Genomic DNA, 54812 nt, shown 5'->3' on the forward strand with positions numbered 1-54812 from the left:
ACCGGGAAGGAGGCCGGGTTGCGGACTCCGTCCATCACCACGTCGCCGATGGGCAGGCCGATCTCCTCCAGCAGCCCGCGGGCGGCCGCCTCGCTCGCCTCGGGACCGTCGGGGCCGTCCCCGAGGATGTAGGCGAGGAGATAGGGAATGTCGTGGGCCTCGTCGGGGTCGCCGATCCACGCGAGCACCGAAAGGGTGCCGAGCTTGGAGCGGTCGAGTTCGGCCTGGGTAGAAGTCATGCGCCGCACCTTAGTGGTCGCCGACCCGGCCCTTTGACGCCATTTCACCCGGGCGGGCTAGACCGCCCAGAATCCACCTCCGGAATTCGCCTGCGTGTTCGCGTCCTGGTACTGGAGCCGCACGATGCGCGCGTTTTCCGGAATTTCGAACACCACCCAGCCTTCGGCCCGCTCACCCACCGCGAGCGAATCGAAGACGAGCGGTTTGCCGGTCGTGAGCTCCCCGGTGGGCACCACCGGGTGGCGCTGCCCCGCGCCGTCGAGCGCCCACATGCGCCCGAGGGCCCCGTACGAGGCCCCGCCGACGTTGACGAAAGACATCGAGGCTGCCACCCAGCGCTTGCCCGCCGCCGGGGCGAAGTTCTTCTCGACGCTGACCGCCGGATCGACGTAGGCGCCCAGCACCACCTGGAGGTGACGGCCCACCTCCCGGCCCCTGACCCGTACGGAGTCACCCACATGGGCGTCCTTGGAGGCGGCCCGGGCCGCCCCGTCCCGCTCCACCGCGGGATCGTCCCCGACGCCCGGCGCCCCGTCGTCCACGGGCACGGCGGGCACCGCGGCCGGGGCGAGCGCGGCCCCTTCGGGGGCGTCGGAGCAGGCCGTGGCGCCGAGCAGCAGGAGCGGGAGGAGGACGGCCGTGGCAAGAGCGGGCTGACGCATGCGGGATCCCTTCGGGGATCTTCGGGGAGATATTCCGGTCAGTCTCACGCGCCCGAGCGGGCAATTGCACACACCGACACGATCCCGCGGAACGCATTGACCTCCATATGCCAGCACAATGCGTTCCGGCGGAATTCCGCAACCCCTTGCACACCTCGTCCAACAGGAGGAACGATGGCCACGACCGGCCCCCGCATGGCCTTGGCCGCACTCGCCGCACTGGGCGCCACGGCGGTATTCACCGCCCCGGCGAATGCCGCGCCCCACGGAAGCGGCCTTTACGTTCGTGACATTTACGTATCTTCGGAAGCCCACATCGCCCCCGACGGCACGATCCACCTTTCCGGTGAGTACCGCTGCACCGCCCCGTCACCCTCGGGAGCGGTTCAGATCAAGGCGACCATCGAGCAGGAGGACGTCCGCCTCAGCATCGGCGGCGGCGACGCCCAGTGCGACGGCGCGGTGCACGACTGGTCGGCGCACGGCACGCTCCGGCTCACCCCGACCGTGCACGCCGGCGAGGCACTGGCCAAGGCCGAGCTGCAGGAGATCCGATTCGGCGGCGGCCTGCTGCCCCGGTCGATCGACACCGTCGCGCAGGACGCCCGCCCGGTCCGGGTGATCGACCACCGCTAGCCGCCGCCCGCGGTGCGCGCCTACGCCCCTCCGGTAGCCGCCGCTACCGGGACCCGGGCGTCGGCGACCCCGGCGGTGACCCCGGCAGCGGCCCCCGCGTCGGTCGAAGCCGGACAGGGCCCGTCACCGGGTCCGGACCGTCACGGGGCCCCGTCACCGGGACCGGACCCGCAACGGGACCGGCCCCTCAACGGCACGCGGGCGCCTCTCCCGTCATCGACATGAAGGCCACCGTCTGACACCCCGGGTCCGTGTCCGGGCGCCCGGTCGACCAGTCCACCGCCGTCGCCGCCCCGGCCGCGCACAGCAGCAGCGCCAGGAGGCTCGTCACCGCGCGCTTGCTCAGCCGGCGCACGGGAGGTTCCACAGAAACCGTTCCATGGCGGCATCATCACCCCGCCCCCACCGCCCCACAACTCGACGTGAGCGACCGGTCACGATCCGCGCCCTCGCGAGGTACCCCGCCCCCTCACGGCGCGCTCCGCGCCGCGCTGCCCGCCGCGGAGAACTCGCACCACACGGCCTTGCCGTCGCCCCGGGACTCCACCCCCCAGTGCGTGGCCAGCGCGTCCACCAGCAGCAGCCCGCGCCCCGTGGTCGCCGACTCCCCCGGGGTCCGCCGCCGCGGCCACACGCTGGAGCGGTCCTTGACCCACAGCCGGATCCGCCGGACCGGCTCCGGTAGCACCTCCATCGTCAGCACCGCTCCGCCGTCGGTGTGCAGCAGGGCGTTGACCAGCAGCTCGCCCGCCGCCAGCTCCACGTCGTCGGCGAGTTCCGGCATGCCCCAGTCGCGCAGCGCCTGCCGCAGGGCGTAGCGGGCCTCGGAGAGGCCCTCCGGGTCCGCCTGGTGGACGTACTGGTGGATGCGCGGCGCCCGGTGGGTGCCCGGGTCCGGGGCCCGGCGCAGCACCAGCAGCGCCACGTCGTCGCCGGAGCCCCAGCGCTCCCACAGCCGGTCCGAGAGGTGGTCGGCGAGCGCCCCGGCCTCCTGCGGGCCGCTGCGGACCGCGTGGGCGAGGGCCTCCATGCCCTGGGTGATGGCGGTGCCGGGCTCCTCCACGAGCCCGTCGGTGCACAGCACGAGGGTCTCGCCGGGGACCAGGTCGAGCCGGGTCTCGGGGAACTCCTCCTGCTCGAAGACCGTGGCCAGCCCGAGCGGCAGGCCGCCGCGCACGTTGGGCCAGCCCGTTCGCCCGTCCGTGTGGCGGATCAGCGGTCCGAGGTGGCCGGCGCGGACCGCCCGTACGCCGCCGGTCTCCAGGTCCACCTGCGCGTACATGCACGTCGCGAACCGTTCGGTGTCCAGCTCGGCCAGGAAGCGGGAGGCGCGCGCCAGCACGGTGGAGGGCGGATGCCCCTCGCCCGCGTAGGCCCGCAGCGCGATGCGGAGCTGGCCCATGATGGCGGCGGCGTGCGTGTCGTGGCCCTGTACGTCGCCCACGACGATGCCGACGCGGTCGCGGGGCAGCGCGATCACGTCGTACCAGTCACCGCCGACCTCGCGTCCGCTCCAGGCCGAGTGGTAGCGCACGGCGATCTCCCCTCCGGTGATCTCGGGGATCCGGCGCGGCAGCATGGCGGCCTGCAGCATGGTGGCGAACTCGCGCTCCTGGTCGAAGAGGAGCGCCCGCTGGAGCGACTGGGCGACGATGCCCGCCAGGCCCAGGCAGAGGTTGCGCTCCTCGGGGCTGAAGCCGGTGCGGCGGCGGTAGAAGAGCACCAGGCCGCCGATGGCCTCGGCCTGCGCGATGAGCGGGAGGTAGGCGGCGGCGTCGTACTGGATGCGGTTCAGGTAGTCGGAGAGCAGCGGGAACTCCTGCGCCAGCTCCGTCAGCGAGGTGACGAACCGCGCCTTCCTGCTGAGCACCGCCTGCGACAGCGGCAGCGAGCCGTCCAGCCGGGTGAACTTGCGCTCGCTGAGGATCTCCAGGGACTCCCCGCTCAGTGCGATGATCTTGATGTGGCCGCCCTCGACCAGCCCCAGCGCCATCCCGTCGACACCGAGCCGTTCCAGGGCCCCCGCGCCCGTCAGCGTGGCCGTCACGTCGTCGACCGTCACCGCCCGCGACAGGGCCTCCGTGGTCCGCTGCACGATGGTCGCCTGCTGGGCGCGGGCCGACTCCAGCTTGCGCAGCACCGTGAGGTGGGCGAGCTCGGCCGTCGCGTCCCGGACGATGCCGACGATCCGCACCGGGCGCCCCTCCGCGTCCCGCAGGACCCGGCCCTGGGTGTGCGTCCACTGGTCGCGGCCGTCGCGCCGCTGCACCGTGAAGTACTGGCCGTACGTCTCCTCCCCGCCGTCCAGGACGCCCTGGACGGTGTCCCGGAGCCGGGCGGAGTCGTCGATCGGGATCCGCAGCCCCAGGCTGTCGGGGGTGCCGTCGAAGTCCTCCGGCCCCAGGTCGAAGACGGCCATCCCGGCCTCGTCCATGGCCAGGGTCCCGGCGCCGAGGTCCCACTCGAAGCTGCCCATGCCGTTGAGCGCGAGCCGCTCACCGGGGCCGATGAGGGGGCTCCGGGGGCTTCCGGCGCCCCCCGCGCTCCCGGGGGCCTCCGGTCTCTTGTCGCGTCGCTCCGCCGCTGCCACGAGACTCACACCACCTAACGGCCGGGCCAGCACGGCTGGGAAATGAGCCGCTCCCACTCCTCGTCAGGATGCCCCGGAAGGGTCCGTCCGGCCTCCTGCCAGCGTTTGACGAGCGCGAGATAGATCATCGAGGGGTCGTACGGGGCCTGCGCGTGCTGGGCCTGCGCGTGCCGGCCGTGCGGGTAGGGGTCCTGCGGGTACGGGTCCTGCGGATACGAGTCCTGCCCGTACGCGGACGGGGACTGCGCGTACGGGGACTGCGCGTACGGCTGCGGGGGCGCCGCCCTCGTCGTGCCGGGCTGTTCCGAGCGGCTGGCCGGGATCCTCACCCAGCCCCGGCCGCCCTGTGCGCGCTCATCGCTCATCGCGGACCCCTCTCACGTCGTGTGACTGGCGCTCACGCTCTGTGCCCGGTCGGAGCCCGGTCGGTCCGGGGCGCACCGGTGGAACCCGTCAGAGGGCTCCGGGCCCCCAGACGCTTGCGGACTCCTGACACCAGTCTCCCCGCCGTGAAGCCGGCGCCGTGCACGAATCGCATGGAAGGGCCGAATGAGGGAGCGGTCAGCAGCCCCGCGAAGAACAGTCCCGGCCACGAGGACTCGAAGCCGGGGCTCAGCTCCGGCGTCCCGCTCTCGCCCACGGTCGCCAGCGCGGCCCGCAGCCCCGCGTCGAGCAGCTCCAGCCGGGCCAGGTCCGGGGAGAAGCCGGTCGCCGCGATCACGTGCGCGGTGTCCAGCACGACGGATTCCCCGGCGGCGGTGGACAGCCCGAGCCGGGTCCGCCCGCCCGCCGGGACCGCACGCTGCAACCGGTGCCCGAGCAGGACCGGGACCCGCCGCTCGAAGCGCTCCCGCAGCCACCACGCCCCGGCCGGGCCCAGTGCGGTCGCCGCGATCCGCTCCCGGGTGGGCGCGGGCAGCCGGCGCACCGCCCAGGGCAGCTCCGACCAGGCCCAGCTCCGCCAGCCGGTGCCGAGGCCGCTGTGCGGATCGCGCAGGGCGCGCAGCGGGGGCCGGTGCAGCGGCTGCGGGACGGTGTTCCAGTTCAGCCGGGAGCGCCGGGCCACGAGGCACGGCCGGGCCCCGTTCTCCGCGAGCAGGGCCGCGGTCTCCAGGGCCGCCTGCCCGGCGCCGAGCACGGCGACCTCGCGGCCGGCGAAGCGGGTCAGGTCGCGGTGGCCGCTGCTGTGCGAGTAGTGCGCCGCGGGCAGCTCCCGCAGCGCCTCGGGGTACCGGACGAACGGCATCACGCCCACGGCCAGCGCGACGGTCCGGGCGAGCAGCGGCGGCCCCTCGGCGGTGCAGATCCGGAAACCCCCGCCCTGCGGGGTGACTTCGGTGACGGTCGCCTCCTCCACCGGGGGTGTGGCGTGCCGGGCGAACCAGAGCCCGTACGCGCTGAACGTCCCGATGGGCAGCGGAGTTCCGTGTTCGGCGGCGATCCCGCGGCTCGCGCAGTACTCGGCCAGCGTGTAACGCCCGTCGGGCGCCGACAGGTTGGAGGACCAGGGCTCCGACTTGAGGTACATGCCCTCGGGCATGTGGTCCCGCCAGGAGGCCATGGGCCGCCCGAGGATCCGCACCCCGAGCCCCGCACCGGCCGCGTGGGCGGCGATCGACAGCCCGTAGGGCCCCGCTCCGACCACCACGAGGTCGTCCATCCGTGTCACCGCAGTCCCTCCAGCCTCATGGATCGTCCACTGCCGCCCGCGTCCCGCGACGCCCGCGCCCTTACGCCGCTACGCCCTTGCTCCCCTACACCCCTACGCCCCGACGCCCCGAGCGCCCCGCTCCCGGCGCCGCCCCGGGCCCGGGCCACCCGACTTCACCGCGTCACCAGCTCGTCCGGCTCCGCCGGTGCCTCCGGCGGGGCGGACCGGGGGCCGGGCCCGCCGGAGCCGCCGGCCGCGGCGGACGGGGGCAGCTCGCGGCCCCGCTGGCGCGGGGCACGGACCACCGCCCGGGCCGTCCAGCGGCCCTGCGCGGGGACCCCGCGCAGCACCCGCATGCCCTTGACCGCACCCCGCCCCAGGAAGGCGGCGAGCATCGCCAGGAACGGCATCGGGTCGTCGGCCGCGAACCACGCCGCCTCCACCTGCCCCCGCTCCCGGCCCCGCTCCCGGCCCCGGCGCGCGGGGGCGCCCGCGACGCCCGCCCCGGCGGGCGGAGCCGGGGGGCGGCGCGGGAGCGAGCGGCCGCGCACCGCCGCGAGCAGGGCGTAGTTCTCCGCCACGAAGACCCGGCCCGGTCCGCCGGACGGCTCCGGGACCCGCTGGCCCGTCAGGTCCAGGTACATCGCCTGGACCACGTCCAGGCCGCCCGCGTCCGTGAAGAGCCGGAACTGCGCCCCGGGACGGGGGTTGAAGTCCACCAGGCGGAAGACGCCCCGCTCGTCCCGGCGGAAGTCCAGGTCCAGGATCCCCTGGTAGCCGAGCCGCTCGGCGAGCCGCAGCCCCGCCTCCTCCACCGCCGGATCCGGCAGCCACCGCCCGAGCGCCGTCAGCCCCGTCCGCACCGGCCAGGACAGCTCCTTGCGCCCCGACCCGGTGATCAGCGGACGCCCGCCCCGGGCGAACGCGCCGTGGAAGAACCAGTCGGTGTCCGGCCCGGCCGGCAGGAACCGCTGGAGCAGCAGCCGGCTCCCCGCCTCCGCCGAGCGCTCGTACAGCCGCCACGCCTCGGCGGCCGCGTGCAGCAGGGTGGTGCTGCGCAGGTCCGTGCCCGGGGGCAGCAGCCACGGCCGGCTCCATTTGGCGATCACCGGGAGCCCCAGCCGCCACGCGGCCTCCGCCGCCTCGGCCCCGCTCGCCGGGATCACGGTCTCCGGGTGCGGTACGTCCCACCGGGCGCAGAGCCGCGACAGCTCGGCCTTGTCCGCCACCCGCGCCGGCAGGTCGTCGGGCTGATGGGGGATCCGGAAACGGTCCGTCAGCATCGGCGCGACCCGGGACACCGCGATCGCGCTGAGGTCGTCCATCGCGATGAGCACCGCCGGGCGGCCGATCAGTTCGGAGACCCCGGTCAGGCACTCCAGCAGCGCCTCGGGCGCCTCGGCGTCCAGTCCGCCGGAGGGGCCGGGATGTACGGCACGCAGGTAGCGCGAACGCCCCATGGGACCTCCCCCGGCCTCGACGACGGCATGGACCTCCACACCCGCGCGCCCAAGGGATCTGACGGCGCCGAGGGTTCCGTGGTGGAACGGATTCCGATCGAGTCTGAGCAGAACTGCGGGCACTTGGCTGGGATGCGCGTGCATGGGAACGGTGTCTTTCACCTAGTCGGACCAAGCGGGGACGGTGCGCACGTGCGAATGGCCTAGGCGAAGGTCACCGGACAGGCCATTCGTCAGATGTGATGTCTAACGTCTTTGGTAAGCACACCGATTCAGGAAAGCTCGGGAGACGCCATGCCCAGACCACGCCGCCGACTGGCGAGCACCTGCATCGGAACGGTGACGGCCGGACTGCTCGCCACCGGGGCCGCCCTCGCGGCCCCCGAGGAGCAGAGCACCGAGTCCGACATCGCCATGGGTGCCTACCTCGACTACGGGCCGCCCGGAGTGGCCCGCATCCCGTTCCTGTCGAACTGGCTGGGCGGCAAGGAGATCCGGGTCGGGCACACCTATCTGCCCGGCGACCAGTGGGCCGGCATCGAGGGCAACGTCAGCTTCCTCGACGACTGGGCGCAGTGGCGGCGCCAGCGGGACGACCGGCTGTTCGTCCTCAACGTGCCCATGCAGGAGCGCAACGAGGCCCGGGTCCCCGACTACCAGGTGGTCCAGCTGATCCGGGCGGGCGCGGACGGCCAGTACGACCGGCACTTCAAGAAGCTCGCCGAACGGCTGGTGGCGCTGGGCGTCCCGGACACGGTGATCGTGCTCGGCTGGGAGATGAACGGCACCACGTACACCCACCGCTGCGGTCCCGACCCGGAGAACTGGAAGGCGTACTGGAAGCGCGTCGTCAACACGATGCGCTCCGTGCCCGGCCAGAAGTTCAAGTTCGATTTCAACCCGAACCGCGGCACGGACGCGATCGGCTGGACCAAGTGCTACCCGGGTGACGACGTGGTCGACATCGTCGGGATGGATTCGTACGACCAGGGTCCCGGCCGGAACTTCGACGAGCAGATCAGCCAGCCGTACGGGCTCCAGCACCAAGTCGACTTCGCGCGGGCACACGGCAAAGAGATCTCGTACCCGGAGTGGGGGCTGTTCCGCAACGGGGACAACCCGGAGTACATGCGGCGCATGCTGCAGTGGATCCAGAAGCAGAAACCGCTCTACCACACCATCACCGACTACTGCCCGCACGGCGTCTGGCAGTGCAAGCAGAACCCGGCCTCGGCGAAGGTCTTCCGCGAGGCGCTGACCCCGCAGCGGACCGGCCCGGTGATCCCGACCCCGGTGATCCCGACCCCGGTGATCCCGACCCCGGTCGTCCCGACCCCGGTCGTCCCGACCCCCGTGGTGCCCACGCCGGTCATCCCGACCCCGCAGGTCCCCACGCCGGAGATCCCGACGCCGATCGTCACCCCGCCGATCGTGCTCCCCAGCCCGGAGGTCCCGAGCCCGAGCCCGGTCGAGCCCAGCCCGGCCGTCCCCAGCCCCGTCGAGCCCAGCCCCGTCGAGCCCAGCCCGCTGGTCCCGAGCCCGGTCGTTCCGACGCCCTCGCCCGTGGTCCCGAGCCCTGAGGTACCGGTCGAGCCCAGCCCGGCCGTCCCCAGCCCGCTGGTCCCGAGCCCGGTCGTCCCGAGCCCCGTCGAGCCCAGTCCGCTGGTCCCGTCCCCCGAGGTCAGCCCGGTCGTCCCGGAGGACCCGAGCCCGAGCGCCAGCCCGAGCCCGGTCGTGCCCAAGCCGAGCCCCGAGGTCCCCTCCCCGTCGCCCTCGCCGCTCGTACCGAAGCCGGAGCCGGAGCCGTCCCAGCCGCCCAAGCCGACGACCCCGCCCGTACCGCCCGTCAACAGCACGGAGTGGTGCGTGCCGATCAACTTCGGCGAATGGCTCTCCAAGCTGGTCGGCAAGCAGTCGGTCTGCGTCAAGGTCGACTGGGGCAAGGAGAGCGGCTTCTGGCCCTTCTAGGCGGGGCGTTCGGGTCATCGGACCCGCAGTTCGTTGAGCCGCGCCCGCCAGTCCCTGGCGGCCGGCAGCGCCTCCCGCAGGACGTCTACCGCCCGCTCGCGCCCCGTCACCTGCGACTCGTGCAGTCGCAGCAGGGGTGCGAGCGCGGCCGTCGCCAGCAGGAAGCGCTGGTTGACCACCGTCTGGGGCCGCCAGTGGTTCTTGTACGGTTCGTTGCCGCGCAGGAAGCTCACCACCGGGCGGCCCTCGGCGAGCGCGCGGGTGGTCTCGTAGCGCAGCAGCAGCGTGGCCACGTCCACCTTCCGGTCGCGCAGATCGGGATCGGCGCCGTAGAGGTAGCCGCCGCTGAGCGCGCCCGAGAGCAGGGTGAGGTTGGCGGCCACCACCTTCCCGTCGAGCCGGAACTCGGCCAGCCGCCCCTCCCCCGCACGCACCATCCGCCGCGTGGCCCGGGTCAGGTGTTCGGCGAAGCGGGGCTTGAGGTGCTCGGGGGTCACCCCGCGGCCGCGCCACTGCTTCTCGTGCAGCCGGAGCAGGGTCCGTACCGCTCGCGGCACTTCCTGCTCGGTGACCTCGTGCTCCTCGATCCCCGCCGCGTCGGTCTTGCGGAGCTTGGCCCGCACCCGCTGGGCGCCGGAGGACGGCATCCGCCTGACCAGCTCGTCGAAGGGCATGGCCGGCAGCTCCATGCAGGTGGAGTCGGCGAGCTTGCTGCCGATCCCGGGCCAGGCCGCGTACACGGCCTCGGCGGCGGCCCCGGGCCGTACCTCGCGCAGGTCGACGACCGCGCCCCGCGCCGCCCGGTGAAGACCGTTGGCCAGGGCCGGGACGACCTGGTCGGCGTACTCCGCGGCCACGAGCACGTCGAAGTAGTCGGTGATGCCCCCGCCGAGCGGGACGAGCAGCGGCAGCGGCCGGTGTACGAGCATCAGCGCGGCCGCGCCGACCAGCTCCTCTCCTCGCCGCACCAGGACGACACGGAGCCGGCCTTCCTTGCCGTAGGACAGCCACCAGGAGTGCAGCCAGGCGTGGCTCTGGAACGGAGTGGCGGTGGGACAGCCGCGGGCGAGCCGGTTCCACGGCTCCTCCAGCGCGGCGAACTGCCGGGGATCGCGGCACAGCGTCACCGACAGGGCCCCGGCCGAGCCCGGGGTCATCGCACCGACTCCTTCTCCTTGGCCGCGGCCGGCTCGCCCTGCGCGGGCAGCGAGGCGTACTCCTCGACGGCCTCCGCGACGGGACCCTCCACCGCCCGCGCGGCGGCGCCCTCGTCCCGCCGCCGGCCGGCCGGCCGGGCCAGCATCCACAGCCCGCCCAGCAGCCCGCCGGCGCACAGGCCGACCGCCCCGCTGAGGGTGGGGGACGCGGAGGCGGGGGCGCTGGGCGCGACGGCCTGGTTGAAGAGGAGCAGCTGCACGCCGGTGTTCTTGGCGGCCTGGTTGCTGCTCAGCGACAGGGCGTCGGCCACGGCGTTGGCGATGTCCGCGGCCTCGCTCGCGCTCTTCGCGGTGCCGGTGATGGCGATCATCGGGGACTCGGGGGAGGTCTCGGCGCGGACCTGGGTGCGCAGCTTCTGCACGCCGACGCCCGCGCGGGGCTGGGCGTACGCGAGGGTCGAACTGCTGGTGGCGATGCGGGCGTAGGCCTGGGCGAAGCCGAGGGCGGTGGCCGGCTCGGTGGTGTCGTCGGGGACCGCGACGACGTAGCTCGTGGCGGCGTACTCCGGCGCCTTGAGCACCCCGTACGCCCCTCCGGCGGCGAGCCCCAGCAGCGCGGCGGCGGGCAGCGGCCACCACGCGGGCGGCGGCAGCAGCCGTACCCGGCGCCGGTGGGTGGACTTCTTCTGGTCGGCGGTGTCCGCCATGTGCGTACCTCTTTCCTGGTGGACGGGTGCTTGCTTCGGGGCCCGGTGCGGACCCCTGCGGGCTCGGATCAGCCGATGTCGCCACCGGCGGCGGGCACATCCCGGCCCGCGACGGGCAAACTCAGCCCCTCCGGCGTTTGAGGAGCGGGGGTCCGAGGGCTGGCCCCCGGCAACGGCGCCGCACGGCCCGAACCAGCCGAGCCCAAATCCAGCCCCTCCGGCGTTTGAGGAGCGGGGGTCCGGGGACCGGTCCCCGGCAACGGCGCCGCACTCGAACCCCGGGGCCCGGCCGCCGGAGCGGCCATCGCGAGGTCGTACACGTTGAGCAGCTGCGCCGCCGAACGGCCGATGTCGTAGCGCCGCACCACCCCGGGCGGCGGCAGCCGCCGGGCACCGGCCTCCATGTGCCCCCGCAGCGCCGCGACGAGCTCCTCCCCGCCGGTGCCGATCCGCCGCGCCCCCGGCGCCTGCGCCGCGGGCAGGTCGTCGATCGCCGGGCAGGTGACGTGCAGCACCGGCAGCCCCGCCGCCAGCGCCTCGATCACCGCGAGCCCGAACGCCTCCTCCCGCGAAGGGGACACGAACACGTCCATCGCGGCGAGCAGCGCCGGGATCCCCGGGGTCCGCCCGTCGGCGGAATCGCCCAGCGGATCCCGCTCCCCCAGGAGGTGGATCCGGCTCTGCGCCCCCAGCTCCGCGGCGAGCCGCCGCAGCGCGGCCCGCTCCGGCCCGTCCCCGGCGAGCAGCAGGTGCGCGCCGGGCAGCGCCGCCACCGCCCGGACCAGGACGTCGAAGCGCTTGCCCGGCACCAGCCGGCCGACGCCGCCGACCACGAAGGCCCGCTCGGGCAGGCCGGTCCGGGTCCGGGTGGCCCGCCGTACGCCCTCGTCGAAGCGGAACCGCACGGCTTCGATCCCGTTGGGCACCACGTGCACCCGCCCCGCCGGCACCCCCCAGGCCTCCAGGCGGGCCGCCACCGTGTCCGATACGGCCACGGTCGCGACTCCCAGCCGCTCGCTCGCCAGGTACAGGGCGCGGACCCCGCCGGACAGCGGCCGGCCCTCGATCTCGCCCTCCCCCAGGGAGTGTTCGGTCGCCACGCTCACCCGCACGCCCGCGAGCCGGGCCGCGAGGCGCCCGTAGACGCAGGCCCGGTACAGGTGCGTGTGGACCAGGTCGTAGCGGCCCCGCCGGATGAACGTGACCAGCTTCGGCACCGCCCCCAGGTCGCGGTTGCCGCGCATCCCGAGGTGCACGACCCGGACCCCGTCCGCGCGCAGCCCCTCCGCGACCGGCCCGGGGTTGGTCAGCGTCAGGACGTCGCAGCGCATCGGCATGTGCCGCAGCAGCAGCCGCAGTTGCTGCTCGGCGCCGCCGACGCCGAGTCCCGTGATGACGTGCAGCACCTTCCCGGGGCTCACAGGTGCACCGCCCGCCGCAGCTCCCGCACCTGGTGGCGCAGCTGCTTGATCCGCAGGCGCGGGCCGCCGTCGGCCTGGCTGATGTGGGTACGGGGCATCGCGTGGGGGCCGGCGAGGCGGCCGGGGTCGATGGCGCAGGCGTACCCGTACCCGGCGGCCCGGGTCGCGGCGACGACCCGCGCGTCGAGGTGCCCGTACGGGTAGCAGAATCCGGCAGGCAGCGTCCCCGTCAGCTCCCGGATCAGCTCGCGGCTGCCGCGCAGCTCCTGCTGCAGTACATCGTCGGGGGCCGCGGTGAGGTCCTGGTGGAGCAGCCCGTGCGAGCCGATCTCCTGCCCGGCGGCGGCGACTTCGCGGATGCCCTCGGCCGTGAGGAGGGGCTTGCGGGGGCCCAGCGGATCCCAGACGTTGTCCACGCCGAGCCGCCCGGGCAGCACGAAGAGGGTGGCGGTGCAGCCGTGGCGGAGCAGCAGCGGCAGCGCGCGGGTCAGGAAGTCGGCGTAGCCGTCGTCGAAGGTCAGCCCGACCAGCCCGGCGCCCCGCCCGGCGGCGCGGGCCCGCAGCAACTCGCCGACGGACACCCCGCGCAGTCCCCGGGAGCGCAGCCACAGCAGCTGGGCCTCCAGCGCGTGCGGGGTGACGGTGATGCCGTACGGGTCCTCGGCGGGATCGGTGAACTCGGCGACGGAGTGGTACATCAGGACCCACGGCGTGCCGGTGCGGCGGGCGGCGGAGCCCGCGGCGGGGCGCGCCGTTTCGGTGTCAGCGGACATTGCGGAACCTCTGGGTGAGCTGGGAGGTGAGGTGAGCGGTGAGCTGGGCGAGCTGGCCCGGCAGGGCGGTGACCTCCAGGGCCCGTATGGCCATGCCGGTGGCGCCGAACATGGCCGGGACCAGCAGGCAGCCGAGGGCGGCGCTGACCAGCGGGTCGGGGATCATCGGCCCGGCGATCCAGCCGGTGGCGCAGGCGGCGACGGCCGCGACGGAGAGCCGGCCGATGCTGACGGCGACCCGGCGGACCCGGAGGGCGATGATCCGCGAGCCGAGTCCGGTGAGCAGCAGCACTGCGGTGGTGGAGATGCCTGCGGCGTTGGCGGCGGCGATCCCGTAGGTGCCCCACCAGCCGACGGCGAAGGCTCCGGCGACGATGTTGACGAGGAGCCCGGCGCCCATGGCGAGGGCCGGGAACCAGATGGGCCGGGCGGTGGAGAAGAAGGGCCGCGACAGCGCCCCGACGAGGCAGTGGCCGAGCAGGCCGAGGCCGTAGACCCGCATGACGGAGGCGGTGGCCTCCGTGTCGGCGTGGGTGAACGCCCCGCGTTCGAAGAGGACTTGGATGATCTGGGGGGCGTACCCGATGACGAGTGCGGTGCCCATGAGGACGGCGAGCGAGGCGAGCGCGAGGTCCCGCTCGACCCGCCGGCGGGCCTTGTCCCGTTCCCCGCCGGCCATGGCCTGGGCGACGACGGGGAAGGTGACGGTGCAGATCATGAGGGAGAGCACCATCGGCATCTGCGCGACTTTTTGGGCGTAGTTGAGGTGCGAGATGGCTCCGGAGGGCAGCCCGGCGGCGAGGAACCGCTCGACCAGCACCTGGGACTGCCGGAACACGGCGAAGAAGATGACCGGGGCGATGACTCCGAAGGCGATCAGCGTCGGCCGGTCCCGGTCGCGCTGGCTGCGCGGGGCGCCCTTGGCCCGGGGCGGCCCGAAGCCCACGTTGCGGATGAAGGCGGGCAGTTGGACCAGGACCATCAGGACCCCGCCCACGGCGACGCCGACGGCGGCGGCGCGCACCCCCCACAGGGAGTGCAGGGCGACCATGGACCCGATGATGCCGACGTTGTACGACACGTAGATCGCGGCGGGCGGCACGAAGGAGCGGTGCGCTCTGAGCGCGGCGCTGAAGTAGCCGGCGATCCCGAAGGACAGCACGGTCAGGGCGGTCAGCCGGGTGCATTCGACGGCGAGCCCGGGGTCGGGCAGCCCCGGCGCGAGCACGCCCACGACGAGCGGCGCGGCGACGATGAGCACGGACGCCACGGCAGCCAGGAGCACCAGCAGCCGGGGCAGCGTGGCCCCCACGAGCAGCCGTACGGGATCCTGCGCGCGGGCCTCCTGCCGGGTGAGCCCGGCCCTGCTGGCGGCCCGGCGGGCCAGGGCGTGGCTGAACGCGGGCACCATCAGCAGGGCCATGGCGTCCTCGATGAGCAGCGTCGAGGCCATCTCGGGGACGGTCCAGGCGATGAGGAAGGCGTCGCTGTCGTGCCCGGCTCCGAAGAGGTGCGCGATGGTCTGGTCGCGGACCAGCCCGAACACCGCCCCGGCGGCGGTCAGCCCGGCGGTCACGGCGGCCGCCTTGGCCAGTGCGCCCCCGCTCCCCGAACGGGCCCCGTCGGGACCCGGAGCGGCAGCGCCCCGGTCGGGTCCCGGGCCGCCGCCAGGGCGTCGTATCCGTCACCGGCCGGCCGCACCCTCAGGGGCCACGGCCCCGGCAGCCGGAGTCGGCCCGCGCCCGGCGGCCGCCGGAACGGACCGGCCCCGCCGACCCGCACGACCGCCGGCGGCACCCGCACGACGGCCGGGTGCGAGCTCGCCCGTCCTGCCCGCGGAGGGGAGCGCCCACCAGGCCGCCAGGCCGATGATCACTCCGGTCAGGACGGTCGACGGGCCCCCGATGTCCGCGTAGAGGAAGTCGGTGAGCTGCCACACGAGCAGGCCGATCGCGACCAGTCCGCAGTCCCGCACCGCGGAGGCACCCGACAGGCACCTCCGCAGGCCCGCCACCAGCAGGGCCAGCCAGCCGCCCGCGAGGGCGATCAGCCCGATCAGCCCCTGCTCGCTCAGCACCAGCAGGTACATGTTGTGCGGGGACAGCAGCGGCTGGCGGATGTACCCCTGGCCCGCGCCCGCGGTGTCGCTGCCGGAGGACAGCGCCAGCCCGGAGTGCGAGTCCCGGTTGGCCGGGAACCCCTTCAGCCCCACTCCCACCGCCGGCCGCTCGCGCCACATCGACCCGGCCGCGGCCCACATCGTGTAGCGGTCGGTCACCGACTGGTCGGGTGCGTCGGACACCTGTGTGATCGAGGTCAGCCGCTCCGCGACCATGGCGGAGCCGACGCCGAACCCGCCCACGAGCACCACGCCGGCGGCGGCCAGTGCGAGCAGCACCTTCAGCGCCCGCCGGATCCCGGCCAGGGCCATCACCAGCCCGGCCGCGGCGAAGGTCGCGATCCACGCGCCCCGGCTGAAGGACAGCACCAGCGGAAGGACCAGGACCAGCGCGGCCGCGCCCGAGGCCCGCCGGACCCGCGCCGGCAGCCCCGGCGCGAGCGCTCCGGCCGTCGCGACGACCAGGCCGTAGGCCACGACCGTGGCCATGCCCATGACGTCCCCGGGGCCGAAGGTGCCCACGGCGCGGATGTCCTCGCCCTGGTACGAGGCCCCGGTGTGGGTGGCGAACTGCACCACGCCCACCGCTCCCTGGACCAGTGCCAGCACCACGAAGCACCCCGCGGCCAGCCGGAACTCCGAGGCGCTCCGCACCAGCAGCACGATCGCCGCCGGGACCAGCACGAACACCTGGAGGTAGCGCACGAACCCGGGCAGGGCCGCGTACGGGTCCCCCGCGGTCGCCGTCGCGACGGCGAGCCCGACGGCCGGCAGACCGAGGACGAACACCCCCAGCGGGCTCAGCGGCCGGACCCGGCCCCGCAGGGCCTGGACCGCGCAGACGAACACGAGCAGCAGCGAGGCGGCGTCGGCCGGACCGACCTTCCCCGAGGCGGTGGCGTCACCCGCCGGCACGGGGACCAGGAGGGCCAGTACGGTCGCGGCGAGCGGCAGCAGCGGCCAGTGCCGGCGCAGCAGATCGGCGGTGTCCGGGCGGGCCCAGGACGTCGGTGCGGCAAGGCTCATGCTTTAGCTGCCCCCCAGCCGGAAGCGGAAGAAGGAGGCCGCGGTGCGGGCCAGGATCCACAGGTCCTGCCACAGCGACCAGGTGTCGATGTAGTGGTTGTCGAAGCGGGCCCGGTCCTCGATGGAAGTGTCCCCGCGCAGCCCGTTGATCTGGGCGAGGCCGGTGATGCCGACCGGCATCCGGTGCCGGGCCTCGTACCCGGGGTGCACGCTGCTGAACTTGGCCACGAAGAAAGGCCGTTCGGGGCGCGGACCGACCAGGCTCATGTCACCCCGGACGACGTTCCACAGCTGCGGCAGCTCGTCCAGCGAGGACTTGCGCAGGAAGGAGCCGATCGGGCTCATCCGGCAGTCGCCGGCCACCGTCCAGCGGGTGGCGGACTCGTGCGCGTCGGCGCGCAGGGTGCGGAACTTCAGCAGGGTGAAGGGGCGTCCGTACAGGCCGACCCGCTCCTGCCGGAAGATCACCCCCGGCCCGTCGGAGATCCGTACGGCGAGCGCGCAGGCGCCCATCACGGGCGCGGCGGCGAGCAGCGCGATCGCGGCGAGCGAGGAGTCGATGACCCGCTTCGCGTACCGCTCCACCGGCCGGGCCGGACGCGGCAGCAGCGGCTGGACGGCGTACCCCCAGAGCTGGTCGGCGGGGAGCGCGACGCGCATCCCGGTGACCTTGGCGGTGCCCGCCGGGTCGGCGAGCCAGAGCCGGCAGCCGTGGTCGTGGAAGAGCCGGACCAGGGAGGCGGTGCGTTCGTCGGCCTCGGGCGGGCGGGTGAAGACGGCGTGCCGGACGGAGTTCTGGATGACGGCCCGCCGGATGTCCTCGTGGGTGGCCAGTACGGGCACTCCCACCGCCCCCTCCTCGGCGGGCCCGGTGTCCGCGAGCCCGACGGGGCGCAGTCCGTACTCGGGGCGCCCGTGCAGGGCGGCGGCGACCGCGCTCGCCCCTGCGCCGGGTCCGACGACCAGGGCGGAGGCGGGGCGGCGGGCGCGGGTGCGGCGGCGGAGCTGGTTGACGAATCCGCGCCCCGCGCACGCCAGTACGACCTGGACGCAGACGGCGCCGAGCAGCGCGCTCCAGCCCAGGGCGTCGCCCGGGGCGGTGGCGGCCAGCACGGCGGCGGCCCCGCACCACAGGGCGGCGGCCCGCCCGGCGAGCGCGGGCAGTTCGAGGAGCGCGGAGGGGGCGAGCCGCGGCCGGTAGAGCCCGGCCTGCGCGTGCAGCGCGACCAGGGCCAGGGCGAGCGGAGCGGCCGCCCCGAGGGGCAGCTCCGCTCCGGGCAGCGCCGCGACCGTCGCCGCGGCGGCGAACGCGTCGGCGGCCAGCAGCGGGGCGATCCCGTCCCGGCGGCGCACCCGCCGCGGCCGTACGGTGGCCCGGGCGCGGTCGGCCTTGGGTCCGCGCGGCGGGTGGATGGCGGTCACGGAGCGGCGGACGGCTGCGACGCCGGTGGTGCTCGTGGTCGTGCTGCCGGTGCCGGTGATGCCGCCGGCGGGCCCCGTACCGCCCGGCCCGGTGTGCCGGGCGGGTGCGCTGTCCATCGTCATCGGCTGATGCGCTCCTGGTTCAAGGGCCGGGGCCTGCCCAGCAGTTCGTGATACAGACCGGTGACCGCGTCCGTGGTGCGCCGCACGTCGAATTCCATCCGCGCGTGCCGCTCGGCCTGCTCCCCGAGTCCGGCGAGCAGCCGCGGCTCGGCGAGCAGCCCGCCCAGGGCCTTGGCCAGCGCCGTCGGGTCCTCCGGTTCCACCAGGCACAGCCGTCCCTGGCCGGGCGGGAGGCTCTCCCGGGCACCGCTGACGTCGGAGACCAGGACCGGGCGGCCACAGGCCATGGCTTCGAGCGGGGCGAGCGCCATGCCTTCCCACCGCGACGGCAGTACAACGAGATCGGCGGCCCGAAGCCACGGCCGGATGTCGAAGGCGGCCCCCGCGAAGTGGACCGAGGGCGGGGCCCCGCGGCGCAGCCGTTCCACGTCGGGGCCGTCGCCGACCAGCACGAGACGGGCCCCGGGAACGGCTCCGAGCAGCTCCGGCCAGGCACGCAGCAGGACGTCCTGTCCCTTCTGCTGGCAGATCCGGCCGACGCAGACGGCGAGCGGCCCGTCGCCCTGGAAGGCGGCGGGGAGCGGCAGTTCGGCGCGCGCCCGGGCCTTGTCCTGGACGGGGTCCGGGCCGCCGGGGCGGAAGTGGCCGAGGTCGACGCCGTTGCGGATCACCGCCCAGCGGGCGGCGATCCCCTCGGACTCGCCGGTGCGCCGCTCGGCCTCGCTGACGCAGAGCACCCGGTCGGCCCAACGGGCCCCGAAGCGCTCCCAGCGCAGCGCGAGGGCGGCGGTGGCCCCGCCCACGGCGTCGAAGGACCAGGCGTGCGGCTGGAAGACGGTCGGGACGGCCCCGCGCACGGCGAGCCGCCCGGCCAGTCCGGCCTTGGCGCTGTGGGCGTGCAGGATGTCGGGCCGGACCCGCGCGATCAGGCGGCGCGCGCCGAGCACTTCGGCGGCCAGGCCCGGTCCGGGGGCCCGCCCGGCACGCCAGGTGAGCACCTCGGCCCCGGCCTCGCGGGCGGCGTCCGCGAGCTGTCCGCCGCGCGGGCAGCCCACGAAGGTCCGCAGGCCGGCCGCGGACTGGGCGCGTACGAGGTCGACGACGACCCGGGCGACCCCACCCTCGACCGGCTGGACGAGGTGGAGGACGACCGGAGGCCGGGAAGGGGACGGAGAGGGAGAGGGAGAGGGAGGAGAAGGCTGCGTCGGCACGTGGAGTGGTCTCCTGCGTTCAGCGGCGCGCGTCTGTCTGAACGAAGAGCACACCGAGGAAATTACCCTGGTTTTCGCCCGTGAACCCGAAGGTCAGGCTGCGGGCGCCACCGGACAGGGCGGGGCTCAGATCGAACACGTCCGCGTCATATCCGAGGTTATTCATATGTTCGGGCTGTCGCACGAACGAGCGATGTCCGAATTCCGTGATCGTGGAATTCATAACATCATTAAAAGGATTTTCTCCGTCACTGAGACTGACCCGGCGACCGCTGTCGGCGGTCACCGTGAGTGAATCCCCGAGCGTTCCGCGGTCCCCGTCGTACGCGACCACCCCGACCCGCCCCCGCGCGCCGGGCGCCGCGTCCAGACCGGTGAGGTCCACCGTCCCGTCGCCGGCCCCCGCGGCCAGCGCCTCGAAGCCGTCCCAGATCGCGACCCTGCGCACGGGCTCCTGCGGGTGCTCGTAGGCCACCACCAGCGTCCAGCCGCCCCAGGCGCCCATGTTCGAGTGCCCCATGGCGATGTTCAGCTGGGCCACCGTCCACATCCCGGCGCCGCCCTTGCGGACCAGCGGGGTCACGTCGGCGGAGGCCTGGTAGGCATCGCCGGCCGCGTCGCTGCGGTGCCCGATCACCGTGTCGGCCAGCACTTCCTTGTACGCGCCGCCCGGCTCGGCGACGAGCACCCGGCCGTTCTCCTCCGGCGGCTTCTGCTCGCCGACCCGCAGGTTCCCGCCCCAGTACAGCCGGGCGTACGAGACCTTCGCGCCCGCCGGGACCTTGAGCTCGGCCCGGGTGGAGTTGTAGGTGTCCGGGTCCTTGTCGACCTCGTCGTAGAACATCTCGTAGTCGCCGTTGGTCCCGGCCGCACCCTTGTTGACCGCCGCGCACGGCTCGGCCTGCTCGGACTCCACCGCGCGGCAGCCGATGGACGAGTTCGAGGCCCGGACCAGCCCGCCGTGCTGCGCGGCCTGGTAACGCTGGGTGAACGGAACCCGGGGCGCCTCCTTGACCAGCGGAGCCCGCCCGCCCGGCGGGGCGGCGACACCGGCAGCAGCACCGGCGGCGGGGACGTTCACCGAAAGCGTGAGGCAGGACAGCAGACCGAGCGTGCCGAGGATTCTGCGGGAGGAACCCATGACCCTGTCTCCATTTTCGATCAAGGGGACAAAACAGGAGTGAACTTTGTCAGAAGTCAGGAGGGAAATCACGCCGGACTCGCCCATACGGCCTTTTGGGCGATAACACGCACCCTGAAGACGGGCGGGTCGTTATGAGTTGCACCATTGTTCGAACCGAAAGGAAAAACCGAGATGAAGAAGAGGCTGGTGCGCGGCACCACCCTGGCGGTCGCGAGCACCGCGCTGCTGATGGGCGGCGCGGGCCTCGCCTCCGCGCACGGCGGCGACGGCGCGACGGCGAACGGCTTCACCGGCGAGTCCCCCGGCGTCCTGAGCGGCAACCTGCTCCAGGTCCCGGTCCACGTCCCGGTGAACGCCTGCGGCAACACCGTGAACGTGATCGCGCTGCTGAACCCCGCGTTCGGCAACACCTGCGTCAACGCCTGACGTCAACCGTGCCGCCCGAAACTTCGGCATCCGAGTGAAGACACGCAACCCAAACCACGGTTGCGCCGTTGATCCCAGTGCTTGAGTACCGGGCAATCCTGCAAAAAAGGGACCAAAATGATCAAGAAGTTTGCGGCCGGCGCAGCGGTTGCCGCCTCGTTCGTCGGCATGGGTGCCGCCATGGCCCCGCAGGCCATGGCCATCGGCAACGACCACGGCATCAACACCGTGAACGGCAACGGGGCCTCGCAGATCTACGGCAACCAGGCCACCTACGGCAACATGAGCCCGCAGATGGCGCTCATCCAGGGCTCGTTCAACAAGCCCTGCATCGCCCTGCCGGCCAAGGCCAACGCCCAGTCCATCCTGGCTCTGGTCAACGTCGGCGTCCAGGACATCCCGGTCCTGTCCAGCCCGCAGAACCAGCAGTGCACCGAGAACTCCACCCAGGCCAAGGGCGACGAGGCTCTCTCGCACATCCTCAGCAACATCCCGGTTCTCTCGGGCAACGCCTCCGCCGGAAGCTGACAGCGCCGCGCCAGCTGACACAGCGCCGCGCCAGTGGGGCCGTCGCACCTTCGGGTCGCGGCGGCCCCGCCGCATGTCGGAACCCGAATAAGGGATCGGAACAATCCGGCCACAATTCAGGCCGCACGAGCATCTGAGTGAATTGGCCGGAGGTGCACAAAAATCCCCGGTTTCTTTTCCCGGACCCACTCGTTGTTATTTATGCAGCGGATAGACCTCTGCGGGAAGGAAACGAAAACAAATGACGTACAAGAAGGCAGTGGTGCTGGCCGCCGGCATTCTCATGGCCGCCGGTGCCGCCTCCCCCGCCATGGCCGACTCGGCGGCTGACGGCAAGGCCGTCGGCTCCCCGGGCGTCCTGTCCGGCAACCTGCTCCAGGTCCCGGTCCACGTCCCGGTCAACGTCTGCGGCAACACCGTCAACGTGATCGCGCTGCTGAACCCCGCGTTCGGCAACACCTGCGTCAACGCCTGACGAAGCGCCTGTGCCCGTAAGGACAGACCTCCTCGGGGTGGCCTCGGAGTGCACGGCGGTGCACTCCGAGGCCACCTTCGATTCAGCACCGGCCGCAGGGCCGGTAGACAGGGAAGGACCCATGCGACAGGTACTGAGCCGACAGGTACTGGGCAAGGGGGTGCTCACCGCGGCCGCCGCGTCGAGTCTGCTGTCGATCGCGACCGGCGCGGCCTACGCGCAACCCGGGGCGATGGCCGAGGCCTCCCATTCACCGGGCGTGCTGGCCGGCAACAGCGTCTCGGTACCGATCACCTTCACGCCGAACGTGTGCGGCAACACCGTGGACGCCGGAGCGGGCCTCAACCCCGCCATGGGCAACAAGTGCGCCACCACGACCGGCTCCGACTCCGGGTACGACTACGAGCGCTACCTGAGCCCGGAGCAGGCGGAGCAGGTCCGGCGCTACGTCGACCAGGAGGACCAGGAGGACCGGCACGAGGAGCGCGAGGACCGGCACGAGCAGGGCGGCTACGGAGACCGCGGACCCGAGCAGCAGGGCGGCCACGGAGACCACGGGCCCGGGCCGCAGGGCGGCTACGGAGACTCCGGCGAGGAGGAGTGCGACGACCACCCCGCCCCGGAGAAGCCCGAGCCTCGGCCGCAGCACGAGCCGAAGCCGCACGCCGAGCAGCCCCCGGCCCCGGCGCCGGAACCGCATCACGCGCCCCCCGCGCCGAAGCCGCTCCCCGCGCCCGAGGCGGAGCACCCGGCGCCCGCTCCGGCGCCCGCGCCCGCTCCCGTGGAGCAGGCCCCCGCGCCGCAGCCGGAGCCTGCACCGGCTCCCCTGCCGGAGCCCGCACCGGCCCCCGTACCGGCACCGGTAGAGGAGGCCCCGCAGCCGCTTCCGGCGCCGGCCCCCGCCCCCGCGCCCGTAGGGGAGGAGGCTCCGCACACGCTCCCCGCTCCGGCGCCCGCACCCGCTCCGGTCGAGCAGGCTCCCGCGCCGATGCCTCCGCACGGCAGCCAGGTCGTGGAACACCCGGCTCCGGTAGTGCCTCCGGCCGACCAGCCCCCGGCGGGCCCCGCCGGTGACCTGCCCGTCCAGCTTCCCCCGGCCCCGCTGCCCGCCCCGGCGCCCGCCCCGGCCCCGGTTCCCGCGCCCGCGCCGGCCCCCGAGGCCGTTCCCGTCGCATCCGTCCCGGCGGTTCCCCCGGCCCCCGCGCAGGAGCTGGCCGCGACCGGTGCCGGACAGCCCGGCGCCGCGGCGGCCCTGGCCTCGGCCCTGATCCTGGGCGGCGCCATTCTGTACCGCAGGTCCCGTTCCGCCGCCTGACGGCAATACCGGTAATCAGAAGAAATATCGGCCGGAGAGTCCCTTGTCGGATTCTCCGGCCGTCGCCGTGTTCGGTTCCGCGTTTCCGCTGCGCGAGGGAATCGTTAACCAGGTCGAAAGTGGCGCGACGGTCGCCACCGGTCACCACTGGTCACCTCTGGAAAAGGATTTTGACAATGAAGCTCTCGAAGGTCGCCGCAGTCGTCGTCGGCTCCGTCGCCGCCCTCGGCGCCACCTCCCCCGCCTTCGCCGCCACCGAGGCGCCGGCCGTCCCCATGAGCCTGACGAGCGGGCTGACGGCGGTCACCGACTCGGTGAACCCCGTATCGGCGGCGCTGCCGCAGACCGTGGGCAACGGACTGGCCGAGCAGGGCGAGAGCGTCGAGAAGGTCGTGACCACCGTCCAGAAGGTCAACGAGGTGAAGAACGGCGCTCCGGCCGAGGTGATGCACCTCGCCAACGGGGCCACTCAGGCCTCGCCGCTGCTCGGCGGAGTGAAGCTCAACGGCGGCGGCTCCAAGCACTGACGGGCCCGTCCCGTTCCGCTGCCGACACGACTGTGGGCGCCACCGGCAAGGCCGGGGCGCCCACAGTCGTGTGATGCGTCGAACGTCAGTCGTTGACGCAGACGTTGCCGAACGCCGGGTTCAGCGCGCCGATCACGTTCACGGAGTTGCCGCAGACGTTGACCGGAACGTGGACCGGGACCTGTCCCAGGTTGCCCGAGAGGACACCGGGGGAACCCACGGCCGCACCCTCGGCCTTCGAGTCGGCCATTGCGGAGCCGGCGGCACCGGCCGCGGCAAGACCAGCGGTGGCCAGGACCAGGGCGGCCTTCTTGGCAGTGTTCATGGGAAGTGCACCTTCTCTTCGATGTTCTGCCCCGATTCCGGGGCTCACATCGAGCGAAACGGTCCACCTTCCCAGACGACACGGTTCCGCACACGATCAGACCTGTTCAGCCCAATAGTCGTAACCGCGTGCGGGTCCGCGTACGGATCCGGGCCCCTAGGGAAGGAACTCGGCGAACGACGGGATCTCCGGGACGGCGCCCGTGGGCGTCCCGGGCACCGCCGGCACCCCGGGTACCGCGGGTACCGCCGGCACGGCGGGCACCGTGCCCGCGGGCGGGGCCGCGGGATCGGAGACCGGGAGCGCCGGGACACCGGGGACCTCGGGGATCGGGACGTCGGGGACCGGGAGGTCCGGGATCTCCGGAAGCGCCGGGACCGGCAGTTCGGGGATCCCCGGCAGTTCGGGGATCCCCGGGAGCGCAGGGAGCGCAGGGAGCGCGGGGATCTGCGGCAGGGCCGGGAGCGCGGGCAGTTTGATCTCGGGGATCTTGATCCCCGGGAGCAGGGTGCCCAGGCTCTTGGTCAGGTCCGCCAGGATCTTGGAGACCGCGGCGAGGGCGTCTTCGACGGGACCCGCCGCCGCCACCCTCTCGTTGATCTCCTCCTGGGCTGCCGCCACGCGCTTCTCGGCGGCACCCGCACCGTCCGCGGCGCCCGCGGGAGCTGCCGCGGCGGTGAGTATGACGACCGCCAGGGCCGAGGGGACGAGGACGCGGATGCGGGAGGCCTTGGTGCGGTGCATGGGTGTTCCTTCTGGTGGTTGCTCAGAAGCGGACCCGAGCGATCCACTTCCTTACCCACCGTGCGAACGGGTTCTACGGAGCGCAACAGGAGCGCGGGCCCCGCACCCCGCTGCGGGGTGCGTACGGGCTTCGCGCACGCGTCCGGGGGCGGCTCACCCCACCCGGGGAAAACCTGCCCCCCGGCAGGCCGTTTGAGTGAAGCAGCGGAACCAACCCTCCGGCAGGGCAGTTGATCAGGGCGCTCCACTAGCGGGCACTCGTGCGACAAAAGGATCAAGATGCTCAAGAAGATCATGACTGCTGCTGCGGTCACCGCCGCCGCCGTCGGCGCGGGCGCTGCTGCTGCCGCCCCCGCCATGGCGATCGGCAACGACAACGGGATCAACACCGTCAACGGGAACGGTGCCGTGCAGGCCTACGGCAACCAGAAGACCCACGGTGAGATGAGCCCGCAGCTCGGCGTCGTCCAGGGCACCCTGAACAAGCCCTGCATCGGCCTGCCGGCCAAGATCAACGCCCAGTCCATCCTGGCTCTGGTCAACGTCGGCGTCCAGGACATCCCGGTCCTGTCCAGCCCGCAGAACCAGCAGTGCACCGAGAACTCCACCCAGGCCAAGGGCGACGAGGCTCTCTCGCACATCCTCAGCAACATCCCGGTTCTCTCGGGCAACGCCTCCGCCGGAAGCTGATCTCCGCTCCCGACCTACGGTCCGGGACCCCGTGGTCCACATACACGGCGCCCGTGGAGCGACGCGTTCGAAGACGCGGTGTGAAGTGACGAGGGCCCCGGCAGCTTCCAGCTGCCGGGGCCCTCGCATGTTGTCCGGCCTCCTCAGGAGGTCCAGAAATCCCACCATCGGGTGAGGATCAGCATCCCGATCACGCCCGTGTGCAGCGCGGGCGGGGCCCAGCCGAAGTCGGCGAAGAAGTGCCGTACCGGCGCGGGCGCGGGGAGGATCCCCGTCCGGACGGTGTGCGCGGTGACCGCCCAGAACATCAGCAGGGTGGCCAGCCAGGTCAGGCAGCACCACAGGCAGAGCGCGTTGATCTCGTAGAGCGACTGGACCATGAGCCAGGAGCAGAAGCCGACGCCGACGAGCATTCCGGCGTTGAGACCGAGCCAGAACCAGCCGCGATGGCGGGCCCCGGCGAGCAGGCCGGCGCCGACGCACACGACCGCCCCGTAAGCGACCAGCCCCAGCATCGGGTTGGGGAAGCCGAAGGCCGCCGCCTGCTCGCTCTTCATGACGCTGCCGCAGGAGACCACCGGGTTGAGACTGCACGCGGGCTTGAAGTCCGGGTTCTCCAGCAGCAGGAACTTGTCCAGGGTGATGACCCAGGCGGCCAGCACCCCGGCGGCTCCGGTGAGCAGCAGCAGCCAGGCCAGCGCGCGGGGGGCTGCGATCGGTTCTTCGTCCTTGCGGTTGTGGGGCCGGCCTTGCTGGCGGGGGACGCCCACGGTATTTGTTGCCATACGGTCATGCTCCCGCCCTTGTGCCCGCTATCAGGCCCAACCATGCTCATCGACATGGAGGTTGACCTGAAGGGGTGGCTGGAACCCCTGGCGCTTCCCGGACGTTTTACCGAACCCCGGACGTGATGTCAGACCCAGGGGTTACGTTGAGCTTCCGCGAAGTGACGAGCTGCGACGGCCTGGAGACCCACCTTGAGCGATCCGCACGAGACAACCGAGGCGCACCTCGACCGACTCCTGGGCCGCGCCCTCAACTCCTTCGATCTGCCGGACGAGTTGGTCGAGCGGCTGGGCACGGCGCTCGCCCACAGGTCCTCGCTCCACACCACCCGCCGCAGCCCGTCGGCGGGACCGTGGCGGGAGATACACCGGCACGCCTACCTGCTGTCCGACGGCGACTCCGTGGTCCTGTGGGAGCTGGCGCACCGCCAGGAGCCCGACCTGTCGATACGGTACGAGGTCTTCGCGAGCAAGGCGGAGACCTGCCTCGCGGCGGCCCGGCTCTTCGGCGAGGTCCCCTCGCAGGTCGCGCGTGACCTCGTGGAGGTGATGGTGGAGGAGGAGCCGGAGAGCGACATCGCCGTGCTGAGCGCGCTGTTCACCAATCCGACCCCGGCCCAGCGGCACCGCGAGTACGCGTCGGAGGAGTCCGCGGACCACGCCCGCCGGGTGCTGCGCCGCGCGGAGAACCCGGACCGGCCGGGCGAGCGGGTGGCCCTGCTGCTGCGGTCGGCTTACGCGCACCAGATCACCCAGGTGTTCGGCACCCGGCAGTGCCTGGCCGACGGGCGGGACGCCGGCTTCAGCCTGTACGAGCACTCCTTCGTCCTGCTGGACGGGAGCGAGTTCAGCCTGTGGGAGGTCGAGCACACGGTGACGCCGGACGGGCGGCATATGTGCGAGGTCTACGAGACCGAAACGGCCGCGCGCGGAGCCATGGAGCTCCGCGCGCGGGTGAGGTGACGGGGACGGCTACGGGGACGGGTACGAGGGCGAAGGTCAGGCGGCGACGGTGACCTTCGCCGGGTCCGCCAGGGGGGCCGCTTCGGCGGCCCCGGCCTGCTGCGGCGGGGTCTCGTCCTGCTTGCGCATCCCCTTGAGGAGGATGACCAGGCCGGCGCTGGTGGCCGTACCGGCGGCGATGGCGATCAGGTAGAGCAGCGGGTTGCCGATCAGCGGGATCACGAAGATGCCGCCGTGCGGGGCCCGCAGGGTGCACTCGAAGGCCATCGAGAGCGCTCCGGTGACCGCGCCTCCCACCATGGAGGCCGGGATCACGCGCAGCGGGTCGGCCGCGGCGAACGGGATGGCGCCCTCGCTGATGAAGGAGGCGCCGAGGAACCAGGCGGCCTTGCCGTTCTCGCGCTCGGTCTTGGAGAAGAGCCGGCCGCGGACCGTGGTGGCCAGCGCCATCGCCAGCGGCGGCACCATGCCGGCGGCCATCACCGCGGCCATGACCTTGAGGCTGCCCTCGTTGGGGGTGGCGAGGCCGCCGATGGCGAAGGCGTAGGCCACCTTGTTGAGCGGGCCGCCGAGGTCGAAGCACATCATCAGGCCGAGGATGACGCCGAGGATGATCGCGTTGGCGCCGGAGAGGCCCGACAGCCAGTCGGTGAGGGCCTGCTGGAGCGAGGCGACGGGCTTGCCGACGACCAGGAACATCAGGAACGCGGTGACGGCGGAGCCGATGAGCGGCAGGACGACCACCGGCATGATCCCGCGCAGGGCGGTGGGGATCTTCAGCTGCTGGACGGCGAGGACGGTGCCGCCCGCGATGAGGCCGGCGATCAGGCCGCCGAGGAAGCCGGCGTTGATGGTGAGGGCCACGGCGCCGCCGACGAAGCCGGGTACGAGACCGGGCCGGTCGGCCATGCCGTAGGCGATGTAGCCGGCCAGGACGGGAACCAGGAAGCCGAAGGCGAGCCCGCCGGTCTGGAAGAGCAGCGCGGCCCAGCTCGCGGCCTCGGTCCAGACGAAGTGCTCGGCGACCGAGGGGGCGGTGTTGATCTCGTACCCGCCGATGGCGAAGGCGAGGGCGATGAGGAGGCCGCCGGCGGCGACGAACGGGACCATGTAGCTGACGCCGGACATCAGCCAGGTGCGGAGCTTGGCGCCGTAGCCGTCCTGTTCGTCCCCGGCCGCTTCGACCGGGGTCGGATTGGTGGGGGAGATCTCGCCGCGTTCCGCCTTGGCGCGGGCCTCCTGGAGGAGTTCCGCCGGGCGGTTGATGCCCGCCTTGACGCCTACGTCGACGGTGGGCTTGCCGGCGAAGCGGGCCCTTTCCCTGACCGGGACGTCGTGGGCGAAGACGGCCCCGCGTCGGCGGCGGCGATCGTTTCGGGGGTGAGCTTGGTGAAGCCGGCGGAGCCCTGGGTTTCTACCGTGAGCTCGATTCCCGCCTCGGCGGCCGCCTGTTGGAGGGACTCCGCCGCCATGTAGGTGTGGGCGATGCCCGTGGGGCAGGAGGTGACGGCGACCACGCGGAACGGCTGCCCTGCGGGGCTTTCCCCACCCCGCCCCTTCCCGAAACCGGGGGCTCCGCCCCCGGACCCCTGCTCCTCACACGCCGGAGGGGCTACATCTTCAGCCCCGCCGGCGTGTGAGGAGCAGGTCCGGGCAGAGCCCGGGGAACGGTGGAAGGGCGGGGTGGGGGACAGCCCCGCAGGGCCGCCGCCCGCCGAGCGATCGGCACCTTCGGACTCGCCCGCGACCAGGGCCGCGGCTTCCGCCGGGGTGGCCGCCGCTCGGAGGGCTGCTACGAAGTCCGCCCGCATCAGGCGGCGGGCCAGGGTGGAGAGGATCGTCAGGTGGGCGTCGTCCGCGCCGGCGGGGGCGGCTATCAGGAAGATCAGGTCGGCCGGGCCGTCCGGGGCGCCGAAGTCGATGCCCGACGGGGAGCGGCCGAAGGCCAGGGTGGGGGCCGTCACGTGGGTGGACCGGCAGTGGGGGATGCCTATGCCGCCCTCCAGGCCGGTCGGCATCTGGGCCTCGCGGGCCGCCACGTCGGCCAGGAAGCCGTCCAGGTCGGTGACCCGGCCCAGCGTCGCCATCCGTTCGGCGAGGGCACGTGCCGCCCCCTCCTTGGACTCGGCGGACAGGTCGAGGTCGACCAGTTCGAGGGTGATCATCTCGCTCATCGCTCGTCGCTCATTTCGGACAGAGGGAGGTCCAGGGGCAGGTCCTGGGTGACATGGACCGCGTCGGGCCGCAGGTCCGAGGGGGCCGGCATGGCGCTGCCGGGAAGCTGGACCGCGGCCGCGCCGTGGGCCAGGGCGGAGGCCAGGGCCGCAGGCCCCGTACCCCCCGCGATCAGGAAGCCGGCGAGGGAGGCGTCGCCCGCGCCGACGTTGCTGCGGACCGAGGAGACGGCCGCCGTGCCGTAGTAGGTGCCCTCCTCGGAGACCAGGAGCTGGCCGTCCGCGCCGAGGGAGGCCAGGACCGCGCCCGCGCCCAGCGAGCGCAGCTCCTCCGCGGCCTTGAGCACGTCGCCGAGGGTGGCCAGGGGCCGCCCGACCGCCGCCGCGAGCTCCGAGGCGTTCGGCTTGATCACGTCCGGGCGGGCCGGCAGCGCCGCGAGCAGCGCCGGGCCGGAGGTGTCCAGGGCGATGCGGGTGCCCGCGGCGTGGGCCCGGGTCACGATGTCGGCGTACCACTCGGGGCTCAGGCCGCGCGGGAGGCTGCCGCGGCAGGCGATCCAGGCGGCGCCGCCCGAGCAGGTGCGGACCGTTTCCAGGAGGAGCGCCGATTCCGCGGCGGTCAGGGCCGGGCCGGTGGCGTTGATCTTGGTGAGGGTGCCGTCCGGTTCGGCGAGGGAGATGTTGGAGCGGGTCTGGCCGGCGATGGACACCGCCGTGACGTCCACGCCCTGGGCGCCGAGGAGTTCGGCGATCATCGTGCCCGGCGTGCCGCCGAGCGGCAGGACCGCCGTCGTACGGACGCCCGCGGCGGCCACCGCGCGGGAGACGTTCACGCCCTTGCCCCCGGGGTCCACCCGGTCGCCGCTGGCGCGGAGCACCTCGCCGCGGTCCAGCGAGGGGACCTCGTAGGTCCGGTCGAGGGAGGGGTTGGGGGTGACGGTGAGGATCATACGAGCACAACTTCCGTACCGGCGGCCTCGATCGCCGCCTTCTGAGCGGGGTCCAGCCCCGGGTCCGTGATGAGGAGGTCGACGTCCGCGAAGGAGCCGAAGCGGGCGAAGTGCTCCTGGCCCGCCTTCGCGGAGTCGGCGAGGAGGACGACGCGGCGGGCGGCGGACAGCACGGCCCTCTTGACGGCCGCCTCGGCGAGGTCGGGGGTGGTCAGGCCGCCGTCCGCCGTGAAGCCGTTGGTGGCGACGAAGGCGACGTCGGCGCGGATCTCGGAGTACGCGCGCAGCGCCCACGCGTCCACGGCGGCCCGGGTGCGGTGGCGGACGCGGCCTCCGACGAGGTGGAGGTCGATGCCGGTGTGGTCGGCGAGCCGGGCGGCGACGGGCAGCGCGTGCGTGACGACGGTCAGCGCCGTGTCCACCGGGATGCCGGCCGCGAGGCGGGCCACCGTGCTGCCGGCGTCGAGGATGACGCTGCCGCCGTCGGGGAGTTCGGCGAGGGCGGCGGCCGCGATGCGGTCCTTCTCGTCGGCGGCGGTGGCCTCGCGCTCGGTGAGGTCCGGCTCGAAGTCGAGGCGGCCGGCCGGTATGGCACCGCCGTGCACCCGGCGTACGAGCCCGGCCCGGTCCAGGGCCTTGAGGTCGCGGCGCACGGTCTCGGCCGTGACCTGGAACTGGTCGGCCAGGGACAGGACGTCGACCCGGCCCGCCTCGCGGGCGAGGCGGAGGATCTCCTGCTGGCGCTCCGGTGCGTACATGTGGTTTCAGATCCGTTCAATGCCCGACTCTGTGGGTTCTCTTGGATCGTACGCCCATTTGCGTCTGAAAACAAAACAAACGGGCATGCCCGCCAACAGAAGCGGACATGCCCGTTGTCAGTGAGGTGCGCGGGTGCGCGGCACCGGCCGTTCTAGCCGGCGTACTCCGTGCCGCCCTCGCGCTCGGCATTGGGGACCGCCTTGCGCGGCAGCATGAACATCACCGAGAAGATCACGACCAGGACGGCCACGACCCACCACATGGCGTTGTGGAACGCGTCGACGTAGGGCGGCCCGAAGACCCGGTCGTCCTCGATGAAGCCGAAGTAGACGACGGAGGTCAGGCCGAGGCCCAGCGCGTTGCCCATCTGGCCGGTGGTGTTGATCAGCCCGGACGCCGAGCCGGCGTGCTCGCGCGGCACTTCGGAGAGCACGGTGTCGGTCAGCGGCGCGATGATCAGGCCCATGCCGGCGCCCATGACGATCAGCGGGGCGGCCATCTGCCAGGAGGTGATGGCCATGCCGTAGCGGTCCGACTCCCAGATGTAGAGGAGTACGCCCGCGGCCATGACCAGCGCGCCGGCCTGGAGCACCTTGCGGCCGAAGCGCGGTACGAGCTTCTGTACGGACACGCCCGCGGCGGCCGAGACGGCGATCGAGAACGGGATGCCGGTGGAGCCTGCCTTCAGGGCGCTCCAGCCGAGGCCCATCTGCATGTAGAGCGTCCAGACCAGGAAGAAGATTCCGGTCGCGAGGCCGAAGGTCAGCTGGACGGCGATACCGCCCGCGAAGCTCTTGACCTTGAAGAGGGAGAGCTCGACGAGCGGGGAGCCGTCCTTCTGGATCTTGTACTTCTCGTAGGCGATGAAGGCGCCGAAGACCAGCGGCGAGGCGATCATGCAGACGAAGCCCCACACGGGCCAGTCGTTCTCGCGGCCGTGGGTGAGCGGGAAGATCAGCATGACCAGGGCGAGGGTGGCGAGCACGACGCCCACCAGGTCCAGGCGCAGCGCCTTGGGGGCCTTGGACTCGGAGATGAACTTGCGGCCCAGGATCACGCCGGCGATGCCGACGGGCAGGTTGATCAGGAAGATCGGGCGCCATTCGAGACCGAGGATGTTCCACTCGGTGAGCAGTGCGCCGAGCATCGGGCCCGAGACGGCGCCGAGGCCGATGATCGCGCCGAACAGGCCGAAGACCTTGCCGCGCTCGTGCGGCGGGAAGGTGACGTGGATGATCGCGAGCACCTGCGGGACCATCATGGCCGCCATGCCGCCCTGGAGGATGCGGGCGGCGACGAGCACGTCGGGGTTGGGGGCGAGGCCGCAGAGCAGCGAGGCCGCGGTGAAGCCGGATATGCCGAGGAGGAAGAGGCGCTTGCGGCCGTAGATGTCACCGAGACGGCCGCCGGTGATCAGGCCGGCGGCGAAGGCGAGGGCGTAGCCGGCGGTGATCCACTGGATGGCGCTGGTGGAGGCGCCGAGGTCCTCGCGCATCCGGGGTATCGCGATGTTGACGATCGTGACGTCGACCAGGTCCATGAAGGCGGCGGTCATCACGATGGCGAGCGCGATCCAGCGGCGGCGGTCGGCGGGTGCCTCGGGCTCGCTGTTCGCGTCTGCGTCGGCGCCTGCGCCTGCGCCTGCGCCGAGGGGATCGCCGATCGCGACGGCGCCGCCGGTCTTGCTGGTCGAGATGGTCTCTGCGGGAGGGTCGGTCCGCTCTTCTTGTACGGGCCCGTTCTTTCCTTCGGGCGATGACTGGGTCGTCTCGGTGCTCATGAGGAGAAACCTAGACGGCATATAGGTCAGTTGGTGTCCTATTTGGCTGGCACCTTTGAACCATGACCGACACCCCGGCCCGTCTCCTCTCCCTGCTCTCCCTGCTCCAGACCCCGCGCGAGTGGCCGGGGAGCGAGCTGGCCGAGCGGCTGCGGGTGAGCGCCCGCACGATCCGGCGCGATATCGACCGATTGCGGGAGCTGGGGTATCCGGTGGAGGCCACGCTGGGTGCGGAGGGCGGCTACCGGCTGGTGGCGGGCACCGCGATGCCGCCGCTCGTCCTGGACGACGAGGAGGCCGTCGCGATCGCGGTGGGGCTGCGGGCGGGGGCCGGGCATGCCATCGAGGGCGTGGAGGAGGCCTCCGTACGAGCCCTCGCGAAGCTTGAACAGGTCCTGCCGGGGCGGCTGCGGCGGCGGGTGGGGGCGCTGCAGTCGGCGACGGTCGCGGTGGCGCGGGGAGACGGGGCGAGCGTGGATCCGCTGACGCTGACGGCGATCGCCTCGGCGGTGGCGGGTCCGGAACGGCTGCGGTTCGCGTACCGGGCGCGGGACGGGGTGGCCTCGCGGCGGCTGGTGGAGCCGTACCGGCTGGTCAGCACCGGGAGCCGGTGGTACCTCGTGGCCTACGACACGGAGCGCGGGGACTGGCGGACCTTCAGGGTGGACCGGATGAGCGAGCCGTACGCGACGGGGTCGCGGTTCGTGGCGCGGGAGCTGCCGATGGACGCGGCGGAGTTCGTACGGCGGGGGCAGCGGAGCGGGGAGTCGACGTACCTGGTCGACGTCACCTTCGCGGAGGCGGCGGGGCTGCCGGAGTGGGTGCGGGAGTTCGCGGTTCCCCTGGCCGGGGAGGGGGTCGGGGAGGGGGTCGGTGATGGTGCCGGGGATGGCGCCGGGGTGCGGGTGCGGTTCGAGTCGGCGGACTCGCCGGAGTGGCTGGTGGCGCGGCTGGCGCTGGCGGGGGTGCGGTTCACCGTGCACGGGCCGGGGGCTCTGGTGGAGGCCGCGCGGGCGCTGGGTGCGCGGCTCGCGGAGGCGGCGGGGCCGGCTGCGCCGTAGCCGGGGGCTGCCCTGCGGGGCTGTCCCCTACCCTCCCCCAGACTCCGTCCGGGGGGGGGCCCCCGGTTCGCCCGTTCCCAGGGGCTCCGCCCCGGACCCCGCTCCTCAACCGCCGGAGGGGCTGAATAGGGCGGGGCGGGGGTGGATAGCGCCGGAGGGGCTGGGTGGGGCGAGGCGGGGGTGGATAGCGCCGGAGGGGCTGGGTGGGGCGAGGCGGGGGTGGAGCGGGTAAAGGGGAGCCCCCGGCGCCTGGGGGGGATAGGCGCCGGGGGCTCGTATGGGGGGCTTCGTCTTGGGGCCGGTCAGGCCACCGCGTCGAAGCCGGTGTCGCGGGCCATCTTCTTCAGTTCGAGCAGCGCGTGCTTCTCGATCTGGCGGATCCGCTCACGCGTCAGGCCGTGCTGCTTGCCCACCTCCGTCAGCGTACGCTCTCGACCGTCGTCAATGCCGTAACGCATCTTGATGATCGACGCGGTTCGCTGGTCCAGCTTGCCCAGCAGGTCCTCCAGCTCCTCACTGCGCAGCAGGGAGAGGACGGATTGCTCCGGGGAAATCGCCGAGGTGTCTTCCAGCAGGTCGCCGAACTGCGTGTCGCCGTCCTCGTCCACGCCCATGTTCAGGCTGACCGGGTCGCGCGCCCAGTCCAGGACGTCGCCGACGCGCTTCTCCGTCGTGTCCAGCTCGGCAGCGATCTCCGCGTGCTCCGGGTCCCGGCCGTTCTCGCGGTTGAACTCGCGCTGGACCCGGCGGATCCGGCCGAGCTCCTCCACCAGGTGGACGGGCAGGCGGATGGTGCGGGACTGGTCGGCGATGGAGCGGGTGATCGCCTGGCGGATCCACCACGTGGCGTACGTGGAGAACTTGAAGCCCTTGGCGTAGTCGAACTTCTCCACCGCGCGGACCAGGCCGGCGTTGCCCTCCTGGATGAGGTCGAGGAGCGGCAGTCCGCTGCGCGGGTAGCGGCGGGCGACGGCGACGACCAGGCGGAGGTTGGACCGGATGAAGACTTCCTTGGCGCGCTCGCCTTCGGCGGCCAGGAATTCGAGCTCCTCCCGGGAGGGCTTCTTGCCCTTCCGCTCTATCGCGCCGTCGAGGATCTGCTGGGCGTACACGCCCGCCTCGATGATCTGCGAGAGCTCCACTTCCTTGGCCGCGTCGAGCAGCGGGGTGCGCGCGATCTCGTCCAGGTACATGCCGACCAGGTCGCGGTCTGCGATCTCCCCGCCCACAGCGCGAGCGCTGCTCGTGGACTGACGACGGGCGACGGCGCGGGTTGCCATGCGTGCTCCCTTGCGATGAGTTCGGTCGCGGTGGTGCGGTGGTTCGGCTGCGCTGGTGCGGCTGCCCGGACACTCTCCCGAGTGCCCGCTTCCGAAGGAAACAACGACTGGAATCGGGACAGAATTCCCACGTCGCTCCCTGTTTTTCGAGATCTTGCAGTATCCTGCCCCGCCGCCCCCCGATCCGAGTGGATCGACGAAGCCGCCGGGCTCGAAGATCCGCAGGTCAGGGCGGGAATTACAGCCGACCCCAGAGGTCCGGCGGGCCCGCGCGAGCGGGGTGACGTGAGACCACCGTCACACTTGACAGAGCCATTTTCGCCCCCGTCGCGGCGCTGTCACCGGCTGCGCTCCTACCCCAAGAGACGGCCGTCATCGGCTTCTGGTTGCCTCGCCCGGCGACGGCCTACCCGTCCGAGTGAAGGCACGGCATATTCCTGCGGCATGACCGGACGCTCCCCGAGCATCGGAGAGTCGCTTGTGCCCTCCGGCCGGCGACGCCCACACTCAGAGGAGGTGCTGCACATGACCGCTCTCGCCCACGAGACGCTGGAGGCCGTAATGCCGAAGGTCGCGACTCCCCCGTCGGACCTTGACGACGTCCTGTGGCAGGCATGGAAAGCCATGGAACTCCCCGAGGGCTACCACGCCGAGATCGTCGAGGGGTTCATCGAGGTGTCACCCACGGGTCGCTACTCACACGGCCGGATCGCCAATCGCCTGCGGGACCGGCTGGTCGTCTTCCTCGCCCGCGGCGAGTTCGCCGCCTGGCAGGACATGAACGTCATCCACAAGCACAAAGTCTGGATCCCCGACCTGTTCGTCGCCGCGGAGGACACCGAGGAACACGTCACGGAAGACGGCCTCGGGATCGCCGCCTCCGCCGTGCAGCTGATCGTCGAAGTCGTCTCCCCCGGCAAGGACAGCATCGAGCGCGATCGCGGCCGCAAGCGGCGGGCCTACGCCCGGGCCGGCATCCCGGTGTACGTGATCGTCGACGACTACGACGGGCACGGCACCGTCAGCCTGCTGACCGGGCCCGTGCCCGCGGAGGCGCGGTACGCGTCGGAGGTTCGGATGCCGTACGGGACCGAGGTGGTCGTTCCCGAAGGGCCCGCCAAGGGGTTCGCCATCGGGGAGGAGATCACCGGGCCGCTCCGGACGTCCTGAGATTAGCGCGGGCAGGTCGAGACGCCTGGGCAGGCACGGCAGGCGGGTGGGCCCGACTGGGTCCACCACTTGCAGGCCGGGCGGAGGTGGCAGGGCGGGAGCGGGGCCGGGGAGCTCACGGACGCCGTCAGGCGGGTGGCCAGGGTGCAGGTGCCGCCCGCGCGGTTGAGGCAGTGCGGGACGCAGTGGGAGGCCAGGCGCAGCAGGCGGCGCGGTTCGATGGCGGGCGGGAGGGTGGCCAGGGCTTCGGCCGCCGGGCGGGGTGCGGGGAGGTAGGCCGGGGGTCCGTCGAGGCCGTCGCGGAACGCGAGGACCACCGACTCCGGCGCGTACGCCGAGCCGCTGGGGCACCAGAGCTGCTCGTGGTCAGCCAAATTGCAGGGAGCGCTTCGAGAGGCCCATCCAGAAGCCCGAGACCGGGGTGGTCGCCGTGGCGAGGTCGGATTCCGCGGCGCCCAGGGTGACGAACAGGGGGGCGAAGTGCTCCGTGCGCGGGTGGGCCAGGCGGCCGGCCGGGGACTTGGCTTCGAAGTCCAGCAGGGCGTCGACGTCGGAGGCGGCCAGTGCCTCGTGGCCCCAGGCGTCGAATTCGGCGGACCACGACGGGACGCCGGGGCCGGTGTGACGCAGGGCGGCCAGGTTGTGGGTGAAGAAGCCGCTGCCGACGATGAGGACGCCCTCGTCTCGGAGCGGGGCCAGCTTGCGGCCGATCTCCATCAGGCGGCGCGGGTCCAGCGTCGGCATGGATATCTGGAGCACCGGTATGTCGGCCTCGGGGAACATCTCCACGAGCGGGACGTACGCGCCGTGGTCCAGGCCGCGGTCGGGGATGTCCTGGACGGGGGTGCCCGGGGCCTTGAGGAGTGCGCGGACCGCCGCGGCGAGTTCGGGGGCGCCCGGGGCGTCGTAGCGGACCTGGTAGTAGCGCTCGGGGAAGCCCCAGAAGTCGTAGACCAGCGGGACCGACTCGGTGGCGCCGAGGGCGAGCGGGGCCTCCTCCCAGTGGGCGGAGACCATCAGGATCGCGCGGGGGCGGGGGAGGTCCGCGGACCAGGCGGCCAGTTCGCCGGGCCAGAGCGGGTCGTCCGCGAGGGGCGGGGCTCCGTGGCTCAGGTACAGGGCCGGCATCCGGGTGGGGGTCGTGGCTTCGGGTGTCGGCATCAGGAGCTCCAGGAATCGTCGCGGCGGGCCGCCACACAAAGACTAACCCCGCATCGTTCAAATTTGAACGATGCGGGGTCTTCAGTCATTCCCGTACCTCGGAGCGGTGCCCGCCCCCTCTTGCGGATAGGGGGTCAGTGGGCGATCACCGGGATCTTCACGTCGGCGTCCGCGCCCTCGGCCACCGGGTCGCCCGCGCCCGGCTTGCCCGTGGTGATGAGGGTCAGGGCGATGAGCGAGCTGGCGACCAGGATGCCGACAGCCCACCAGATCGCGGAGGAGTAGCCCTCCACCATGGCCTGGGCCTGGATCAGCTTCGCGGCCGGGCCGCCCGCCGCGGCCTCGGCGGCGTGGTCGGTCAGGTACGCGGTCGTCGCGGAGGCGGCGATCGTGTTCAGCAGGGCGGTGCCGATCGCGCCGCCCACCTGCTGCGAGGTGTTGACCATCGCGGAGGCCACACCGGCGTCGGCCGGGTTCACCCCGTACGTGGCCAGGGACATGGCGGGCATGAACGCCGTACCCATGCCGAGGCCCAGCAGCAGCTGCGCCGGCAGGATCAGCGCCGGGTAGGAGGAGCCGACCTCCAGCTGCGTCAGCAGCAGCATGCCGCTGGCGGCGACCATGAAGCCGGGGCCCATCAGCAGGCGCGGGGGGACCCGTGTCATGAGGCGGGCGCCGATCTGCGTGGAGCCGGCGATCATGCCCACGATCATCGGGAGGAAGGCGAAGCCGGTCGTGACGGGCGAGAAGCCCTTGACGACCTGGAGGTAGTAGGTGAGGAAGAGGAACAGGCCGAACATCGAGATGACGGCGAGGCCCAGCGAGAGGTAGACGCCGCCGCGGTTGCGCTCCAGCAGGACGCGCAGCGGGAGCAGCGGGTGGGCCGTGCGGGACTCGACGAAGACGAACGCCCCGAGCAGCACCACGGAGGCGATGAACATGCCCACGGTGAGGCCGTCCGACCAGCCGGCCGACTCGGCGCGGGTGAATCCGTAGACGAGGGCGACCAGACCGGTCGTGGACAGCAGGACGCCGGGGATGTCGAGCGGTGCGCGGTTACGGCCGCCGGCCGGCTCGCGGATGATCATCCAGGCGCCGACGGCGGCGATGACCGCGAACGGGATGTTGACGAAGAACGTCCAGCGCCAGTTCAGGTATTCGGTGAGGACGCCGCCGAGGATCAGGCCCACGGCGCCACCGCCACCGGCGATCGCACCGTAGATGCCGAAGGCCTTGGCGCGCTCCTTGGCGTCGGTGAACATGACGGCCAGCAGCGAGAGCGCGGCGGGCGCGAGCAGTGCGCCGAAGGCGCCCTGGAGGGCGCGGGCGCCCAGCATCATGGCCTCACCCTGTGCGGCGCCGCCCAGCGCGGAGGCCAGGGCGAAGCCGATGAGGCCGACTATGAAGGCGTTCTTGCGGCCCCACTTGTCGGCGATGCGGCCGCCGAAGAGGAGCAGTCCGCCGAAGGCCAGCGCGTACGCGGTGATGACCCACTGGCGGTTGCCGTCCGAGATGCCGAGGTCGGTCTGGGCGGACGGCAGGGCGATGTTCACGATGGTGGCGTCGAGGACGACCATAAGCTGCGCCAGGGCGATGAAGACCAGGGCCTTCCAGCGACTGGGATCGGCGTTGGCAACGGACAGCGGCGGGTTCGCGGCTGTTTTCGGCATGGGGGTACCCACTTCGTGGTGCGAGATGACTGAAAAGGGAGAATCAGGACTGTGGTGGTGCGGCGCTCACGGGCGCGACCCGGGGCATCACATGGCTTGCCGCCTCAGATCCGCCAGCGTGGTCGCCGAGCCCGGCAGTTCGGAGCGGCCCGGGGCGCTCAACCCGTCGAGGAAGAGCTGGAGATGACGGTGGACGAGGACGTCCGCGTCGAAGCAGGCGGTGCCCGGGAGGGGGCGGCTGAGCTGCGACAGCGCGATCAGCAGGTCGCCGAGGCCGATGTCCGTGCGCAGCAGCCCGGAGGCGCGGCCGGCGGCCAGCAGGGCCTCGACCGCCTCCTCCAAGGCCTCGCGGGAGGCGACCAGTTCGGGGTGGTCGTGGTCGAACTCGCTGGAGAGCACGGGGCACAGGGCGCCGATCCGCTCGTCGGCCGCCGCGTGCGTGAACCGGCACAGGGCGGCGAAGGCGTCCGGCTCCTCGGCGAGCGAGTCGACGGCCAGCCCGGTCACCCGGTTCAGGCCGAAGAGCACGACGTGGTGGATCAGGGCCGGGCGGTCGGGGAAGTGCCGGTAGAGCGTGGCGTTGCCCACCCCGGCCCGGCGGGCGATCTCGTCGAGGGGGGCGGCCGGGCCGAACTCCACGAGCACGTCGCGGGCGGCGGTCAGGATGCGCTCCCGGTTGCGGACGGCGTCGGCGCGCGGACGCGGGACCTTGCCGTCCGGGCCCGGGACGGCCGCCCCGGCCGCGTCCGTGGCGGTGGCGGTGGCGGTGGCGGTGGCGGTGGCAGCCGCGCCCTCGGCCGCGGGCTTGCCGGTACAGACATGCCTGCCCGCGCCCTTGGCCGTGCCGTTGGCCGTGCCGTTGGCCGTGCCGTTGGCCGTGCCCGTGCCCTTCGCCGTGCCGGAACCCGTGACACCAACGGCGCCCGCGCCCGCCGCGGCCGGAGCCGTGAGGTCGAGGTCGGCCTCCGGGCCCGGTACGGGCAGGGCCGCCGGATCGGTGGTGGCGGGGCTCTTCATGGACGGCTCTCCCTGGCAGGGTGACGAGTAGGTCCGCTCGTTCCTCTCGAAACGGGGAGCGGCTCCCCGGTTCATGGGGACTCTGGTTCAAACGGGGAGAGGGTCCCCGCTTATTTCACTCTCCCGTGTGACCTGAGTCACACCGCTCCGGGCCTTTTGATCTCGTTTGGCCTCTTCCGGCGCGCGAGCCCGCCCCAGCCGTCGGAGGGTGAGGCCACAGAGCGCAGTCCGGACCCGGCCGGCTGCCGCGGACCCGAAGGCCGATCTCCATGCCGCAGACGCGCCACCGGATACGCAAGACAAGCCGCGCCAGCGCCTACATCGGCATCACCGCGCTGGCCCTCGGCGTCACGGCGACGGCGAGCGCGGGCATATCCGGCCGCAGCCATTCGGCGGCCGGGCCGGTGGCCGCGACCAGTGCCGAGTCGATGCTCGCGCCCTGCAGGATCTCCGGCGCGATGGGCGTGCAGATGTCCGAGGGGCTGCCGACGGCGCCGGGGTACTCGCGCTCGACCGGCGAAGTCCGGGCGCTGAACCTGATGATCGACTTCCCCGACGCCAAGGGCGAGGGCACGGCGGCCGACCGGCTGGCGGAGTTCTTCCCGCAGACGTCCGACTGGTTCCGCGTCAGCTCCTACGGGCGGCTGACCTACCGGGCCGAGGCGCCGATAAGCAACTGGCTGCGGATGCCGATGCCGTTCGCGGCGTACGGGATCGAGCGGGGTTCCGCGTACGAGCCCGGCTACCGCCAGCTCGTCGAGCACATCATCAAAACCGCCGACGCCGAGGTCGATTTCTCCCGGTACGACCTGATAAACATCCTGGTCACCCCGAACGCCGGACCCTCCGCGCTCGACACTGTCCTCTCCGTCACCTTCTCCGGAAACGGGGAGGCCCCGATGGCCGACGGCGTCCCGCTCTCCAACACGTCCTTCGTCTACAGCCGACAGGACGACGGCTCCGGCTCCTACCGGGAGACCGGCTACCGCGTGCTCCCCCACGAGAACGGGCACGTCTTCGGCCTGCCCGACCTCTACACCGCCGACGGCGGCGGCACGGTGGGGCACTGGGACATCATGAGCGAGGACTGGGGCGCCAACAACGACCTGCTGGGCTGGCACAAGTGGAAGCTGGGCTGGCTCGACAGCGCCCAGATCAGCTGCGCCGGGAAGTCCGGGGTCAGCGACCACGTGCTGACCCCGCTGGCCGTGGAGGGCGGCACCAAGCTGGCCTTCATCCCCCTCTCGGAGAGCGCCGGGTACGCGGTGGAGGTGCGCACCCTCGCGGGGAACGACGAGGCCGTCTGCAAGCCCGGAGTGCTCATCTACAAGGTGGACTCCGACGTGGACACCGGCCGCGGCCCCGTCACGGTCTCCGACAGCTCCGGCGCGAGCGGCGGCTGCACCCGGCGGTCCAACGTGCACGCGGAGCTCTCGGACGCGCCGTTCCGGCCGGGCGAGACCTTCACCGACGAGAAGTCGGGCATCAGCGTCTCGGTGGTGGGCGAGCTGCGCAACGGTAGCTACCAGGTCCGGGTCACCCGGCCTTGAGCTCCGCAGGTGGGACGGGCCGGGACGGGACGGGACAGGCCGGGACAGGCCGGGACAGGCCGAGCGGCAGAGGCAAATGCCGACCGTCGGCCCGCCCGATAGCGACCTCCGGCCCCCCACCGGACCGGATCCGTGCCCGCATGGTTGGAAACCGAGCCGTGTAGCGACGTAGTAAGGAGACGCATGAAGGCCTTCGCGCTGCACCGTACCGGTGAGCCGCCCGCCGTACTGGAACGGCCCGTCCCCCACCCGGGGACGGGCGAGGTCCTCGTACGCACCACGGCGGCGCTCATCTGCGCCTGGGACGGGCACACCGCCGCCGGGGCGCCCACCGGGCTCGGCCACGAGGCCGTCGGCGTGGTCGACGCCGTCGGCCCCGGGGTCTGCCCCTCCTACGTCGGCCGGCGCGTCGGCGTCGAGGGCCACGGGCGGCTCGCCGAGTTCTTCCGCGCCCCGGCGGCCGGGGCCGGGCTGGTCCCGCTCCCCGACACGATCTCCGACCACCAGGCCCTCTACGCGGCGGGCGCGCTCCCCACCGGCTTCGCCGCCGCCGAGGAGTCCGGCCCGCCCCCGGGCGGGAGCGTCGTCGTCTTCGGCCAGGGCGCGGTCGGGCTCAGCGCGACCATCGCCGCCGGCCGGCTGCGCGGGGCCCGCGTCATCGCCGTCGAGCCGGAGATGAAGCGCCAGCGCCTCGCCCTGCGGTTCGGGGCCGACGTGGTGATCGACCCGGCCTACGAGGACACCGCCGAGCGGATCCTGGAGCTGACCGGCGGCGCCGGCGCCGACCGCGCGATCATGGCGACGGCCGCGCCCGCCGCCGCGAGGGCCGCCCGCGAGGGGCTCTCGGGGAGCGGGAAGATCACGTACGCCCGCTGCCGGCCGCCGCAGAGCAGCGGGGCGCGGCTCGCGCGGGCGCTGCACCTGATCGGGGACGGGCTGGTGGACCCGACGGTGATCACCACGCATGAGTTCCCGTTCGACCGGGTCGGGGAGGCCTTCGGGCGGCTCGCCGCCAAGGAGCCGGGCATGATCAAGCCGGTCATCCTCTTCCCGCGGCCGGGCCCCTCCTCCCCCCGTGACCACAAGGAGATCCGAGCATGACCAGCACCCCCGAAGAGCGGCTCGCCGCGGCCGGACTGAAGCTCCCGCCGACCCCCTCGCCGGTCGCCGTCTACGTCCCCGCCGTACAGAGCGGGCACTACGTGCACACCTCCGGCCAGCTCCCGATGGTCGACGGCGCCCTCCCCCTCACCGGGAAGGTCGGCGCCGAGGTCACCCCGGAGCAGGCCAAGGAGCTGGCGCGGCAGTGCGCGCTGAACGCGTTGGCCGCCATCACCTCCGTCGCCGGGGACCTCTCGGCGGTGAAGCGCGTGGTCAAGGTGGTCGGCTTCGTGGCCAGCGACCCGCACTTCACGGGGCAGCCCGGCGTGCTCAACGGCGCGAGCGAGCTGCTGGGCACCGCCTTCGGAGACGCGGGCATCCACGCCCGCAGCGCGGTCGGCGTGAGCGTGCTGCCGCTGGACTCCCCCGTCGAGGTGGAGATCCTCGTGGAACTACACGCTCCGATGGGCCTCTAGAGCCTGTCGGATCGTGCCGGTCGGGCCTCCGGATCCGCCGTCAGGGGCGGCCGGACTGCCTGCGGGTACGGCGCTCGTGTCCGGTGAGTCCGCCCCAGATCCCGAAGTTCTCGCCGATCTCCTGGGCGTACTCCAGACAGGCGCCGCGGGCCGGGCAGGAAGAGCAGATCTGCTTCGCCCGGGCGGCGGAGCCCGAGGCCTCGGAGTAGAAGAGCTCGGCGCACTCCTCGTCGGAGGTGCACACCGCCTTCTTCCACCAGTCGTGGTCCGGGGCGGGCCGCGGAAGCGTGATCCCCATGGCCGGCACTCTCCTTCGCGTCGCTGTCTGCCCCCAGGCTGACAGCGGCGGACGGCCGCGATGAGGGCCGATCGGCACCAGCAGACAGTGCCGATCGGCCCCCGGCCGTCACCGATCCCATGAACCGGGCCCATCGAACTCACCCCGATTTCCATGGAATTACCCCAACGTAAAGGCCTGACCTGCGGTTCGGCGGGGAGAGGTCGCGAACGCGAACGTACGGGCGCATGGCAGGCTGGAGCCATGAGGCTGCGTGATCTGCTGTCGTCCGAAGAGGCCCAGGCGCCTGCGGACCTATGTCTGCTGCGCCTGCTGCGGCTGCCCGGCGGCGAGCGGGACCTCGACCGGCCCGTGCTGGGCACGGTGACCATCGACCTGCCCGACCCGGGGCGGTTCGTGTCCCCCGGGGACCTGGTGCTGTCCGGACTGGCCTGGCACCGGCGGCACCGGCCAGGCCGGCAGGACGCAGCGGCCGACCCGTCCGACGCGTTCGTCCGCGTCCTCGTGGAGGCGGGCGCCGTGGCGCTGGGCGCGGGCGAGGCGCGGTTCGGCCACGTCCCCGAGGATCTGGTGGAGGCCTGCGCCCGGCACGGGCTGCCGCTGCTCGCGGTGGGCGTGGAGGTGCCGTTCACCTCGGTCACCGAGTACGTGGCGCGCGGCCGGACCGAGGAGCGGATCGGCGGCCTCGCCGCGCTCGTGGACCGGCACCGGCGCTTCAGCACCGACCGGCAGGCCGGGGCGGGGGCCGACGCCCTGCTCGAACTGCTGCTGGCCGAGCTGGACCTGCGCGCGCACATCCTCTCCCCGACCGGCCGGCAGATCGCGGGCGCGCGGCCGCCGCTGCCGGAGAAGACGGCCTCGGCGCTGGCCGGGCGGTTCCTGGCCGCCGAACGGGCGGGTGAGCGGGCCCCGCACCGTACGGTCGCGCGCGGGACGGCCTTCTCCCTGTTCCCGGTCCGCTCCGGTACCGGGGAAGGGGACTCCGCTCCCGGCGCGGCGCTGACCGACTGGCTGATCGCCGTCGAGGCCGACAGCGCCGACTGGAACGGCGAACGCGTCGACCTGATGGAGCAGCTCGCGCGCCTGGTCTCGGTGGAGCGCGGCGGCCGCGACACCGACCGCACGATGCGGCGGCGCGCCGCCGAACGGCTGCTGGCGCTGGTCGGCTCGGCCGCCGGAGGGGAGAGCGGGCAGTCGCTCTTCGAGGAAGAGGAGGCGGCGGCGGCCCGGCTCACGGCGGGGACCGCCGGCCAGGAAGGCCAGGAAGGCCAGGCAGGGCAGGCAGGCCCGGGAAGCCGGCTTCGCTGGCAGGCCGTGTCGGCCCGGCTGGACGCGAGGGGCCCGCACGGGTTGCCCGTAGCGGCGTCCGTACGCGACCTGCTGGAGGAGGTCCTGCTGCATCCGCGCTGTCTGGGGCCGGAGGCCGGACCGCGGATGGCCGTCACGGCGGCCGGGGACGGGGCCGAGGCCGTCGCCTTCGTGCTCGTCGGGGCGGACACCGCACTGACCCCCGATGCCGTCGTACGGGTCGCGGGCTGCTCACTGCCGCGCGGGCTGCGGGCCGGGGAGCGGCTGTCCTTCGGCGTCAGCGATCCGGTGGGCGGGGCCGCGGAGTTGCGGCACGCGCTCGCGCAGGCCCGTAACGCCCGGCAGGTCGCGGACCCTTCGGAACCGGTCGCCGCCTGCGGGCCGGACGATCTCGCCGCACACGTCATGTCGCTGCTGCCGCTGATCCCGGCCGAGGTCCGGCGGGAGTTCAGCCGCCGGCTGCTGGCCCCGCTGACCGACTACGACCGGCGCTACCGCTCCGACCTGGTGCCCACCCTGCGGTCCTTCCTGGAACACGACGGCTCCTGGGCGCGCTGCGGCGAGGCACTGCACCTGCACGTGAACTCCCTGCGCTACCGGATCAGCCGCATCGAGGCGCTGACCGGGCGCAACCTGAGCCGGCTGGAGGACAAGATGGACTTCGCGGCGGCCCTGCGGATGGGCTGAGCCCGCCCGGAGTAGCCTCTCGGTCCGCAGGAAGATCACCGGCACGCCATCGAGGGGGATCCGCCGCATGACCCGCCACATCGAGTTCGAGCGACTGCACAACTTCCGTGACCTGGGCGGCTATCGCACGGATGACGGCTCCACCGTCGTGTGGGGCGCCCTCTACCGGGCGGACTCGCTCGGCAAGCTCGCGGGCGCCGACTGGGAGCAGTTCCTGGCCCTCGGCGTGCGGACGGTCATCGACCTGCGCTACCCCTGGGAGATCGAGGCCAAGGGGCGGATACCGGAGCCCGAGCGGTTCACGTACGCCAACCTCAGCATCGAGCACCGGCCGTACGACCAGGCCGAGATCGACCCGGACACCGACCCGTGGCGGTTCCTCGCGGACCGGTTCGCCGAGGTCGCCGAGGACGGGGTGGCGGAGATCCGCGCCGCGATCGAGCTGCTCGCCGATGGCCCCGGGCCGGCGGTCTTCCACTGCACCTCGGGCAAGGACCGCACCGGCCTGATCGCCGCACTCGTCCTGACCCTGCTCGGCGTCGACGAGGAGCAGATCCTCACGGACTTCGCCCTGACCGAGCTGGCGACCGCCCGCCTGACGGCCGACTGGCACACCGCCAACCCGGGCCGCACGATGCGCTGGCCCTCGTACGGGCGCGCGCCCGCCGAGATCCTGCGCCTGACCCTGGCGGATCTCGCCGCCCGTCACGGCTCGGTCCACGCCTACCTCGCCGACGAGGTCGGCATCACCCCGGCCACGACGGAGCGGCTGCGGGGCCGGTTCCTGACGCGGTGACGGCGGGCAGCCAGGCCGTCTCGGTCGGATCTTGCCGGTCGGGCACGCGTCAGCGGCGCAGCGCCTCGGCCGGCTGGACCCGACTGGCCCGCCAGGCGGGGTAGATGCCGGCCAGCAGGCCCGTCACCAGGCCGAGCGCGGGAGCGGCCGCGACGATTCCGGGGTGCAGTACGGGCGTCCAGTCGCGGACCAGGGCCACCGCGACGACGGTGACCGTGCCGAGGGCGGTGCCGATCAGGCCTCCGAGGCTGCCAAGGGCCGCGGATTCCGCGAGGAACTGTGCGGTGACGTGCCGGGTACGGGCGCCCAGGGCCCGGCGCAGCCCGATCTCGCCGGTGCGTTCCATGACGGCGACGAGGGTGGTGTTGGCGATGCCGATCGTGCCGATGAAGAGGCAGAGGGAGGCGAGGAGGAGGAACAGCTCGTCGAGATCGGCGGTGACGTGCGCGCGCAGGGTCCTGGGATCGGGCGGCGGGACGGCCTTGAAGTACTCGGGGTGCGAGGGCGAGAGCGCGGTCGGCGCCTCGGCGGCGACCTGGGGGGCCGCCCCCAGCCGGGTGGAGACGAGCATCCTGGCATCGCCCTTCGGGACGCCCCAGAGCTCCTGGGCCGTGGAGCGCGGGACCACCACGGACAGCAGCAGGTCGGCCTTGCGCTCGACGTCCTCGACGATCCCGATGACGGTGAACCCGTGGTCGCCGATGAAGACGGCCGGCCGCGTCTCCAGGGTGGTGATGCCGAGCCGGGACGCCGTACCGCTGCCGATCACGGCCACGCGCTGCTTGGTGGCGTCGTGCCAGGCGTCGTGGACCCGGCCCTGGGCGAGCGTGGGGCCCGCCGCGTCGAGCGCTCCGGCAGAGGCGGCGACGACCGGGAGGTCTCCGGCCCCCGCTCCGGCCGCCGCGCCGGCCGCCGGACCGCCGACCGGGGTGGACCGTACGGCCTGGCCCGCGCCGAGCCGGACGGTCCAGTAGACGCCGGCGTGCCGTACGCCGTTGAGGCGGGACACCCGCTCGTCGGCGTCGGGCGGGAAGGCCGGGTCCAGGAACTCGTTCGTCTGCGCCGAGACGTCCTCGACGGTCACCTCGGTCGCCGTCAGGGTGTTGAACCGCTCGTCGATCTGCGAGGAGGCCGTGGCCGTCAGCCCGAGGACGGCCACGAAGGTACCGACGCCGAGGACGGTGCCCACCGCGGTGAGCGCCGAGCGGCCGGGGCGTTGCAGGACGCCGGCCAGGCACTCCGAGAGCAGCTCCCGCCAGGCGAACCGGGAGCGCGGGACGGGGCGTGCGGGGCGGCGGAGGCGGAGCGGGAGCCGGGGGCGGGGGCGGTTCACGGGCGGACCAGTTCGCTCAGTACGCCGTCGCGGATGGCCACCGTGCGGTCGCCGCGGGCCGCCACCGCGGGGTCGTGGGTGATGACCACCACCGTCATGCCGTCCCGGTGCAGCTCGTCGACGAGCTCCAGGATCGAACCGGCCGTGGTGGTGTCGAGGTTGCCGGTCGGCTCGTCGCACAGCAGCAGCGACGGGGCTCCCACCAGCGCCCTGGCGATGGCCACGCGCTGGCGCTCGCCGCCGGAGAGGGTGGTCGGCAGCGCGTCCGCCCGGTGGCCGAGGCCGACCCGGTCGAGCGCTTCCCGGGCCCTGGCCCGCCGCTCCGCGCGGCCGCTCCCCCGGTAGACCAGGGCCAGGGCGACGTTCTCCCAGGCGGTGCGGTGCGGGAGCAGGTGGAACGCCTGGAAGACGAAGCCGATGCGCTGGGCGCGCAGGGCCGTACGGTCGGCGTCCCGCAGCGTGCCGGTGTCGACCCCGTCCAGGAGGTAGCTGCCGCTGGTGGGGGCGTCGAGCAGCCCGACGATGTTGAGGAAGGTGGACTTGCCCGCGCCGGAGGGCCCTACGACGGTCAGGAACTCTCCCCGTTCCACCACGAGGTCGCAGGGGGCCAGGGCCGCCACCGGCGGGGGGCCGGGGTAGGTCAGACCCGCCTGCCGGAGTTCGACGACGGCGGCTGGGGCGGGGGCGGGGAGGGCCGCGGGGGCGGCGGGTCGCGGGGAGCTCATCGACCCTTCTCCGGCCCGGAGGCCGAGGAGGCCGAGGAGCCCGCCCCGCTGTGCTGCCCGCCTTGAGGGCCGGTCTGGGGGCTGGTCTGGGGGCCGGTCGGCCCGCCGCGCACGCCCACGACGGCGCGCTCTCCCTCGGCCAGGCGGTCGCCCTCGGTGGGCCTGACCTCGACGTGGCCGTCGCCGGTCGTTCCGGTGGTCACCCGCACCCGGCGGCGTACGCCGTCCGCCTCCAGCACGGTCACGTACGTCCTGCCGTCCACCGCGGCCGAAACCGCCGAGACCGGAACCACCAGGACCGCGCCGCCCGTCGACGCCGCCTCGATCGTCAGGCGCACGTCCTGGCCGGCCAGCCTGGGGTCCAGCGGCTCCTTGGGCTGGACGACCATCAAGTAGCCCTTGGGCCCGACCGGTTGCTGCCCCGGAGGCTGTCCCGGGCCGGTGGCCGGCTGCTCCTGGCCCAGCGTGTCGGCGACCGAGGCGACCGAGGCCGACGCGGTCGCGCCGATGACCTCGGACACGATCTCCACCTGGCGCCCCGGCTGCACCAAACCCCTCTGGTACTCCTGGAGGTAGCCGTTGACCACGAGGGCTCCGGCCGACACGGTGAGCACCTTGCCGGACACCTGCGCCCCGACCTTGGCGGCGATCGAGTCCACCCGGGCGGGGAAGCTCGACAGGAAGACCACCTCCGCGACGGGCAGCATGGGGCCGGCCGCCGCCAGCACCTCCGCCAGTTGGGCCCGCGCGGTGCCCAGGTCCTCCTTGGCGCGCTCGACCTGCTTGCGCAGTTCGCTCAGGTCGGCCTCGGAGTCGGGGCCGGGGCCGGGGGCGGGGCCGGGGGCGGCACCGGAGCCCTTGCCGTCCAACGCCCGCGGATCGGCTCCGCGAGCGCCCGGCGACGCTCCCGGACCGGCGGACGGACCGGTGGACGGACCGGTGGACGGACCGGTGGACGGACCGGTGGACGGAGCGGCCGGCGGTGGAGCCGAGGCGGCCTTCCCGGCCCGGTCCGCGGCATCCCGCGCGTCCTCCACGGCGCGCTCCGCCGAGGTCACGGCCTTGCGCGCGTCGGCCACCGAGGCGTTCCCGTCAGTCAGCGCGGGCAGCGGGTCGTAGCCGGCGGAGGCGTAGAGCGCCGCCAGGGCCGCCTTCGTACCCTCCCCGAACCACCCGGCCCGGTCGGCGCCCGTGCCGTGGCCCAGCCGGGCGAGCGCCTGCTGCAGTTGGGCGACGTCGCCGCCCTCGGAGCCGGGCTTGAGGTCCCGGTACGCCGGCAGGGTGCCCCGTAGCGCGATGACCGGGCGTCCGGAGGCCTCCAGGAGCACCTGGCCCTCCTCGGCCCGGCCCCCCACGGCGACCGGCAGCTTCGTGACGACGGCGCCGGCCGCGCCGGGGGCTCCGCCGACCGCGGTGACATCCACGGACTGCTGGGCGGTGACGGTCCCGCGCACGACCACCGAGGCCACCAGCACCCGTTGTTCCACGGGGGCCGTCAGCACGCTCGGCGGCGGGGCCGCGGAGTCCGCGGCGGCCTGGGCCGGCGACTTGATCACCTGCGCGACCGCCACCCCGATACCGGAGAGCAGCACGGACCCCGCCGCCACCCCGACGACCCATCTGCGCCGGCGCGGGAGCCCCGCGGGCGGCGGCTGCTGCTGCTGGTCATTCATCCGGAGGTCCCCCGCGAGCTGCCAATTCCTGTTCCGCCGAAGGGTTTTGGAGCCCGTCGGCGGCAAGGCGATCATTAGATCACCACGGAGCTCCGGCAAAAGAGACAGTCCGGGACATGCCAGCGATCACAGTTGGATAAAAGCGGAAGAGCCCTGCCGCCAGGGGGCGGGCGGTCAGCCCTGCTGCCGCTCCTTCGCGTCGACCTCTGCGACCAGGCCCCCGATCAGGCCCTCGATCAGGCCCTCGATCTCGTCCCGGATGGGGCGTACGGCCTCAACGCCCTGGCCCGCGGGGTCCTCCAACTGCCAGTCCAGATAGGTCTTGCCGGGGAAGAGCGGGCAGGCGTGCCCGCACCCCATCGTGATGATGTAGTCGGACGCCTGCGCGGCCTCGGCGGTGAGGACCTTCGGCCGCTGGTCGGAGATGTCGATGCCCAGCTCGGCCATCGCGGCCACGGCGGACGGGTTGATCCGCTCTCCGGGCAGGGAGCCCGCGGAGCGGACCTCGACGCGGTCTCCCGCGAGATGGCGCAGGAAGCCGGCGGCCATCTGCGACCGGCCCGCGTTGTGGGCGCAGACGAACAGCACGGACGCGAGCGGAGTGGAGGCCATCAGCTCTTCCTTCATGGGCAGGGGCTTCGGGACGGCACTCCGCAGAAACCCACGAAAGGCTCAGCCCACACTGATATCAGCCCCAAATGATGTGACAGTATCAGCGCATGATGACGTCAGCCACCACTGATCCGATCCGAGTGATCGCCGACCCGCGAGGCCCTCGCGGAATCCTTCGGCGAGCTGGCCGCCACCGCTCGCGTCACCCATGAGACGAACCGAAAGCGAGCCTGCTGATGACCACGACCGCGCCCGTCCGCGAGGACGGCTCGATCGTAGCCAAGCTCCCCACCCTGGACCGCTTCCTGGCGGTCTGGATCCTGCTGGCCATGGGCCTCGGCCTCGGGCTCGGCCGGCTGATCCCCGGCCTGAACGACGTGCTCGCGAAGGTCGAGATCGGCGCCATCTCGCTTCCCATCGCGGTCGGCCTGCTGGTCATGATGTATCCGGTCCTCGCCAAGGTCCGGTACGACGGGCTCGACTCCGTCACCGGCGACCGCAAGCTGATGGTGTCCTCGCTCGTCGTCAACTGGCTCGTCGGCCTGGCCCGCTGCATCGCCATGGTCGTCATCTGGAACGACCTGGCCTGCGGCGACCGCGAGGCCGCGGCCGTCCTGGTCGCCCTGAACTCGGTCTTCCAGGTCATCGCGTTCGACGTCCTCGGCTGGTTCTGCCTCGACCTGCTGCCCGGCCGGCTGGGCCTCGGCGAGGGCGAGCACCTCGACATCTCGATGTGGAAGATCGCGCTGAACGTCGCCGTCTTCCTCGGCGTCCCGCTGCTCGCCGGCTTCCTCACCCGCCGCGTCGGCGAGAGGAGGCTCGGCCGTGACGCGTACGAGTCGGAGTTCCTGCCGAGGATCGGCCCCTGGGCCCTGTACGGCCCGCTCTTCACGATCGTCGCCCTCTTCGCCCTGCAAGGCGGGAACATCACCTCGCAGCCCGTGGACGTGGCCCGCATCGCGCTGCCGCTCCTCGTGTACTTCGCGGTGATGTGGTTCGGCACCTTCGCCCTCGGCAAGGCCATCGGGCTCGCGTACGACCGCACCACCACGCTCGCCTTCACCGCCGCCGGCAACAACTTCGAGCTGGCCATCGCGGTCGCCATCGCCACCTTCGGCGTCACCAGCGGCCAGGCCCTCTCCGGGGTGGTCGGCCCGCTGATCGAGGTCCCGGTCCTGATCGCGCTGGTCTACGTGTCACTGGCCTGGCGCAAGAGGTTCACGACCGTCACGACCGTCACGACGGCCCCGACGGCCGCGTGACCTCAGTCGATCCGCGGGCTGCGGCGCTCCAGCAGTACGACGTCGCGCCACACGCCGCGGAGGCGGCCGATGCGCGCGCGGGTGCCGATGACCCGGAAGCCGGCCCGCTGGTGCAGGGCCAGGCTCGCGGTGTTCTCGGGGAAGATCCCGGACTGGATCGTCCAGATGCCCGCCGCCTCGGTCGAGGCGATCAGCGCGTCCAGCAGGGCGCGGGCCACCCCGCGGCCGCGGGCGCCGGGGTGGACGTAGACGGAGTGCTCGACCACGCCCGCGTACGCGGCCCGGTCCGAGACCTTGGACGCGGCCACCCAGCCGAGCAGCTTCCCGTCCGGGTCGACCGCGGCGAAGCGGTGTTCGGGCAGTCGCGCCGCGTCGAACGCCTCCCAGGTGGGGGCCTCGGTCTCGAAGGTGGCGTTGCCCTCGTCGATCCCGGCCCGGTAGATCGCCAGGGCCTCGTCCGCGTGCGCGCTGGTCAGCGGCTCGATACGGATGCTCACGCCGAGCCCGCCCGGGCCAGCAGGGCGCCCATGGCCGCCAGGACGGCGGGCTCCACGCGGTAGTACACCCAGGTGCCGCGCCGCTCGGAGGAGAGCAGGCCGGCGTCCTTGAGCTTCTTCAGGTGGTGGGAGACGGTCGGCTGGGATACGCCCACGTCGGAGATGTCGCACACGCAGGCCTCGCCGCCCTCGTGCGAGGCGACGGCGGAGAACAGCCGCAGGCGCACCGGATCACCCAGGGCCTTGAACATCACCGCGGTCCGCTCGGCCTCCTCGGCCGTCAACGGGCGCTCCGACAGGGGCGGACAGCAGGGTGCGACGGCCTCCGGCTCCAGCAGCGGCAACACCTCGGAAAGGGACATGCGGCCATCATCCCCAGAAATTAGATGGATGTCTATGTTGACGAACGTCGATACAGAGTGTCAGCCTGGAGCCCTGCCGGAACATCGATAAACGTCGAAGCAGCGAAGTGGTCCAGTGAAGTCGTCAGGGGAGCCCGTCGTGAACGCATCCACCGAAGCCCTGCCCGTCGTCGTGATCGGAGCCGGTCCGATCGGCCTCGCGGCCGCGGCCCACCTCGTCGAGCGGGACATCGAGCCCCTCGTACTGGAGGCGGGTCCGGCCGCGGGGTCCGCGGTCCGTGCGTGGGCGCACGTACGGCTCTTCTCCACCTGGGGCGAGGTCGTCGACCCGGCCGCGGAGAAGCTCCTCGCCCCGACCGGCTGGGTCAAGCCCGACCCCGACACGTACCCCTCCGGCGGGGACTGGGCCGAGCGCTACCTCCAGCCCCTGGCCGACGCCCTCGGCGAGCGCGTCCGCTACGGGGCGACCGTCACCGGAGTCTCCCGAACCGGCCGTGACCGCATCGTCGACGCCGGCCGCGTGGCCCAGCCCTTCGTCATCCACTACACCGCCGCCGACGGCACCGAGGCCCGTGTCTTCGCCCGCGCCGTCATCGACGCCTCCGGTACGTGGTCCACCCCGAGCCCGGCCGGCGGCAGCGGACTGCCCGCCCTCGGCGAGCGCGCCGCGGGCGACCGCATCACCTACCGCGTCCCCGACCTCAAGGACCCCGCCGTCCGCGCCCGCTACGCCGGCAAGCGCACCGCCGTCATCGGCTCGGGCGCCTCCGCGTTCACCGCGCTCGCCTACCTGGCCGACCTCGCCGACCTCGCCGAGGAGGAGGCCGGAACCCGCGCCGCCTGGATCCTGCGCCGCGGCATCTCCGGCTCCACCTTCGGCGGCGGCACCGCCGACCAGCTCCCCGCCCGCGGCGCCCTCGGCCTCGCCGCGAAGGCCGCCGTCGACGACGGCCACGCCGACGCGGTCACCGGCTTCCGCACCGAAGCCGTCGAACGCGACACCGACGGCCGCCTGATCCTCGTCGGTGAGGACGGCCGCCGCCTGGACCCGGTCGACGAGGTCATCGTCCTCACCGGTCTCCGCCCCGACCTCAGCTTCCTCGGCGAACTCCGCCTCGGCCTCGACGAACGCCTCCAGGCCCCCACCGCCCTCGCCCCGCTGATCGACCCCAACCAGCACTCCTGCGGCACCGTCTACCCGCACGGGGTCAACGAGCTCTCCCACCCCGAGAAGGACGTCTACCTCGTCGGCATGAAGTCCTACGGCCGCGCCCCGACCTTCCTCGCCATGACCGGCTACGAGCAGGTCCGCTCCATCGCCGCCCACCTCGCGGGCGACCAGGAAGCCGCCGAGCGCGTCGAGTTGACCCTCCCCGAAACCGGAGTCTGCGGCGGAGCCGGCCTCTTCGAGCAGCCCGCGTCACCCTCCGCCCAGGGAACCGGCGGCGGCTGCTGCTCCACCCCCGCCGCCCTCACCATCGGCGCCCCGGCCCCCACCGGCGGCTGCTGACCCCGGTGACGGACCTCCGAAGCAGCGGGGCCGCGACCGGCACGGGGGACCGGTCGCGGCCCCGCGCCGCGCTGCCCGCACTCTGCGTCACGCAGATCACCAGCTGGGGCATCGTCTACTACGCCTTCCCCGTCCTCCTCCCCCGCCTGACCTCCGACACCGGCTGGTCCGTCAACGCGGCCACCGCCGCCTTCTCCCTCGCCCTCCTCATCTCGGCCCTCGCAGGCATCCCCATCGGCCGGATCCTCGACCATCGGGGTCCGCGCGCCGTGATGACCTTCGGCTCGGTGATCGGCACCCTGGCCCTCCTCCTCATCGCAGCGGCCCCGAACCTGCCGGTCTTCACCTGCGGTTGGATCCTCGCGGGCATCGCCATGGCCGCCACCTTCTACCCGCCCGCCTTCGCCGCCCTCACCCGCTGGTGGGGCCCCGACCGCGTCCGAGCCCTGACGATCGTCACCCTCGCAGGCGGCCTGGCCTCCACCGTCTTCGCACCGCTGACCGCCACCCTC

Annotated in this window: 53 protein-coding genes and 1 pseudogene (2 of these 54 only partly in view); 19 read left to right on the forward strand and 35 right to left on the reverse strand. The window is 73.1% G+C overall.

What is annotated here, in order from left to right:
- On the reverse strand, window positions 1–239 hold the beginning of the coding sequence (locus AC061S_RS07275; RefSeq protein WP_478685007.1) for a DUF5949 family protein. The gene continues 256 nt to the left of window position 1, outside the view; the window shows 239 of its 495 coding nt (coding positions 1–239); the start codon lies at window positions 237–239; the stop codon falls past the left edge of the window.
- A gap of 57 nt (window positions 240–296) precedes the next feature.
- Complete coding sequence (locus tag AC061S_RS07280; protein ID WP_478685008.1) at window positions 297–902, reverse strand: DUF4352 domain-containing protein; 606 nt, start codon at window positions 900–902, stop codon at window positions 297–299.
- 174 nt (window positions 903–1076) lie between these two features.
- On the opposite strand from AC061S_RS07280, the gene AC061S_RS07285 reads away from it, so the two are divergent.
- Window positions 1077–1538: a DUF6299 family protein gene (locus AC061S_RS07285; RefSeq protein WP_478685009.1), complete on the forward strand. Its 462-nt coding sequence runs from the start codon at window positions 1077–1079 to the stop codon at window positions 1536–1538.
- A gap of 187 nt (window positions 1539–1725) precedes the next feature.
- Here AC061S_RS07285 and AC061S_RS07290 read toward each other — a convergent pair whose 3' ends face one another.
- The 5 genes from AC061S_RS07290 to AC061S_RS07310 all read right to left on the reverse strand — a co-directional run bounded on the left by AC061S_RS07290 (window position 1726) and on the right by AC061S_RS07310 (window position 7239).
- Window positions 1726–1905, reverse strand: a complete 180-nt coding sequence (locus AC061S_RS07290; protein WP_478685010.1) for a hypothetical protein — start codon at window positions 1903–1905, stop codon at window positions 1726–1728.
- Window positions 1906–2007: 102 nt separating this feature from the next.
- Window positions 2008–4128, reverse strand: a complete 2121-nt coding sequence (locus AC061S_RS07295) for a SpoIIE family protein phosphatase (protein WP_478685109.1) — start codon at window positions 4126–4128, stop codon at window positions 2008–2010.
- Between the two features lie 14 nt (window positions 4129–4142).
- Window positions 4143–4493 (reverse strand): hypothetical protein, encoded by a 351-nt coding sequence (locus AC061S_RS07300; RefSeq protein WP_478685011.1) that lies wholly within the window; start codon window positions 4491–4493, stop codon window positions 4143–4145.
- 32 nt (window positions 4494–4525) lie between these two features.
- Window positions 4526–5788, reverse strand: coding sequence for an NAD(P)-binding domain-containing protein (locus AC061S_RS07305; protein WP_478685012.1), 1263 nt, complete (start codon window positions 5786–5788; stop codon window positions 4526–4528).
- Window positions 5789–5952: 164 nt separating this feature from the next.
- Window positions 5953–7239, reverse strand: coding sequence for a carboxylate--amine ligase (locus AC061S_RS07310; protein ID WP_478685013.1), 1287 nt, complete (start codon window positions 7237–7239; stop codon window positions 5953–5955).
- Between the two features lie 294 nt (window positions 7240–7533).
- Between AC061S_RS07310 and AC061S_RS07315 the strand changes: the two genes are divergently transcribed.
- Window positions 7534–9207 (forward strand): glycoside hydrolase family 26 protein, encoded by a 1674-nt coding sequence (locus tag AC061S_RS07315; protein WP_478685014.1) that lies wholly within the window; start codon window positions 7534–7536, stop codon window positions 9205–9207.
- Between the two features lie 14 nt (window positions 9208–9221).
- On the opposite strand, the gene AC061S_RS07320 is transcribed toward AC061S_RS07315, so the two are convergent.
- From AC061S_RS07320 to AC061S_RS07360, 9 genes are all read right to left on the reverse strand, one after another.
- Complete coding sequence (locus AC061S_RS07320; RefSeq protein ID WP_478685015.1) at window positions 9222–10364, reverse strand: GNAT family N-acetyltransferase; 1143 nt, start codon at window positions 10362–10364, stop codon at window positions 9222–9224.
- Entirely contained in the window at window positions 10361–11071 is a 711-nt protein-coding gene (locus AC061S_RS07325) for a YveK family protein (protein WP_478685016.1), read from the reverse strand. Before AC061S_RS07325 ends, AC061S_RS07320 begins: the two co-directional genes overlap by 4 nt.
- 68 nt (window positions 11072–11139) lie before the next feature.
- Window positions 11140–12492: a glycosyltransferase gene (locus tag AC061S_RS07330; protein ID WP_478685017.1), complete on the reverse strand. Its 1353-nt coding sequence runs from the start codon at window positions 12490–12492 to the stop codon at window positions 11140–11142.
- Window positions 12489–13265: a polysaccharide deacetylase family protein gene (locus tag AC061S_RS07335; RefSeq protein ID WP_478685018.1), complete on the reverse strand. Its 777-nt coding sequence runs from the start codon at window positions 13263–13265 to the stop codon at window positions 12489–12491. The genes AC061S_RS07330 and AC061S_RS07335 overlap by 4 nt, the downstream gene beginning before the upstream one ends.
- Entirely contained in the window at window positions 13255–14946 is a 1692-nt protein-coding gene (murJ, locus tag AC061S_RS07340) for a murein biosynthesis integral membrane protein MurJ (RefSeq protein WP_478685110.1), read from the reverse strand. Before murJ ends, AC061S_RS07335 begins: the two co-directional genes overlap by 11 nt.
- A 3-nt stretch (window positions 14947–14949) precedes the next feature.
- Window positions 14950–16410: an O-antigen ligase family protein gene (locus AC061S_RS07345; protein WP_478685019.1), complete on the reverse strand. Its 1461-nt coding sequence runs from the start codon at window positions 16408–16410 to the stop codon at window positions 14950–14952.
- A 3-nt stretch (window positions 16411–16413) separates the two neighbouring features.
- Window positions 16414–17949, reverse strand: a complete 1536-nt coding sequence (locus tag AC061S_RS07350) for an exopolysaccharide biosynthesis polyprenyl glycosylphosphotransferase (protein ID WP_478685111.1) — start codon at window positions 17947–17949, stop codon at window positions 16414–16416.
- Between the two features lie 2 nt (window positions 17950–17951).
- Window positions 17952–19166, reverse strand: coding sequence for a glycosyltransferase (locus AC061S_RS07355; RefSeq protein ID WP_478685020.1), 1215 nt, complete (start codon window positions 19164–19166; stop codon window positions 17952–17954).
- 19 nt (window positions 19167–19185) lie between these two features.
- Entirely contained in the window at window positions 19186–20379 is a 1194-nt protein-coding gene (locus AC061S_RS07360; protein WP_478685021.1) for a DUF3344 domain-containing protein, read from the reverse strand.
- A gap of 102 nt (window positions 20380–20481) precedes the next feature.
- On the opposite strand from AC061S_RS07360, the gene AC061S_RS07365 reads away from it, so the two are divergent.
- From AC061S_RS07365 to AC061S_RS07385, 5 genes are all read left to right on the forward strand, one after another.
- Window positions 20482–20736 (forward strand): chaplin, encoded by a 255-nt coding sequence (locus AC061S_RS07365; protein WP_478685022.1) that lies wholly within the window; start codon window positions 20482–20484, stop codon window positions 20734–20736.
- Window positions 20737–20853: 117 nt separating this feature from the next.
- The gene (locus AC061S_RS07370; protein WP_478685023.1) at window positions 20854–21264 is read left to right on the forward strand and encodes a rodlin; all 411 of its coding nucleotides are present in this window, start codon (window positions 20854–20856) and stop codon (window positions 21262–21264) included.
- Between the two features lie 241 nt (window positions 21265–21505).
- Window positions 21506–21739: a chaplin gene (locus tag AC061S_RS07375; RefSeq protein WP_478685024.1), complete on the forward strand. Its 234-nt coding sequence runs from the start codon at window positions 21506–21508 to the stop codon at window positions 21737–21739.
- Window positions 21740–21860: 121 nt separating this feature from the next.
- Window positions 21861–23054 (forward strand): chaplin, encoded by a 1194-nt coding sequence (locus AC061S_RS07380; RefSeq protein WP_478685025.1) that lies wholly within the window; start codon window positions 21861–21863, stop codon window positions 23052–23054.
- Between the two features lie 176 nt (window positions 23055–23230).
- Window positions 23231–23581: a hypothetical protein gene (locus AC061S_RS07385; RefSeq protein WP_478685026.1), complete on the forward strand. Its 351-nt coding sequence runs from the start codon at window positions 23231–23233 to the stop codon at window positions 23579–23581.
- Between the two features lie 85 nt (window positions 23582–23666).
- Here the strand turns inward: AC061S_RS07385 and AC061S_RS07390 are convergent, their stop codons facing one another.
- Together AC061S_RS07390 and AC061S_RS07395 are read right to left on the reverse strand one after the other, a co-directional pair.
- Window positions 23667–23906, reverse strand: a complete 240-nt coding sequence (locus tag AC061S_RS07390) for a chaplin (RefSeq protein WP_250737633.1) — start codon at window positions 23904–23906, stop codon at window positions 23667–23669.
- Window positions 23907–24062: 156 nt separating this feature from the next.
- Window positions 24063–24650, reverse strand: coding sequence for a hypothetical protein (locus AC061S_RS07395; protein ID WP_478685027.1), 588 nt, complete (start codon window positions 24648–24650; stop codon window positions 24063–24065).
- Between the two features lie 279 nt (window positions 24651–24929).
- Between AC061S_RS07395 and AC061S_RS07400 the strand changes: the two genes are divergently transcribed.
- On the forward strand, window positions 24930–25340 hold the full coding sequence (locus AC061S_RS07400) for a rodlin (protein ID WP_478685028.1): 411 nt from the start codon (window positions 24930–24932) through the stop codon (window positions 25338–25340).
- 143 nt (window positions 25341–25483) lie between these two features.
- Here AC061S_RS07400 and AC061S_RS07405 read toward each other — a convergent pair whose 3' ends face one another.
- Window positions 25484–26125, reverse strand: coding sequence for a vitamin K epoxide reductase family protein (locus AC061S_RS07405; protein WP_478685029.1), 642 nt, complete (start codon window positions 26123–26125; stop codon window positions 25484–25486).
- A 192-nt stretch (window positions 26126–26317) separates the two neighbouring features.
- Here AC061S_RS07405 and AC061S_RS07410 point away from each other — a divergent pair, with 192 nt between their 5' ends.
- Window positions 26318–27088, forward strand: a complete 771-nt coding sequence (locus tag AC061S_RS07410) for a DUF6227 family protein (protein WP_478685030.1) — start codon at window positions 26318–26320, stop codon at window positions 27086–27088.
- Between the two features lie 36 nt (window positions 27089–27124).
- Here the strand turns inward: AC061S_RS07410 and AC061S_RS07415 are convergent.
- From AC061S_RS07415 to AC061S_RS07430, 4 genes and pseudogenes are all read right to left on the reverse strand, one after another.
- A pseudogene (locus tag AC061S_RS07415) lies at window positions 27125–29262 on the reverse strand (PTS fructose transporter subunit IIABC).
- Window positions 29259–30212, reverse strand: coding sequence for a 1-phosphofructokinase (pfkB, locus tag AC061S_RS07420; protein ID WP_478685031.1), 954 nt, complete (start codon window positions 30210–30212; stop codon window positions 29259–29261). The pseudogene AC061S_RS07415 and the gene pfkB overlap by 4 nt, the downstream one beginning before the upstream one ends.
- Window positions 30209–30970: a DeoR/GlpR family DNA-binding transcription regulator gene (locus AC061S_RS07425; RefSeq protein ID WP_478685032.1), complete on the reverse strand. Its 762-nt coding sequence runs from the start codon at window positions 30968–30970 to the stop codon at window positions 30209–30211. The genes pfkB and AC061S_RS07425 overlap by 4 nt, the downstream gene beginning before the upstream one ends.
- Window positions 30971–31122: 152 nt before the next feature.
- On the reverse strand, window positions 31123–32526 hold the full coding sequence (locus AC061S_RS07430; RefSeq protein ID WP_478685112.1) for an MFS transporter: 1404 nt from the start codon (window positions 32524–32526) through the stop codon (window positions 31123–31125).
- 287 nt (window positions 32527–32813) lie between these two features.
- Between AC061S_RS07430 and AC061S_RS07435 the strand changes: the two genes are divergently transcribed.
- Window positions 32814–33812 (forward strand): helix-turn-helix transcriptional regulator, encoded by a 999-nt coding sequence (locus AC061S_RS07435; RefSeq protein ID WP_478685033.1) that lies wholly within the window; start codon window positions 32814–32816, stop codon window positions 33810–33812.
- A gap of 302 nt (window positions 33813–34114) precedes the next feature.
- Here AC061S_RS07435 and AC061S_RS07440 read toward each other — a convergent pair whose 3' ends face one another.
- Window positions 34115–35092 carry a sigma-70 family RNA polymerase sigma factor gene (locus tag AC061S_RS07440; protein WP_388498144.1) on the reverse strand — a complete coding sequence of 326 codons (978 nt, stop codon included), beginning with the start codon at window positions 35090–35092 and terminating at the stop codon, window positions 34115–34117.
- Window positions 35093–35617: 525 nt separating this feature from the next.
- Here AC061S_RS07440 and AC061S_RS07445 point away from each other — a divergent pair.
- Window positions 35618–36262 (forward strand): Uma2 family endonuclease, encoded by a 645-nt coding sequence (locus AC061S_RS07445; protein ID WP_478685034.1) that lies wholly within the window; start codon window positions 35618–35620, stop codon window positions 36260–36262.
- 2 nt (window positions 36263–36264) lie between these two features.
- Here AC061S_RS07445 and AC061S_RS07450 read toward each other — a convergent pair whose 3' ends face one another.
- The 4 genes from AC061S_RS07450 to AC061S_RS07465 all read right to left on the reverse strand — a co-directional run bounded on the left by AC061S_RS07450 (window position 36265) and on the right by AC061S_RS07465 (window position 40110).
- Entirely contained in the window at window positions 36265–36636 is a 372-nt protein-coding gene (locus AC061S_RS07450) for a hypothetical protein (protein ID WP_478685035.1), read from the reverse strand.
- Window positions 36629–37423, reverse strand: coding sequence for a dioxygenase family protein (locus tag AC061S_RS07455; protein WP_478685036.1), 795 nt, complete (start codon window positions 37421–37423; stop codon window positions 36629–36631). Before AC061S_RS07455 ends, AC061S_RS07450 begins: the two co-directional genes overlap by 8 nt.
- A gap of 134 nt (window positions 37424–37557) precedes the next feature.
- Window positions 37558–39093, reverse strand: coding sequence for an MFS transporter (locus AC061S_RS07460; protein ID WP_478685037.1), 1536 nt, complete (start codon window positions 39091–39093; stop codon window positions 37558–37560).
- Window positions 39094–39180: 87 nt separating this feature from the next.
- Window positions 39181–40110 (reverse strand): TetR/AcrR family transcriptional regulator, encoded by a 930-nt coding sequence (locus AC061S_RS07465; protein ID WP_478685038.1) that lies wholly within the window; start codon window positions 40108–40110, stop codon window positions 39181–39183.
- A 269-nt stretch (window positions 40111–40379) separates the two neighbouring features.
- Here AC061S_RS07465 and AC061S_RS07470 point away from each other — a divergent pair, with 269 nt between their 5' ends.
- The 3 genes from AC061S_RS07470 to AC061S_RS07480 all read left to right on the forward strand — a co-directional run bounded on the left by AC061S_RS07470 (window position 40380) and on the right by AC061S_RS07480 (window position 43237).
- The gene (locus AC061S_RS07470; RefSeq protein WP_478685039.1) at window positions 40380–41660 is read left to right on the forward strand and encodes a M6 family metalloprotease domain-containing protein; all 1281 of its coding nucleotides are present in this window, start codon (window positions 40380–40382) and stop codon (window positions 41658–41660) included.
- Between the two features lie 183 nt (window positions 41661–41843).
- Window positions 41844–42761 carry a zinc-binding dehydrogenase gene (locus AC061S_RS07475; RefSeq protein ID WP_478685040.1) on the forward strand — a complete coding sequence of 306 codons (918 nt, stop codon included), beginning with the start codon at window positions 41844–41846 and terminating at the stop codon, window positions 42759–42761.
- Window positions 42758–43237 (forward strand): RidA family protein, encoded by a 480-nt coding sequence (locus AC061S_RS07480; RefSeq protein WP_478685041.1) that lies wholly within the window; start codon window positions 42758–42760, stop codon window positions 43235–43237. Before AC061S_RS07475 ends, AC061S_RS07480 begins: the two co-directional genes overlap by 4 nt.
- 40 nt (window positions 43238–43277) lie before the next feature.
- Here the strand turns inward: AC061S_RS07480 and AC061S_RS07485 are convergent, their stop codons facing one another.
- On the reverse strand, window positions 43278–43535 hold the full coding sequence (locus tag AC061S_RS07485) for a WhiB family transcriptional regulator (RefSeq protein WP_478685042.1): 258 nt from the start codon (window positions 43533–43535) through the stop codon (window positions 43278–43280).
- Window positions 43536–43778: 243 nt separating this feature from the next.
- Between AC061S_RS07485 and AC061S_RS07490 the strand changes: the two genes are divergently transcribed.
- Together AC061S_RS07490 and AC061S_RS07495 are read left to right on the forward strand one after the other, a co-directional pair.
- A complete protein-coding gene (locus AC061S_RS07490; RefSeq protein WP_478685043.1) occupies window positions 43779–45530 on the forward strand; it encodes a helix-turn-helix domain-containing protein in 1752 nt (583 codons plus the stop codon).
- Between the two features lie 67 nt (window positions 45531–45597).
- Entirely contained in the window at window positions 45598–46326 is a 729-nt protein-coding gene (locus AC061S_RS07495; protein ID WP_478685044.1) for a tyrosine-protein phosphatase, read from the forward strand.
- Window positions 46327–46375: 49 nt separating this feature from the next.
- Here the strand turns inward: AC061S_RS07495 and AC061S_RS07500 are convergent, their stop codons facing one another.
- The 4 genes from AC061S_RS07500 to AC061S_RS07515 all read right to left on the reverse strand — a co-directional run bounded on the left by AC061S_RS07500 (window position 46376) and on the right by AC061S_RS07515 (window position 50669).
- Complete coding sequence (locus AC061S_RS07500; RefSeq protein WP_478685045.1) at window positions 46376–47659, reverse strand: ABC transporter permease; 1284 nt, start codon at window positions 47657–47659, stop codon at window positions 46376–46378.
- Window positions 47656–48384, reverse strand: a complete 729-nt coding sequence (locus AC061S_RS07505) for an ABC transporter ATP-binding protein (RefSeq protein ID WP_478685046.1) — start codon at window positions 48382–48384, stop codon at window positions 47656–47658. Before AC061S_RS07505 ends, AC061S_RS07500 begins: the two co-directional genes overlap by 4 nt.
- Window positions 48381–50057 (reverse strand): efflux RND transporter periplasmic adaptor subunit, encoded by a 1677-nt coding sequence (locus tag AC061S_RS07510; protein ID WP_478685047.1) that lies wholly within the window; start codon window positions 50055–50057, stop codon window positions 48381–48383. Before AC061S_RS07510 ends, AC061S_RS07505 begins: the two co-directional genes overlap by 4 nt.
- Before the next feature lie 174 nt (window positions 50058–50231).
- Complete coding sequence (locus AC061S_RS07515) at window positions 50232–50669, reverse strand: arsenate reductase ArsC (RefSeq protein WP_478685048.1); 438 nt, start codon at window positions 50667–50669, stop codon at window positions 50232–50234.
- 236 nt (window positions 50670–50905) lie between these two features.
- Here AC061S_RS07515 and AC061S_RS07520 point away from each other — a divergent pair, with 236 nt between their 5' ends.
- A complete protein-coding gene (locus tag AC061S_RS07520) occupies window positions 50906–51931 on the forward strand; it encodes an arsenic resistance protein (RefSeq protein ID WP_478685049.1) in 1026 nt (341 codons plus the stop codon).
- Between the two features lie 2 nt (window positions 51932–51933).
- Here AC061S_RS07520 and AC061S_RS07525 read toward each other — a convergent pair whose 3' ends face one another.
- Window positions 51934–52428, reverse strand: coding sequence for an N-acetyltransferase family protein (locus tag AC061S_RS07525; RefSeq protein WP_478685050.1), 495 nt, complete (start codon window positions 52426–52428; stop codon window positions 51934–51936).
- Window positions 52425–52790: an ArsR/SmtB family transcription factor gene (locus tag AC061S_RS07530; protein ID WP_478685051.1), complete on the reverse strand. Its 366-nt coding sequence runs from the start codon at window positions 52788–52790 to the stop codon at window positions 52425–52427. The genes AC061S_RS07525 and AC061S_RS07530 overlap by 4 nt, the downstream gene beginning before the upstream one ends.
- A 139-nt stretch (window positions 52791–52929) precedes the next feature.
- Here AC061S_RS07530 and AC061S_RS07535 point away from each other — a divergent pair, with 139 nt between their 5' ends.
- Window positions 52930–54300 (forward strand): NAD(P)-binding domain-containing protein, encoded by a 1371-nt coding sequence (locus tag AC061S_RS07535; protein WP_478685052.1) that lies wholly within the window; start codon window positions 52930–52932, stop codon window positions 54298–54300.
- 5 nt (window positions 54301–54305) lie between these two features.
- A protein-coding gene (locus AC061S_RS07540; protein ID WP_478685053.1) for an MFS transporter crosses the window boundary here: on the forward strand, window positions 54306–54812 show its 5' portion. Its footprint extends 777 nt past the window's final position; the window shows 507 of its 1284 coding nt (coding positions 1–507); it begins with the start codon at window positions 54306–54308; its stop codon lies off the right edge, out of view.

The sequence above is a fragment of the Streptomyces sp. CA189 genome (genome assembly GCF_056428985.1).

Bases quoted from the DNA above. Each gene is read 5' to 3' on its own strand.
- AC061S_RS07280 (WP_478685008.1), bottom strand. From the start codon at position 902: ATGCGTCAGCCCGCTCTTGCCACGGCCGTCCTCCTCCCGCTCCTGCTG.
- AC061S_RS07285 (WP_478685009.1), top strand. From the start codon at position 1,077: ATGGCCACGACCGGCCCCCGCATGGCCTTGGCCGCACTCGCCGCACTG.
- AC061S_RS07300 (WP_478685011.1), bottom strand. From the start codon at position 4,493: ATGAGCGATGAGCGCGCACAGGGCGGCCGGGGCTGGGTGAGGATCCCG.
- AC061S_RS07305 (WP_478685012.1), bottom strand. From the start codon at position 5,788: ATGGACGACCTCGTGGTGGTCGGAGCGGGGCCCTACGGGCTGTCGATC.
- AC061S_RS07310 (WP_478685013.1), bottom strand. From the start codon at position 7,239: ATGGGGCGTTCGCGCTACCTGCGTGCCGTACATCCCGGCCCCTCCGGC.
- AC061S_RS07315 (WP_478685014.1), top strand. From the start codon at position 7,534: ATGCCCAGACCACGCCGCCGACTGGCGAGCACCTGCATCGGAACGGTG.
- AC061S_RS07320 (WP_478685015.1), bottom strand. From the start codon at position 10,364: ATGACCCCGGGCTCGGCCGGGGCCCTGTCGGTGACGCTGTGCCGCGAT.
- AC061S_RS07325 (WP_478685016.1), bottom strand. From the start codon at position 11,071: ATGGCGGACACCGCCGACCAGAAGAAGTCCACCCACCGGCGCCGGGTA.
- AC061S_RS07335 (WP_478685018.1), bottom strand. From the start codon at position 13,265: ATGTCCGCTGACACCGAAACGGCGCGCCCCGCCGCGGGCTCCGCCGCC.
- AC061S_RS07345 (WP_478685019.1), bottom strand. From the start codon at position 16,410: ATGAGCCTTGCCGCACCGACGTCCTGGGCCCGCCCGGACACCGCCGAT.
- AC061S_RS07350 (WP_478685111.1), bottom strand. From the start codon at position 17,949: ATGGACAGCGCACCCGCCCGGCACACCGGGCCGGGCGGTACGGGGCCC.
- AC061S_RS07365 (WP_478685022.1), top strand. From the start codon at position 20,482: ATGAAGAAGAGGCTGGTGCGCGGCACCACCCTGGCGGTCGCGAGCACC.
- AC061S_RS07370 (WP_478685023.1), top strand. From the start codon at position 20,854: ATGATCAAGAAGTTTGCGGCCGGCGCAGCGGTTGCCGCCTCGTTCGTC.
- AC061S_RS07375 (WP_478685024.1), top strand. From the start codon at position 21,506: ATGACGTACAAGAAGGCAGTGGTGCTGGCCGCCGGCATTCTCATGGCC.
- AC061S_RS07380 (WP_478685025.1), top strand. From the start codon at position 21,861: ATGCGACAGGTACTGAGCCGACAGGTACTGGGCAAGGGGGTGCTCACC.
- AC061S_RS07385 (WP_478685026.1), top strand. From the start codon at position 23,231: ATGAAGCTCTCGAAGGTCGCCGCAGTCGTCGTCGGCTCCGTCGCCGCC.
- AC061S_RS07390 (WP_250737633.1), bottom strand. From the start codon at position 23,906: ATGAACACTGCCAAGAAGGCCGCCCTGGTCCTGGCCACCGCTGGTCTT.
- AC061S_RS07395 (WP_478685027.1), bottom strand. From the start codon at position 24,650: ATGCACCGCACCAAGGCCTCCCGCATCCGCGTCCTCGTCCCCTCGGCC.
- AC061S_RS07400 (WP_478685028.1), top strand. From the start codon at position 24,930: ATGCTCAAGAAGATCATGACTGCTGCTGCGGTCACCGCCGCCGCCGTC.
- AC061S_RS07405 (WP_478685029.1), bottom strand. From the start codon at position 26,125: ATGGCAACAAATACCGTGGGCGTCCCCCGCCAGCAAGGCCGGCCCCAC.
- pfkB (WP_478685031.1), bottom strand. From the start codon at position 30,212: ATGATCCTCACCGTCACCCCCAACCCCTCCCTCGACCGGACCTACGAG.
- AC061S_RS07425 (WP_478685032.1), bottom strand. From the start codon at position 30,970: ATGTACGCACCGGAGCGCCAGCAGGAGATCCTCCGCCTCGCCCGCGAG.
- AC061S_RS07430 (WP_478685112.1), bottom strand. From the start codon at position 32,526: ATGACCGCCGCCTTCATGGACCTGGTCGACGTCACGATCGTCAACATC.
- AC061S_RS07435 (WP_478685033.1), top strand. From the start codon at position 32,814: ATGACCGACACCCCGGCCCGTCTCCTCTCCCTGCTCTCCCTGCTCCAG.
- AC061S_RS07440 (WP_388498144.1), bottom strand. From the start codon at position 35,092: ATGGCAACCCGCGCCGTCGCCCGTCGTCAGTCCACGAGCAGCGCTCGC.
- AC061S_RS07445 (WP_478685034.1), top strand. From the start codon at position 35,618: ATGACCGCTCTCGCCCACGAGACGCTGGAGGCCGTAATGCCGAAGGTC.
- AC061S_RS07455 (WP_478685036.1), bottom strand. From the start codon at position 37,423: ATGCCGACACCCGAAGCCACGACCCCCACCCGGATGCCGGCCCTGTAC.
- AC061S_RS07460 (WP_478685037.1), bottom strand. From the start codon at position 39,093: ATGCCGAAAACAGCCGCGAACCCGCCGCTGTCCGTTGCCAACGCCGAT.
- AC061S_RS07465 (WP_478685038.1), bottom strand. From the start codon at position 40,110: ATGAAGAGCCCCGCCACCACCGATCCGGCGGCCCTGCCCGTACCGGGC.
- AC061S_RS07470 (WP_478685039.1), top strand. From the start codon at position 40,380: ATGCCGCAGACGCGCCACCGGATACGCAAGACAAGCCGCGCCAGCGCC.
- AC061S_RS07475 (WP_478685040.1), top strand. From the start codon at position 41,844: ATGAAGGCCTTCGCGCTGCACCGTACCGGTGAGCCGCCCGCCGTACTG.
- AC061S_RS07480 (WP_478685041.1), top strand. From the start codon at position 42,758: ATGACCAGCACCCCCGAAGAGCGGCTCGCCGCGGCCGGACTGAAGCTC.
- AC061S_RS07485 (WP_478685042.1), bottom strand. From the start codon at position 43,535: ATGGGGATCACGCTTCCGCGGCCCGCCCCGGACCACGACTGGTGGAAG.
- AC061S_RS07490 (WP_478685043.1), top strand. From the start codon at position 43,779: ATGAGGCTGCGTGATCTGCTGTCGTCCGAAGAGGCCCAGGCGCCTGCG.
- AC061S_RS07495 (WP_478685044.1), top strand. From the start codon at position 45,598: ATGACCCGCCACATCGAGTTCGAGCGACTGCACAACTTCCGTGACCTG.
- AC061S_RS07505 (WP_478685046.1), bottom strand. From the start codon at position 48,384: ATGAGCTCCCCGCGACCCGCCGCCCCCGCGGCCCTCCCCGCCCCCGCC.
- AC061S_RS07510 (WP_478685047.1), bottom strand. From the start codon at position 50,057: ATGAATGACCAGCAGCAGCAGCCGCCGCCCGCGGGGCTCCCGCGCCGG.
- AC061S_RS07515 (WP_478685048.1), bottom strand. From the start codon at position 50,669: ATGGCCTCCACTCCGCTCGCGTCCGTGCTGTTCGTCTGCGCCCACAAC.
- AC061S_RS07520 (WP_478685049.1), top strand. From the start codon at position 50,906: ATGACCACGACCGCGCCCGTCCGCGAGGACGGCTCGATCGTAGCCAAG.
- AC061S_RS07530 (WP_478685051.1), bottom strand. From the start codon at position 52,790: ATGTCCCTTTCCGAGGTGTTGCCGCTGCTGGAGCCGGAGGCCGTCGCA.